This is a genomic window from Arthrobacter sp. B1805, assembly GCF_002929745.1.
Lineage (GTDB): Bacteria > Actinomycetota > Actinomycetes > Actinomycetales > Micrococcaceae > Arthrobacter_D.
The window spans coordinates 1-57671 of the sequence record NZ_PJIQ01000011.1 but is presented as its reverse complement, the minus strand read 5'-3'; the positions used below and the strand labels follow the sequence as shown (position 1 = coordinate 57671).

53 protein-coding genes and 1 pseudogene (1 of these 54 running past the window's edge) are annotated in these 57671 nt (G+C 63.1%); 31 read left to right on the top strand and 23 right to left on the bottom strand.

Features of this window, described 5'->3' with window-relative positions:
- The 11 genes from CXQ96_RS12825 to CXQ96_RS12780 all read right to left on the bottom strand — a co-directional run.
- Positions 1-2129: the 5' portion of an MMPL family transporter gene (locus tag CXQ96_RS12825; protein WP_104118414.1), read on the bottom strand. 406 nt of this gene lie to the left of the window's left edge; 2129 of the gene's 2535 nt are visible here — the first part of the coding sequence; its start codon is at positions 2127-2129; its stop codon lies beyond the left edge, outside the window.
- 54 nt (positions 2130-2183) lie between these two features.
- Entirely contained in the window at positions 2184-2813 is a 630-nt protein-coding gene (locus CXQ96_RS12820; RefSeq protein WP_104118470.1) for a TetR/AcrR family transcriptional regulator, read from the bottom strand.
- 77 nt (positions 2814-2890) lie between these two features.
- On the bottom strand, positions 2891-4537 hold the full coding sequence (locus CXQ96_RS12815; RefSeq protein WP_104118413.1) for an MDR family MFS transporter: 1647 nt from the start codon (positions 4535-4537) through the stop codon (positions 2891-2893).
- Positions 4534-5160, bottom strand: a complete 627-nt coding sequence (locus CXQ96_RS12810; RefSeq protein ID WP_104118412.1) for a TetR/AcrR family transcriptional regulator — start codon at positions 5158-5160, stop codon at positions 4534-4536. The genes CXQ96_RS12815 and CXQ96_RS12810 overlap by 4 nt, the downstream gene beginning before the upstream one ends.
- Before the next feature lie 14 nt (positions 5161-5174).
- Positions 5175-5612 (bottom strand): MarR family winged helix-turn-helix transcriptional regulator, encoded by a 438-nt coding sequence (locus CXQ96_RS12805; RefSeq protein WP_258059113.1) that lies wholly within the window; start codon positions 5610-5612, stop codon positions 5175-5177.
- Between the two features lie 166 nt (positions 5613-5778).
- Entirely contained in the window at positions 5779-6756 is a 978-nt protein-coding gene (locus CXQ96_RS12800; protein ID WP_104118410.1) for an aldo/keto reductase, read from the bottom strand.
- A 309-nt stretch (positions 6757-7065) separates the two neighbouring features.
- On the bottom strand, positions 7066-7677 hold the full coding sequence (locus CXQ96_RS19095) for a DUF6640 family protein (protein WP_368783646.1): 612 nt from the start codon (positions 7675-7677) through the stop codon (positions 7066-7068).
- Positions 7655-8224 carry an antitoxin gene (locus tag CXQ96_RS19090; RefSeq protein ID WP_368783645.1) on the bottom strand — a complete coding sequence of 190 codons (570 nt, stop codon included), beginning with the start codon at positions 8222-8224 and terminating at the stop codon, positions 7655-7657. Before CXQ96_RS19090 ends, CXQ96_RS19095 begins: the two co-directional genes overlap by 23 nt.
- A 95-nt stretch (positions 8225-8319) precedes the next feature.
- Complete coding sequence (locus tag CXQ96_RS12790; RefSeq protein ID WP_181036459.1) at positions 8320-8820, bottom strand: TVP38/TMEM64 family protein; 501 nt, start codon at positions 8818-8820, stop codon at positions 8320-8322.
- 507 nt (positions 8821-9327) lie between these two features.
- On the bottom strand, positions 9328-9786 hold the full coding sequence (locus tag CXQ96_RS12785; RefSeq protein WP_104118407.1) for an ester cyclase: 459 nt from the start codon (positions 9784-9786) through the stop codon (positions 9328-9330).
- Positions 9773-10321: a MarR family winged helix-turn-helix transcriptional regulator gene (locus CXQ96_RS12780; protein ID WP_104118406.1), complete on the bottom strand. Its 549-nt coding sequence runs from the start codon at positions 10319-10321 to the stop codon at positions 9773-9775. Before CXQ96_RS12780 ends, CXQ96_RS12785 begins: the two co-directional genes overlap by 14 nt.
- Before the next feature lie 101 nt (positions 10322-10422).
- On the opposite strand from CXQ96_RS12780, the gene CXQ96_RS19005 reads away from it, so the two are divergent.
- The 4 genes from CXQ96_RS19005 to CXQ96_RS12760 all read left to right on the top strand — a co-directional run bounded on the left by CXQ96_RS19005 (position 10423) and on the right by CXQ96_RS12760 (position 13891).
- Positions 10423-10968, top strand: a complete 546-nt coding sequence (locus CXQ96_RS19005; RefSeq protein ID WP_308662861.1) for a general stress protein — start codon at positions 10423-10425, stop codon at positions 10966-10968.
- A gap of 233 nt (positions 10969-11201) precedes the next feature.
- Positions 11202-12395 (top strand): TerC family protein, encoded by a 1194-nt coding sequence (locus tag CXQ96_RS12770; RefSeq protein WP_104118405.1) that lies wholly within the window; start codon positions 11202-11204, stop codon positions 12393-12395.
- A 150-nt stretch (positions 12396-12545) separates the two neighbouring features.
- Entirely contained in the window at positions 12546-12830 is a 285-nt protein-coding gene (locus CXQ96_RS18455) for a hypothetical protein (RefSeq protein ID WP_104118404.1), read from the top strand.
- 317 nt (positions 12831-13147) lie between these two features.
- Complete coding sequence (locus CXQ96_RS12760) at positions 13148-13891, top strand: GTP pyrophosphokinase family protein (RefSeq protein ID WP_104118403.1); 744 nt, start codon at positions 13148-13150, stop codon at positions 13889-13891.
- A gap of 281 nt (positions 13892-14172) precedes the next feature.
- Here the strand turns inward: CXQ96_RS12760 and CXQ96_RS12750 are convergent, their stop codons facing one another.
- The 4 genes from CXQ96_RS12750 to CXQ96_RS12735 form a co-directional block, all read right to left on the bottom strand.
- Positions 14173-15342: an ABC transporter ATP-binding protein gene (locus tag CXQ96_RS12750; protein ID WP_104118401.1), complete on the bottom strand. Its 1170-nt coding sequence runs from the start codon at positions 15340-15342 to the stop codon at positions 14173-14175.
- The gene (locus CXQ96_RS12745) at positions 15339-16148 is read right to left on the bottom strand and encodes an ABC transporter permease (protein WP_219816144.1); all 810 of its coding nucleotides are present in this window, start codon (positions 16146-16148) and stop codon (positions 15339-15341) included. Before CXQ96_RS12745 ends, CXQ96_RS12750 begins: the two co-directional genes overlap by 4 nt.
- A gap of 107 nt (positions 16149-16255) precedes the next feature.
- The gene (locus CXQ96_RS12740; RefSeq protein WP_219816143.1) at positions 16256-17095 is read right to left on the bottom strand and encodes an ABC transporter; all 840 of its coding nucleotides are present in this window, start codon (positions 17093-17095) and stop codon (positions 16256-16258) included.
- Between the two features lie 104 nt (positions 17096-17199).
- Entirely contained in the window at positions 17200-18501 is a 1302-nt protein-coding gene (locus CXQ96_RS12735) for an ABC transporter substrate-binding protein (protein WP_104118399.1), read from the bottom strand.
- Between the two features lie 156 nt (positions 18502-18657).
- Between CXQ96_RS12735 and CXQ96_RS12730 the strand changes: the two genes are divergently transcribed.
- A complete protein-coding gene (locus tag CXQ96_RS12730) occupies positions 18658-19380 on the top strand; it encodes a TVP38/TMEM64 family protein (RefSeq protein WP_181036458.1) in 723 nt (240 codons plus the stop codon).
- Positions 19373-20020, top strand: a complete 648-nt coding sequence (locus CXQ96_RS12725; protein WP_104118397.1) for a CDP-alcohol phosphatidyltransferase family protein — start codon at positions 19373-19375, stop codon at positions 20018-20020. Before CXQ96_RS12730 ends, CXQ96_RS12725 begins: the two co-directional genes overlap by 8 nt.
- 86 nt (positions 20021-20106) lie before the next feature.
- Here CXQ96_RS12725 and CXQ96_RS12720 read toward each other — a convergent pair whose 3' ends face one another.
- Entirely contained in the window at positions 20107-21537 is a 1431-nt protein-coding gene (locus CXQ96_RS12720; RefSeq protein WP_258059112.1) for an NAD(P)/FAD-dependent oxidoreductase, read from the bottom strand.
- A 142-nt stretch (positions 21538-21679) separates the two neighbouring features.
- Between CXQ96_RS12720 and CXQ96_RS12715 the strand changes: the two genes are divergently transcribed.
- Positions 21680-22336 (top strand): class I SAM-dependent methyltransferase, encoded by a 657-nt coding sequence (locus CXQ96_RS12715; protein ID WP_219816142.1) that lies wholly within the window; start codon positions 21680-21682, stop codon positions 22334-22336.
- A gap of 4 nt (positions 22337-22340) precedes the next feature.
- Here CXQ96_RS12715 and CXQ96_RS12710 read toward each other — a convergent pair whose 3' ends face one another.
- From CXQ96_RS12710 to CXQ96_RS12700, 3 genes are all read right to left on the bottom strand, one after another.
- Complete coding sequence (locus CXQ96_RS12710; RefSeq protein WP_104118394.1) at positions 22341-22631, bottom strand: antibiotic biosynthesis monooxygenase; 291 nt, start codon at positions 22629-22631, stop codon at positions 22341-22343.
- A gap of 501 nt (positions 22632-23132) precedes the next feature.
- Positions 23133-24299 carry an IS30 family transposase gene (locus CXQ96_RS12705; protein WP_104118393.1) on the bottom strand — a complete coding sequence of 389 codons (1167 nt, stop codon included), beginning with the start codon at positions 24297-24299 and terminating at the stop codon, positions 23133-23135.
- 85 nt (positions 24300-24384) lie between these two features.
- Positions 24385-24795, bottom strand: coding sequence for an STAS/SEC14 domain-containing protein (locus CXQ96_RS12700; protein WP_104118392.1), 411 nt, complete (start codon positions 24793-24795; stop codon positions 24385-24387).
- 318 nt (positions 24796-25113) lie between these two features.
- Between CXQ96_RS12700 and CXQ96_RS12695 the strand changes: the two genes are divergently transcribed.
- Complete coding sequence (locus CXQ96_RS12695; RefSeq protein WP_368783642.1) at positions 25114-25728, top strand: recombinase family protein; 615 nt, start codon at positions 25114-25116, stop codon at positions 25726-25728.
- A 120-nt stretch (positions 25729-25848) separates the two neighbouring features.
- On the opposite strand, the gene CXQ96_RS12690 is transcribed toward CXQ96_RS12695, so the two are convergent.
- Positions 25849-27113, bottom strand: a protein-coding gene (locus tag CXQ96_RS12690; RefSeq protein WP_258059111.1) for an IS3 family transposase whose coding sequence is annotated in 2 segments (ribosomal slippage) — positions 25849-26810 and positions 26810-27113 — 1266 coding nt in all. Because the reading frame shifts where the segments join, the coding sequence is not laid out codon by codon here.
- 454 nt (positions 27114-27567) lie between these two features.
- Positions 27568-29007, bottom strand: coding sequence for an IS1380 family transposase (locus CXQ96_RS12685; RefSeq protein ID WP_104118390.1), 1440 nt, complete (start codon positions 29005-29007; stop codon positions 27568-27570).
- Between the two features lie 279 nt (positions 29008-29286).
- Here CXQ96_RS12685 and CXQ96_RS12680 point away from each other — a divergent pair, with 279 nt between their 5' ends.
- The 20 genes and pseudogenes from CXQ96_RS12680 (at position 29287) to CXQ96_RS12580 (ending at position 52787) form a co-directional block, all read left to right on the top strand.
- On the top strand, positions 29287-29724 hold the full coding sequence (locus tag CXQ96_RS12680) for a hypothetical protein (RefSeq protein ID WP_219816141.1): 438 nt from the start codon (positions 29287-29289) through the stop codon (positions 29722-29724).
- A gap of 164 nt (positions 29725-29888) precedes the next feature.
- Positions 29889-30512 carry an SDR family oxidoreductase gene (locus CXQ96_RS12675; RefSeq protein ID WP_181036457.1) on the top strand — a complete coding sequence of 208 codons (624 nt, stop codon included), beginning with the start codon at positions 29889-29891 and terminating at the stop codon, positions 30510-30512.
- Positions 30503-30802, top strand: a pseudogene (locus CXQ96_RS12670) (IS30 family transposase); the annotation flags it as partial. The gene CXQ96_RS12675 and the pseudogene CXQ96_RS12670, both read left to right, overlap by 10 nt.
- A 277-nt stretch (positions 30803-31079) precedes the next feature.
- A complete protein-coding gene (locus tag CXQ96_RS12665) occupies positions 31080-31430 on the top strand; it encodes an NADH-quinone oxidoreductase subunit A (protein ID WP_258059110.1) in 351 nt (116 codons plus the stop codon).
- Complete coding sequence (locus tag CXQ96_RS12660) at positions 31421-32623, top strand: hypothetical protein (RefSeq protein ID WP_146070890.1); 1203 nt, start codon at positions 31421-31423, stop codon at positions 32621-32623. The genes CXQ96_RS12665 and CXQ96_RS12660 overlap by 10 nt, the downstream gene beginning before the upstream one ends.
- The gene (locus tag CXQ96_RS12655) at positions 32616-33551 is read left to right on the top strand and encodes a complex I subunit 1 family protein (RefSeq protein ID WP_104118386.1); all 936 of its coding nucleotides are present in this window, start codon (positions 32616-32618) and stop codon (positions 33549-33551) included. Before CXQ96_RS12660 ends, CXQ96_RS12655 begins: the two co-directional genes overlap by 8 nt.
- The gene (locus CXQ96_RS12650; protein ID WP_258059109.1) at positions 33548-34117 is read left to right on the top strand and encodes an NADH-quinone oxidoreductase subunit J; all 570 of its coding nucleotides are present in this window, start codon (positions 33548-33550) and stop codon (positions 34115-34117) included. Before CXQ96_RS12655 ends, CXQ96_RS12650 begins: the two co-directional genes overlap by 4 nt.
- Positions 34114-34416 (top strand): NADH-quinone oxidoreductase subunit NuoK, encoded by a 303-nt coding sequence (nuoK, locus tag CXQ96_RS12645; RefSeq protein WP_104118385.1) that lies wholly within the window; start codon positions 34114-34116, stop codon positions 34414-34416. Before CXQ96_RS12650 ends, nuoK begins: the two co-directional genes overlap by 4 nt.
- Positions 34413-36344: a proton-conducting transporter membrane subunit gene (locus tag CXQ96_RS12640; protein WP_104118384.1), complete on the top strand. Its 1932-nt coding sequence runs from the start codon at positions 34413-34415 to the stop codon at positions 36342-36344. Before nuoK ends, CXQ96_RS12640 begins: the two co-directional genes overlap by 4 nt.
- Complete coding sequence (locus CXQ96_RS12635) at positions 36341-37837, top strand: NuoM family protein (RefSeq protein ID WP_258059108.1); 1497 nt, start codon at positions 36341-36343, stop codon at positions 37835-37837. The genes CXQ96_RS12640 and CXQ96_RS12635 overlap by 4 nt, the downstream gene beginning before the upstream one ends.
- A gap of 25 nt (positions 37838-37862) precedes the next feature.
- Complete coding sequence (locus CXQ96_RS12630) at positions 37863-39281, top strand: NADH-quinone oxidoreductase subunit N (protein ID WP_104118382.1); 1419 nt, start codon at positions 37863-37865, stop codon at positions 39279-39281.
- Positions 39282-39497: 216 nt separating this feature from the next.
- Positions 39498-40475 carry an ABC transporter substrate-binding protein gene (locus tag CXQ96_RS12625; protein WP_104118381.1) on the top strand — a complete coding sequence of 326 codons (978 nt, stop codon included), beginning with the start codon at positions 39498-39500 and terminating at the stop codon, positions 40473-40475.
- Positions 40476-41098: 623 nt separating this feature from the next.
- Entirely contained in the window at positions 41099-41506 is a 408-nt protein-coding gene (locus CXQ96_RS12615; protein WP_104118380.1) for a four-helix bundle copper-binding protein, read from the top strand.
- 83 nt (positions 41507-41589) lie between these two features.
- A complete protein-coding gene (locus CXQ96_RS12610; RefSeq protein WP_104118379.1) occupies positions 41590-42195 on the top strand; it encodes a DUF305 domain-containing protein in 606 nt (201 codons plus the stop codon).
- Positions 42196-42778: 583 nt separating this feature from the next.
- On the top strand, positions 42779-43189 hold the full coding sequence (locus tag CXQ96_RS12605; RefSeq protein WP_104118378.1) for a four-helix bundle copper-binding protein: 411 nt from the start codon (positions 42779-42781) through the stop codon (positions 43187-43189).
- 162 nt (positions 43190-43351) lie between these two features.
- Entirely contained in the window at positions 43352-44677 is a 1326-nt protein-coding gene (locus tag CXQ96_RS12600) for an APC family permease (RefSeq protein ID WP_104118377.1), read from the top strand.
- Positions 44678-44734: 57 nt separating this feature from the next.
- On the top strand, positions 44735-45628 hold the full coding sequence (locus CXQ96_RS12595; RefSeq protein WP_104118376.1) for a potassium channel family protein: 894 nt from the start codon (positions 44735-44737) through the stop codon (positions 45626-45628).
- A gap of 816 nt (positions 45629-46444) precedes the next feature.
- The gene (locus tag CXQ96_RS12590; protein WP_219816140.1) at positions 46445-47092 is read left to right on the top strand and encodes a recombinase family protein; all 648 of its coding nucleotides are present in this window, start codon (positions 46445-46447) and stop codon (positions 47090-47092) included.
- Positions 47093-47277: 185 nt separating this feature from the next.
- Positions 47278-47682 (top strand): TnpV protein, encoded by a 405-nt coding sequence (locus CXQ96_RS18660; protein WP_219816139.1) that lies wholly within the window; start codon positions 47278-47280, stop codon positions 47680-47682.
- Positions 47683-47783: 101 nt separating this feature from the next.
- Positions 47784-52787 carry a helicase-related protein gene (locus tag CXQ96_RS12580; RefSeq protein WP_146070889.1) on the top strand — a complete coding sequence of 1668 codons (5004 nt, stop codon included), beginning with the start codon at positions 47784-47786 and terminating at the stop codon, positions 52785-52787.
- Between the two features lie 87 nt (positions 52788-52874).
- Here the strand turns inward: CXQ96_RS12580 and CXQ96_RS12575 are convergent, their stop codons facing one another.
- On the bottom strand, positions 52875-53177 hold the full coding sequence (locus CXQ96_RS12575) for a hypothetical protein (protein WP_104118375.1): 303 nt from the start codon (positions 53175-53177) through the stop codon (positions 52875-52877).
- A gap of 462 nt (positions 53178-53639) precedes the next feature.
- Between CXQ96_RS12575 and CXQ96_RS12570 the strand changes: the two genes are divergently transcribed.
- Genes CXQ96_RS12570 through CXQ96_RS12560 form a run of 3 tightly spaced genes read left to right on the top strand, consistent with a single transcriptional unit; the run spans position 53640 to position 56411 of the window.
- On the top strand, positions 53640-54074 hold the full coding sequence (locus CXQ96_RS12570; protein ID WP_258059107.1) for a MobC family plasmid mobilization relaxosome protein: 435 nt from the start codon (positions 53640-53642) through the stop codon (positions 54072-54074).
- On the top strand, positions 54071-55636 hold the full coding sequence (locus tag CXQ96_RS12565) for a relaxase/mobilization nuclease domain-containing protein (RefSeq protein WP_104118374.1): 1566 nt from the start codon (positions 54071-54073) through the stop codon (positions 55634-55636). The genes CXQ96_RS12570 and CXQ96_RS12565 overlap by 4 nt, the downstream gene beginning before the upstream one ends.
- A gap of 4 nt (positions 55637-55640) precedes the next feature.
- The gene (locus CXQ96_RS12560; protein WP_104118373.1) at positions 55641-56411 is read left to right on the top strand and encodes a hypothetical protein; all 771 of its coding nucleotides are present in this window, start codon (positions 55641-55643) and stop codon (positions 56409-56411) included.
- A 149-nt stretch (positions 56412-56560) separates the two neighbouring features.
- On the opposite strand, the gene CXQ96_RS12555 is transcribed toward CXQ96_RS12560, so the two are convergent.
- Positions 56561-57214: a DUF3105 domain-containing protein gene (locus tag CXQ96_RS12555; RefSeq protein WP_104118372.1), complete on the bottom strand. Its 654-nt coding sequence runs from the start codon at positions 57212-57214 to the stop codon at positions 56561-56563.
- Positions 57215-57671: the final 457 nt, after the last annotated feature.

The window sequence follows — 57671 nt, the reverse complement described above, 5'->3', positions numbered from 1 at the left end:
CCGAACAGTACGCCGATGAGGATGATCGGCAGGAAACTGAGGACTGCCGCGGGGTTGTGGACCCCGAAGATTTCCCCGAGCCAGCCCCACTGGTAGATGGCGACGATGGCGCCGAAGGTCGCCGCCATGGAGAGCAGGAACCCGCCGGTTGCCAGCAGCGGGACCAGGATGGAGCGGAAGACCAGCAGCAGCAGCACCAGTGAGAGCCCGATGACGACGCCCAGGTACAGGGGTAGGGCGTTGAACAGTTTCTCGGAGACGTCAATGTTGGCGGCTGTCTGACCGGTCAGGCCGATGCTCACCCCGGTGTCCGTTTCGATGTCCGTGGCGGCGCTGCGCAGGTCGGCGACTGCTTGTTCGGTGCTGGCGCTGGCTGGTCCTTCGGCCGGGATCACCTGGAAGATCGCGGTCCGACCGTCCTCGCTGACGAGGGCGGGCAGGGCTGCGGTCACGTTGTTGACCTCCCGGAGACGGTCAGCGACGTCGTACTGCAGTTCTTGTGACTCGGTGTCGCTGAGGCCTGCAGGAAGTTCACCGACGGCAATGATGGGACCGTTGACGCCTTCACCGAAGGACTCACCGAGGGCGGTGTAGGCCTTGTAGGCGTCGGAGTTCACCGGTTCGCTGCCTCCATCAGGCAGGGCTACCCGGAGCTGCGCGGCTGGAAGCGCGGTGATGGCCAGGGCCAGGACCGTCACGCTCAGGACAATGATGGGGTGGCGGGTCACGAACGCGCCCCAGCCGTGGCGGCTGTGTTCCTGATCGGCTGCTTCTTCCACGGCTGCAGCCGACATCCCGCCAAGGGCGGCCTTCTCGGCCGCGGCGGCGTTGACGGCGCGTGCCTTGCCCCAGGCGCGTTTGGACACGATCCGGGTTCCGATGAATCCCAGCATCGCAGGAGTCAGGGTGAGGGCGACGAGCACTGCCAGCGCCACGGTACCGGCACCTGCCAGACCCATGATGGTCAGGAAGGGAAGGCCGGGCACGGACAGGGCGGCCAGGGCGATGACGACGGTCAGCCCGGCGAACAGCACCGAATTCCCTGACGTTCCCGTGGCCCGGGCCACGGATTCCTCCATGCCCATGCCGCGCAGCAACTGGGTCCGGTGCCTGTTGACAATGAAGAGCGAATAATCGATGCCGACAGCAAGTCCGAGCATCAGAGCCAGAAATACCGACACGGACGCCATTTCGATCACGCCGGAGAGCGCGAAAGTCCCGCCGACCCCGACGGCCACACCGATGACGGCCATCAACAACGGCAGGCCGGCAGCGACCAGGGTTCCGAGCATGACGATCAGAACCAGGGCCGCGACGCCGATTCCGATGATCTCCGCGGCGCCGATGACTTCGGAGACATCCTGGGTGATGCTCTGGCTCAGATAAACCTCGACCCCCGAGGCGGAGGGCTCCGAGAGAATGTCCTTTACTTCTTCACGGACTTCGGGCGCGACTTCGTAAATCGATTCGGTGAACTGGACCTGTGTGACGGCCGTTGTTCCGTCCTCCGAGACGGTCCGGGTGCCGGCTGAGGCATCAAGGGCGCGCTGGCCCAGTGCCAGGGATTCCTCGTTGGCGGCGATTTCGCTCGCGCCGGCTTCCAGCTCTTCACGGGCTGCCCCCAACTGGGCGAGGGCCTGGTCTATGCCGGGGGCCCCGGCTGCCGCAGCGGCATCCAACTGTGCCTGCTGGGCATCCAGCTGCTGGCGGCCCTCAGTGATCTGTGCTTTGGCTGCCTCCAGCTGGGCTTTGCCCTCGGCCAGTTGGACTGCTCCGTCGTCGATCTGGTTCTGCAGCTCGAAGGGGTTGGCCGCTGACTGGATCTCGGGGACATCGCTCAGCCGGGCCAGCGCATCTGCGATGGCCTGTTCCTGGGCGGGCGTGAAACTACCGGAACCGGCATCGAAGACTACGGCGCCACTGCCGCCGGCTGCTTCGGGCAGTTCCTCTTCGAGCTGATCCAGGACACGCTGGCTTTCGGTACCCGGAATGCTGAAGTTGTTGCTCATCGTGCCGTGGAACGCCACCGCGGCGCCACCGGTGCCCAGCACCACCGCCGTCCACAGAGCCAGGACCAACCAGCGGCGCCGGTAGGCCAGCCGGCCCAGGTGATAAAGCAGAGATGCCATTGATTTCAGCCGTTCTGATAAAGGTTCTGGTGAAAATTCTGATGGAAAGGTGGATTATCGGGTGAAGCCGTGGCGCAGGTATCCGACCACGTCGACCAGGAGCTGACGCAAAAGCTGCAAAGACTCCTCGGTAACATCGCCGCCGGTACGGCTGTACCACTGGGCTAGCGCGGCCTTCCCGGATGAGAGCACAGAGCCGACCAAGGCACTGGCGTAGAGCGGATCGGAGCCGGCTCCGGGGCGCTGACTGATAGCGGCGATCAGCCGGTCAGCGCAGCTCTCCCACCCTTGGAGCTGGAACCGGTTCATCTGCGCATCGGTCCCAGCCAGGCCATATACCTCGGTCATCGCGGCCAGGTGAATCGGGTCCGCCAGGGCGATCAGCACCTCATACATCGATTCAAGCAGCGGCTCCTGTGCCGGGCGGGACAGGAATTGGTCCGCCGCATGGTCCAGGAAGTCTTCGATGCTGACCACCAGGGCAGCCTCACGACTGGGGAAGTAATTGAAGAACGTACGCCGTGATACTCCGGCGCCCGCGGCGATGTCATCCACGGTTAATCCGGCAGGTCCCTTCACACGCACGAGATCCATTGCCGTCTTTACAATCGTGGTCCGGGTTGCGGCTTTGTTCGTTTCCCATCCGGACTGGACGGAGCGGACCTCGCCTGAAGAACCACTCATGAAAACAGCGTACGGGAGGGTTTGCACTCAGTGCAAACCCTCCCGTACGGATAGTTACCAGCGAATGAAGGGGGAGGCTACCGCCCGGAGCGGACACGCTCGGCAGGGACATCGGTTTCGTCATTGGTATCGGTGCTGCTGTCGTCGTCGGTGGTGATCAGGATGTTGCCTTCGGAAACCGACTCGGGCAGGATGTCGTGTTCGATGCCGGTGGCCAGTGGTTTTTCCTGGACGAAGAACAGCAGCACGGTGGCGAGCAGTGCCAGGGGAACCATCCAGATGAAGATCGGTGTCAGGGCGTCGTTGTAGGAGGAGATGATCACATCCCTGACCGGGGCCGGCAGGGTGTTGACCAGTGCCGGTGTCAGCGAGTTGGATGCACCGGCGCTGGCCCCGTTCCCGGCGGCTGCGGGGAGTCGTTCCAGGAGCAGGTCCTGCAGGCGGCTGGCGAAAAGGCTGCCGACGACCGCTGATCCGAGGGTGGCGCCGATCTGGCGGAAGAAGTTGTTCGACGCGGTGGCCGTTCCGACCTGGCTGAGGGGGAAGGAGTTCTGCACGATCAGGACCAGGATCTGCATGTTCAGGCCCAACCCGAGGCCCATGACGGCCAGGTAGGCGCAGATCTCCCACAGGGGCTGTTCCGGTGTGAGGGTGGACAGCAGTGCCAGAGCTACGGCAACGATGATGCTCCCGGCGATCGGCATCCATTTGTACCGTCCGGTCTTGGATACCAGCTGGCCGGAGACGACCGAGGCGACCAGCAGGGCGCCCATCATCGGGATCATCAGCAGCCCGGATTCGGTGGCGCTGGCCCCGAAAGCCATCTGCAGGTAGGTCGGAAGGTAGCCGATGGCCCCGAACATCGCCACACCGATCAGCAGGCCCGCGATGGTAGTGAGGTTGAAGTTGCGGTCCCTGAACAGGTGCAGGGGAATGATCGGCTCGGCCGTGCGCCGCTCCACGAGGACAAAGGCCACCGCGGCCAGGATAGTGCCGGCGATCAGGGCCAGGATGATCGGGTCGGTCCATTCGTACTTACTTCCACCCCAGGTGGCGAACAGCACCAGGCAGGTCGTCGCGATGGCGATGAGCACCATGCCGCCCAGGTCCAGCCGCAGCTTCCCCCTGCGACGGGGGAGTTTCAGGAAGAAGACAGCCCCGGCCAGTGCCAGCAGGCCCAGCGGAATGTTGATCCAAAAGACCCATCTCCAGCCGGGGCCTTCCGTGAACCAACCGCCCAACAGTGGGCCGGCCACGGAGGAAATGGCGAAAACCCCACCCATGACGCCCATGTATTTGCCTCGTTCCCGGGCCGGAACAACGTCGGCGATGATCGCCTGGGACAGGATCATCAGGCCACCACCACCCAGGCCCTGAATGACACGGGCGGTGATGAGCACTTCCATGTTCCCGGCCAGGGCTCCCACGACGGATCCCGCCATGAACAGCACGATGGCAGCCATCAGCAGCTCTTTGCGGCCCATCAGGTCACCGAGCTTGCCGTACACCGGCATCATGATGGTCGAGGCGAGAATGAACGCGGTGATCACCCACAGCATCTGGTCAACACCATTGAGCTCGCCCACGATCGTGGGCAGGGCGGTGCTCAGGACCGTCTGGTTCAGCGCTGCCAGCAGCATTGAGAGCATCAGGCCGACGAAGAGCAGAACGATGTGCTGCTTCCCTTCGCCGGGGTTGGCTTTGTGGGCGGGGACGGTGGTCATGAAAGGTTCCTTTGCAGGTGATGAAGGAGTGTTATCGCGGGGGCAATGTCTTCCGCGGTGAGGCCCGTGCCGGGTTCATAACCCGGAGCTGTCAGGGTGAACCGGACCGGGACGCCACCAACCATGACGAGCATCCGGGAAATCTCTTCGGCGCTGAACTCCGTGCTGCTGCCTGGCCAGCCCGGGTTTTCCGTCAACCAATCGGCCAGTCCCCGGCGCACCATGTCCTCGGCCTTGATCATGTATTCCATCTGTCGCTGGCGCAGATGAGGCTGGTCTTTCATCAGACTCCGACGCCTGGCCGAGTCCGTGCTGCCAAGCGCCGTCTGGGCCACCGCGAGCAACAGGCGTGACACCTGGCCTAAAAGCTCCTGCTCAAGAGAGAGTTCCGACAGCAGATTTCGGTCAAGGGATGGCTCACGCAGTCCCAGCACCGCATCTTCCTTGCTGCGGAAGTAATTGAAGAATGTCCGTGGTGATACCCCCGCCTGATCTACTATCGCCTCGATCGTGGTGTGTTCGATACCGCGCTCCAGCGCCAGCAGCGCGGCTGCCTCATGAAGGGCTTCCCACGTCTCGGCCCGCCTACGCTCACGCAAAGATACGGGGAGGGAATCAGTCACACCTTATATTTGCACTAATGCAGGCGATGCACAAATGCAGTTTCAGGGAGGTTATAGTTGGCAAGCCTGTCCTTGGCCAGACTTATGGTGTTCAACTGCCCCACCAGGTCAGTCAGTGCGGTCAGATCGTTGATGTCCCAACCAGCTAGGAGCCTGTGGAAGGCGCGTGTTCGGGCATGCTGAACAGCCTCCAACCGGCTGATCCCGGCGTCCGTGAGGGTAATCATTTGGGCACGGGCATCAACGGGGTCCGTTTCGCGTCGGACCAGACCGAGGTGTTCCAGTACCGTGACCTGCCTGCTCAGCGAAGGCTTTCCGACTTCCAGGATCGCTGCGATAGCGGTAAGACGCAGAGGACCCTCCTGCTGAAGAACGCTCAGCAGCCCATACGCCGCCGGCTCCATGCCCACATGCGTCCCGCCAGATACCCGACCGGATACCTGGCGGGACATCGACCGCTCCCGCTGCCACAGCAGAGTCAACTCTCGTTCCAGCACCTCGACAGCAGCAGCGCCAGCATCAAGCTGCTGAGGGCTCGGCCCGGAACCGTGGGAGGCCCCCGAAGCCCTCTCCGGCGGGCTCCCTTCGGTTCGGTGTGCCATCGTTCCGCGACACAAGTCAGCGGTTGATCGTGGACATGTCCTCGTAACGATCCCCCGCAGGAGCAGCCACCTCGTCGAGTGCCGCCAGATGCGCGGCGGTGAGCTCGATCGCGTCCGCGGCGGTGTTCTCCTCCAGATACGCCACCCGCTTGGTGCCGGGGATCGGGGCAATGTCATCGCCCTGGGCCAGCAACCACGCCAGGGCCACCTGCCCGGGCTTGACGCCCAGTTCGGCGGCCACCGCGTCCACCTGCTCCACGATCCTGATGTTGTGCTGCAGGTTCTCCCCGGCGAAGCGGGGATTGTTGCGGCGGAAGTCGTCCTCGTCCAACTGATCCACCGAACGGATGGTGCCGGTGAGGAAGCCACGCCCCAGCGGGGAGTACGGCACGAAACCGATGCCCAGTTCCCGCACCGTCGGCAGGATCTGCTGTTCCGGATCCCGCGACCACAACGAGTACTCCGTCTGCAGTGCCGCCACCGGGTGGACTGCATGAGCGCGGCGGACCGTGTCCGGAGCGGCCTCGGAGAGCCCGATATGACGGATCTTGCCCTCCTGGACCAGTTCGGCCAGGGCCCCCATGGTTTCCTCCACGGGAGTGGCCGGGTCCATCCGGTGCTGGTAGTACAGATCGATGTAATCAGTGTTCAACCGCTTCAGCGAGCCCTCCACCGACAACCGCACGTTCTCGGCGCTTCCATCCAGTCCGAAGGCATCATCTGCACGGTGGGAGATCGTGCCGAACTTGGTTGCGACCACTACGTCCGAGCGCCTCGAGCCCAGCGCGCGGCCCAAAAGTTCCTCATTGACGTAAGGCCCGTACATCTCAGCCGTGTCGAAGAACGTGACGCCCAGGTCCAGGGCCCGGTGGATCGTGGCGATCGATTCGGACTCATTAGTGCCACTACCCGTATAAAAAGCCGACATGCCCATGCATCCCAAACCCAGACGGGAGACCTCAAGCCCTGCAGAACCCAACGTGACATGCTTCATAGCGACCGTCCTCCTGTTGAATGTACTGACTTAGGAACTAACCCCTCCAGACCGCAATATATTCGTCCAGCCCACTCAACCCCGACTTAACGCTTGTCGCGTGTGCAGTGAGGAACACGTACCGGCAAGCGCTGGCGGTCGCTGGTGCGCGGGGGCCACGTCATGCCCGACGGTTGAGGCGTCCGGGGCTCCTCTTTCACGAAGGTCAATATCACTGCCCGCGGTCAGCACCAACGGCATCACCCAGACGAACACCGGTGTAAGGGCGTCGTAGTAATACGTCCTCAAGGGCCTCTGAGTGCCGGTGGATTACCGGCGAGCTTGGTCGGCTTGCGACCGGCGGTCCAGCCCATAGCCCACAGCGATCAACCCCAGCATTACAGCACTGCCGAACCGCTCGTCGATCCACACCCCCCGGACACGGGGGACCAACTCAGGGAACTCGGACTGCAAGCCCTCAGCGCCAGGAAACCCGAACGCCGCACCCATCGACGCCCAAAAAAAAGTAGGCAACAACGCCCCCAGAGCGACGTCTCGCTGCGGCGCCGAACCCTTCCGGTTCAACGCCCACAAACCCCCCAGCCCTAACAGAGCCCCCGTGGCCACCGTCTGCGCGTCGTGGAACCTCGCATGCGGCGACCAGTTCGGATTGAACAAGTGGGTACGATTCCAATCGGCCGCAAACCCGCCTACAGCGGTGACACCGGCCACGATACTAAGAACCTTTCGACCTGCAGACACGCCTTGTCTCCTTCCGACTCCCACACTCCTCGACCAGCCGCGCAACCGACGTCCAGCGGGACGCTGACCGGTCGACAGTGTGAGGGACGCGCTTTCCTGCGGTCTGCTGTGGAACGTATGGAGTACTAAGCCTACTGATAAACGATTCCGTGGACCGTCACCAGATCGAGTGCATGGCATGACGCTGTCCTATCTGAGCGCAGGAGACCCTGAGATGGCTCCCCTGATGTTGATTCACGGACCTTCTGGCGGTCGGTCCACTGACGGGTTGCACAAACGCAACGAAACGGACCCATGGCGGTACCGTGAGCCGCGACTGGCTCCGGTGGGGTTTATGAGTGCTTCGGTGGATTACGACTCCTCCATCTCCTGGTTGAATCGTGCCGTACTTAGGCGCTTCAGGCCTCGCCGTCATGCACTGGTAATCTGCAAGCGGCACTCCTGCGTTCCGAGAACGATGGCCTCGGCGTTTCCTACCTGAGGCGGTAGATCCTATCGTTTCCACCGGTGCTGCAGGGGCCGTTCCTCCTGGCAACGTTTCGATGGCCTTCTCTGCTTTTGTCTGCACTCCGAGGATGTGGCGCCAGTATCTCCCGTGTGTCCTCTTGTTGGCGAAGGCGCCGGCCTTGGCGATGCCACTCTTGACCTTGCCCGGATTGTTACTGATCAGGCCGAGCTCCTTCGCCGCGAGCGATTCACCCCTGCTTCGTCCACTGAACAAACCCACGGTCGACTCCTATCGGTTGAAGAAGAGAATCATTCGATCGGAGACCGATTGGAGGCGGTGATCGCCGCAACCCTGCGGAGGATTGTCACGGGCGGTCACGCGAGTGTGGAGCTGATTGCACCGATCACGACGAAGACGACAGTTCCGGGCAGTATCCCTATGAGGGTACCGAGGGCGTAGTCGCGCACACTCACCTCGGTCAGGCCGGCCCCGTAGTTCACGACGGTGAAGGGCAGTATCGGGATGAGCCGGAGAACGATGACGGCTCGAAGCCCTTTCTCCGAAAGTGCGTCGTCGATGCGCCGGAGTCGATCGCCGATCACCCGTTCCACCAGATCTCGGCCGAGCGCACGGCCGATGAGGAACGCAAGTCCCGCACCGATGGCAGACGCGATGGTGACCAGTGCGACGCCGAGTCCGAATCCCCAGATGAACCCGGCTGCGACGCTGACCACGCTCTTCGGAATCGGCACCAGACTCAGGACCCCATACCCGGCGACGAACACGACGCTGCCCCACCAGCCGAAGGAACCAATCGTTTCGCGGATGTCCTTGACCGAGGGCGCCGGCAGGGCGAGCCAGACGACGACCAGCATTACGCAAAGCGCCACCAACACGGCTGCCCGGACGGCTCCCGAACGCACGGTCGAAGACGGGCTCAGCGACGCACCCTCAGACGACGTTGATGCGGCAATATCCGGGCACCGCTCTGCATCTGGGATGGCTACTCCTCTTGACGATGGACGCTGCTCCTCCGACGTCAACCTTGCGATCCCACACCCTTCGGCTGGTTCTCCCCCCGCCGGCTTGGTGTATCTACCTGCCCGTTTGAAATGTTCCATATGCCGCCATTCGCTCGGGGTTGTCTGGGACGATGTGTGAGAACTGATACTTCAGTGTTCGCGCTTTTTGAAGACGTGGTCCTCGACCAAAATCCACCGGGTGAAGATCGGGCGACTCCTCGCCGAGCTGTTGCCCTAGCGCCGCCCAGTAGACCGGGTTCAACGACGTGACCCGTCGAACAGATTGTTGTCCGACAGTTCTAGCGGGCCGCTATCGCCGTCGACGTTTTCCATCATGAGATGGAGAGTATCCTCCTGAATTCAGAAACCGGTCGAGGAGGAGTTCATGGTGTTTCTTGCTTCGAGTAGTCGCACTCTTCGATAGAGGTGGCGCATGGACTCTCGGGTGTCGGATCCGTCCCACCACTTGATTGCGCGTCCTTCGGTGAAGTGCAAGATGTAGAAGGATTCGAATTCGATGTAGGCGTGTGTAGCTGGAGCTCCGGGTAGCTCTCCAATGTGGTTACCGGCCCAACGGACTCGTGCTGCCATTTTGTCGGTCTCACTGACCGTGTCGCAGATGGTTGCGGTGATGTCCGGCATTGCAGTCCGTAGTGTTCGGGCCCAATATTTCAGCCCCGGCAACCCGTCGCCCTGTCCCGGGATGAGGTTGTGGTCGATGATGTCGTACCTAATGAGCGGGTCCAGCGCGTCAAGGTCACCGGAAGTGATCGCGCTGATGATCGACTCGAAAGTATGCGCGAGGTCAGGGGTGGGCATGGTCTTGCTCCTGGGTAGGTGTGGCGGGCGCTCCGGGCGTGGCGTCGTCCAGGGACCGGTGCCGGGCTAATTGATTTGCGAACCGAACCATGAGCGAACCGAGGGCCTCCCTGTCTTCCTTCGACCAGGAGGACAGGACATCGTCGAGTACTTCGGCTCCTGCTTGACCAATCCGTTGCTGGACTTCCACTCCCGTAGGGGAGGTCCTCACCAGCATCGCCCGACGGTCGGTGGGGTCTAGCTCGCGGATAACAAACCCCCGCTCCTCAAGGCGCCTGACCTGGGGGGTCATCGTGGACTTATCCACCCCCTGGACAGCGGCTAGGTCGGAGATCCGCATCGGACCACTGCTGGTCAGGAACTCCAACAGCCCAGCATCCGCGGGGGACAGCTTGTTGTCCGCCGAGCCATAAAGATACCGGCGAACATCGGGCCTACTCGCCCAATGGGCGAGCTGCGTGAACCCCTGCCGTACCTGCACTCCTGGTGTTTGTTCCTCCACATCGACTCCCCGTTCAACTTGGCTGCCTTCCATAGAACGAGAGTACCTCTAAATTTGGTGTTGCAAACCAAACCATCATGGTTTAGTATGGTTTGACCAACTAAATTTATCTCTTCGCTTAGGAAGGCATTCTCATGTCGCAACCTCCGCTCCAGATCTCGACGCCAGGCTCCACCCCTAGCTCCTCGTCATCCACCTCCCCAACATCTGGTGCTGGTGCTGCAGAACAGGATCAGCACGTCGATGGTGCATCAGTTGTTCTCCGGGAATTCGCGGACTACGAGCAGGCACAGCGGTTGGTCGATTCACTCTCAGACAGCAAGTTCCCCGTCGAGCACGTTCGGATCGTGGGACTGGACATTCGAACTGAGGAGCAGGTCATCGGACGGATGACCAAAGGCAAAGCGGCCTTGGCTGGCGCCGCAGGAGGTGCATGGTTCGGAGTGCTTTTCGGTCTGCTGATCGGCATCTTCGCGCCCGGTGCCATCTGGCTGACCGTCATCCTAGGTAGTCTCGTCTTCGCAGCATTCTGGGGTGCGATCTTCGGATTCGTTACTCATTGGGCCACCCGTGGCAGGCGCGATTTCGCCAGTGTTCAGAGCATCAAAGCTGGCCGGTATGCCGTCATGGTCGACACCCCGTACTTCGCCGAGGCCTTGAACCTCACGATCAAGATGTGACCAGCGCAGCGCTAGGACGAGTTCACAGGGCACTGTCGTAGGCGTCTCCGGGACCCCCTCAGAGCGCCAACTACCCCGAGACCCCACAACAGTTGTCCCGGGTTTGTGATTCCCGACTCCTGAACACCTGGTATTGAGTTGGACTCGTTCCGCAATCAACACAGCGCGCTACCCCCCCCTCTTCAACGCTTTGCCCTCCATACCTGGCCCCTTAGCCCGAAAGAACCCGCCCCATGGATGTTCCGGTTTATGTCTGGACCCTGACCATCGTTGCGATTGTCGGACTACTACTCTTCGATTTCTTCTTCCACGTTCGCAAAGCCCACACGCCATCACTCAAGGAATCGGCCATCTGGTCCTCCATCTATGTGGGCTTGGCCGTCCTGTTCGGAGTCGGGGTCCTGGTCTTCGGGGGCGGGACGATGGGCTCGGAGTACTTCGCGGGCTACATCACCGAAAAGGCGCTGTCCGTCGACAACCTCTTCGTGTTCCTCATAATCATGACCAGCTTCCGGGTGCCCCGCGCCGACCAACAGAAAGTGCTCCTGTTCGGTATCGTCTTTTCCCTCATCGCCCGTACTGGATTCATTTTCCTCGGAGCCACCCTGATCAACAGCTTCGCGTGGGTGTTCTACATCTTCGGGCTCATCCTGCTCCTCACTGCAGGTAACCTGCTCAAGCCGAAGTCGGCCGAGCATGAAGAGCCAGCAATGGTCCGCCTCGCCAAGCGCTTCCTGCCCGCCTCGGACCGTTACGACGGCGACAAGCTGTTCACCGTCGAGAACGGCAAACGCGTTCTGACTCCCATGCTCCTGGTCATGATCGCCATCGCCGGCACCGATATCCTCTTCGCCCTGGACTCGATCCCAGCGATCTTCGGCCTAACACAGAACACCTTCATCGTGTTCACCGCGACAGCCTTCTCGCTCATGGGTCTTCGTCAGCTGTTCTTCCTCATCGACGGCCTGCTCGATCGGCTTATATACCTCTCTTACGGCCTAGCGGCGATTCTCGGTTTCATCGGCGTGAAGCTCATCCTCCACGCCCTGCACGAGAACAACCTGCCCTTCATCAATGACGGGGCGCCTGTCCCGGTCTTCGAGATCACCACCGGCCTGTCTCTCAGTGTCATCCTCGGTGTCCTCGTCGTGACAGTCATTGCCTCCCTGGTCAGCCCCAAGGGCAAGGCCATCAACGCCATTTCCGGCGCCAAGAGGCACGCAACCGAGTACCTCGACCTCACCTACGAGACCGACATCACGGAACGTGAACGGATCTTCGCGAAGCTGTGTGCCGAGGAGCAGGACCTCAAAAAGTTGCCGGAGAAGTATAAGCGTTACATCCGCAACGAAACCGAGTTCATGAAGAACATCGCCAAGGCCCACACTGAGCACGACGACGCCCTCCAGCAACAGACCAACACCTAACCGGCCAACCAGGGCCTGTAGGGCCGGTTAGGCCAACACTGTGTCGCTGGCCGTGGAGCATCGCGCACCACGGTCAACAATCAACTATCACTCGGGCGCGAGAAGCGCAGCCGAAGACGCATCACCCAACCCAGCGGAGAGCCTTTCCTCATGGACGCTCACGATCTGAAGTGCATACGCCTCGCAGTTGCGGCCCAGGAATCGACTCAATGCCAACTAGACCAGGCATTCCTTGACCTGAAGCAAGCCGTAGCTATGGCTACCCCGCATGGTGCTTCCGCTGCGGACATCGCGGAGGGCGCGGATCTCAGCATCGACGAAGTGGTCGACTTCCTGGAAACGGTTAGCCGTCAGTTGCTTCTCGTGAAGCGACACAGCTACAGGAACGGCCGTAGCGGAGCGATGATGAGCTGGCTGGCACGGGCAACCTTGTGACGGCTGTCCCACTCCTCCTTCTCAGCGCCCGGTTGTTGGAGGAGTCCACCTTGAAGCAACTGCAGTGAGGAACCAAAGACCCAATCCTCAGCCCTTCGCAGTCGGCCCGGTGCGCGGACGGATGGCATGGCCGGGCACGGTCAAATGATCAGGGCGTGCGGCGCAAGGCGTCTGCGTTACCTCTTGGCTTGGAATTTGCGACTGATTTGCGAATCCACACACGGGGCCGGTCACCGAGCCTGGTCCCATGAATGGGAGCGGCGGCCTGGGACGTTGCCAGCGCAGGGTCTACCATCGGCGGACTCTAGAATGTTCAGATGAACTCCAACGAGTTGCCTGATTTCCGTGAGATGAGGGCACTGCGTGACGAGTTTGCCCGGTTCTTGTTGTCATACAAGTTCGGCTCCGATGAGATGTTGACGAAGATCAACATCCTTAAGGAAGCGTTTGAGCTGACTCATGACTACAGCCCGATCGAACATGTCTCCTTTCGGCTGAAGAGTGCAGACAGCATTTTCGAGAAGGCCCGGCGTCGCGGTATCGAACTCTCGCTGGTGTCCATTCGCAAGAACATCCTCGACATCGCGGGGATCCGTATCACTTGCAGCTTCATATCCGATGCGTACCGGCTCCGCGACATGCTCGTACGGCAGGAAGACGTTACCGTGCTGGAAACCAAGGACTACATCCGTAACCCGAAGTCCAACGGCTACAAGTCATTGCACATACTGCTTTCCGTTCCTGTCTTCACCCTGGACAGGGTGGATCAGGTACCGGTGGAACTGCAGATCCGAACTATTGCCATGGACTTCTGGGCGAGCCTGGAGCACAAGATTTACTACAAATACGAAGGCGCGGTTCCGGAGAGATTGATCGCCGAACTCAAGGATGCAGCTGATGTCGCAGATCGCCTCGACCGGAAGATGGAGCGGCTGCATGAAGAGGTGACCGATCTGCAGCGCACCGAGAAAGCTCACGAACGTCGTTCGAATCCTCAATTGTCGGAGGAGTTGCTGGAGGACTTTGCCCGAGCGATGAGAAACCCTGAACCCAGACCGTGATCGGCGCATCGGCGCATCGGCAGCATGCCCATCATCGCCTTGAGGACACCGAACACCATCCCGCCGCCGAGACCACCGATGACACCAGCGAAAACCGGCCTGGTCACGGGGATTGGCGGCATCCGAGCGGACCTGGAAGCCGACGTGCCTGCAGCATTCAGCGCCCTGTGTGAAGCGCTCATGATGCTGCCTCCTCGTCCTGACTGTCAGTGTCCTTCGACGGTAGGCCTACGGAGGAGATGAGTTCTGCAATCTGGAACACACTCACATCACATGGTGTGTCACTCTGCCGGAACGGCCCAGGCCTGCTGGTCCTGCAGGCCCACGGTGATGACCTGACCGGACAACAGTGCAGGGTGGCCGGGAACATCCACGGTGATCATGACCTCCGGCTCCTCAACCTCTCCGATGTTCTGCGAACCTCCTGTAACGAGCACACGCACCAGGGTCCTCGCGCCGAGGGACGTCAGAGAGGACACGCACCCCTTGATGGTCGCGTGCCCACTGGTGACGGTCCTGCTGTCTGGCCCATCAATACGTCCCTCGGCACGTCCCTCCGTGAGTTCCTCCCCAAGTCTCTCTGGGAGTGTCTCCATGAGTCTCTCGGTGGGTAAGAGGGTGAGGGCTTCCTGTCGGACCATGAGATCTGACGGCCCGTCCTCGGCGCCGGTTTGGACGGGCAGAGATCCCAGGACGGAATGATGGCGGCCGTCGAGGACGATGCCGGGAATGGTGTTGAGTCCTCCGAGGAGCTCGTTCACGGTGCGGGTCGCAGGCTGGTAGTGGACCTGATGCACAGAGCCGTGCTGCAGGATGCGCCCGTCATCGAGGACGGCGATCGTGTCCGCGAGGATCGAGGCTTCCTGCCGGTCGTGGGTTACGACGACGATCGTGGGGGCCAGCTGGGCGCGAATGTCACCGATCAGCTCATACATGGTGTGGCGCAGCTGCACATCCAAGGACGCGAGGGGCTCGTCCAGGAGCAGGATGCCGGGGTTGCGGGCCAGGGCGCGGGCGAGGGCGACGCGGTGCTCCTGCCCTCCGGAGAGCCTGCCGACCGGTCGGTGGGCATAATCTGCCAGGTGGACGAGCTCGAGGTACTCCATCGCCTCCGCGCGGGCTTGTTTCCGGCTGCTTCCGGCCATCCGCGCGGCGAAGGCGACGTTGTCGATGACATTCAGGTGCGGAAAAAGCAGGGCTTTCTGGAAGACCAGGGCCATGCCGCGTCGCTCCACGGGCACCAGGGCCAGGTCCTCACCATCGACGAGGACCTGCCCGCCGGACGGCGCGTCGAGTCCGGCGATGATGCGCAGCAACGTCGACTTGCCGCTGCCCGAAGCCCCCAGCAACGCGACGCATCCCGATGCCGGGACGGTCAGCGACACGGCATGCAGGACCTCCGTGGACCCGAAGGATCGGGAGATGTTCCGGGCTTCAAGCCTCGAGCTCATGGGTGTGCTTTCCGGGTCAGCGCCGCGGCTCGTGTCGTGATGACGGCCGGCAGGGTGACGGCGGCCAGGATGAACGCCGGCGGGACGATGACGGCCAGGGACAGGACGGCGACGAGCTGTTCGTTGCCCGTGGAGGATGCCGCAGATCCCAGCAGCATCGGCAGGGTCGTCAGCTGCCCGCCACCGACCAGCAGGGTCGTGATGTAGTCGCCCCAGCCGACAAGGAACGCGAGGAAGAACGCCCGAACGGTCGCCGCAGACAGTAACGGCATCCGCACATGTCGGAGGACCTGCCGCGGATCAGCGCCCAGGGTGAGGGCGACGTCCTCGAAACGCTGCTCATAGGTGGCCAGGGCGCTGCGGAACATGAACGCCGTGTAGGGCAGGGCGATCACCACCAGGAGGAGGACGACACCTGCGAAGGGCGGCACGTACAGGCGCAGCAGTGTGATGTTCGCGCCCATCACGAGGGCGAACGGTGGGACTGCCAGAGGAAGCAGCAGGATGAGATCGACGGCCCGCCCGTACCGTCCGGGAAGCGCGCGGGCGGCCAGAGCCCCCATCAGCCCCAGCGGGGTCGCGATGATCGCGACAGCACTACCGAGCAGCAATGACGACGCTGCGGCGCTCAGTGTCCCCGGGGCGCCCAGGACCGCAAAGGCGTCGAGGGAGTAAGCATTCGGCAGGACCGCTGGAGCCTGCCACCGGTCGGCCACGGACCACAGGGCCAGCGGCACCAGCGGGACCAGGATCCAGAGCACGAGCAGAACACCGAAGACAGCCCGCACCACCGGCCTGGCGCGCACGCTGAGACCAGCCGACCCGCTCCTCGCCGACCCGCCCCGCGCCTGCCCGGCCGGTGACGGGCGGGACGGGCGGGATGGCAAAAGCCGATCCGTGGCCGGGTGCGCGGTCATCGGAGCCCCCTGGATCCGCGGAGCACCACGAGGCCTGCAAGGATCGCCACGACGCCGGCCGCGAGGGAGACCAGGGCCGTGGCCATCGCCTCGGGCCTGGCAGCGAGGTCAACGGACCCGAACAGGCGCACGGCTCGCACCGACACCGGTTCCGGTGACGTCGGCCCGAGCAGCCAGGCGGCTTCGTAGGACCCGAAGGTGTAGACGACCACGATGAGAGCGGACACGGCCAGCGCGGGCCGGGACAGGGGCAGGACGATATGGACGATGCGTTGCCACGCTGTCGCCCCGAGTGTCGCCGCAGCATCACACATGCCCGTGACAGACCGGGCCATGCTCCCGATGAGCACGAGGGCGACGAACGCCGATTCCTTCCACGCGTACTCGACGATGACCGCGCCGAACCAGGGACCGCCGACGAGGGAAGGGAAACCTGGCGGCATGCCGAAGACACGGTCGAGGAATCCGCTGTCGGATAGCAGCAGGCCCATGGCGCCGGCCCCGATGAGGTGCGGTACGGGGATGGTCGCCGCACTGAGGGCCGCGACGACCCGCCCCATCCGGGGTGCGGCCAGCACGTACACGGCGATCAGGAACCCCACGATCAGAGACAGCACCGTAGACACCACCGCGATGTACACGGAGACCAGCACCGACCGGCCCAGGTCACCGGCGGACCCCGCCCACGCCTGTGTACTGAGAACGGGCGCACCGATGAACGGCATCAATCCCAGGCTCTGGGCTGCCGCTCCGGCGATAGACACGCCGATGACCAGCACGACAGGGACGACCGCCGGTATCGCCAGCAGGACGCTCCGCGCCCTCCCAGCGGACAAGGCAGCCCGAGGTGCCGCCCGGTGATGCACTGGTGTCCGCCGGCCGGTGGATGCACGGATGCGCGGTTCTGCCCGGCGAGGTCGCCCACTCGTCGTCGAGGTGTTCATCGTGTGGTTGCGACGTCCTGCCGCCATGCCTCGTCGAGGGCCGGCACCCACTCGGCGGACAGTTCCCCGTGCGCGTTGCGGGACAGTTCCTCGTAGGTGGGCACCACCGGGGAGTCAGGCAGCTGGTCGAAGAGGGCCTGATCCTCCGGGGTCAGGCGTCCGGGGTCCAGGACCGGGAACTGGCCCCACGTGCCGGGATCGGCCTTGGCCGCCTGCTGGTCCGGTGACAGGGCCAGGTTCGCGACGACCATCGCGCCGGCCGGGTCGGACGCGTTCGCGGGGATCGCCAGGAAACTCGCGTTCCCCACGGTCCCTTCCTCGAGGGTGAGGACCCTCGTGGTGTCCGGCAGGGCGCCGGAGGCGACGAGGTCGGTCAGGGTGGCAGGGCCGTAGGTCATGGCGATGTCGAGCTCACCGTCAGCGAACAGAGTGTTCAGTGCCTGCTCATCACGCGGGTAGGTGGCCCCTTCACGCCACAGGGACGGTGCCACGCCGGTCAGGGCGTCGAGGGCTGCGGGGGAGTGCTCGTCGAACGCTGCGTCGCTGAAGTCCAGGGGTACCTCGTCGGCTCCGCCGGCGGCGCTGAGCATCACTTCGCGCAGGAACACGCTGCCGGTGAAGTCCGGCGGGGCAGGGTAGGTGAAGCGCCCGGGATGGTCCTTCGCCCACTGCAGGATGCCCTCAAGGGTGGTCGGTGGATCGGTCACGGTCGCGGAGTTGTAGAAGAACGTGAACTGGGCTTTGTGCCAGGGCGCCTCGCACCCGTCCACTGGCGTCCCGAAGTCGTTCAGGAGCAACGGGTCCTCCGGGTCGGTGAGCTCCATGTTCGGCAGCAGGCCCGTCCAGTCGCACCGCCACGCCTCAGCCTGCTGGCCGGTACTGAAGTTCGCGCCGTTGACCCAGACCAGGTCCACCGACCCGTCCGTCCGCCCTGCCTGTCGTTCGGACAGTACCCGGTTCACGGCGTCGGCCGTGTCAGTGATCGGTACCCGTCGCAGCGTCACCCCCTCAGCTGCCGCGGCCGGCGCCAGGACGTCGTCGACGTACGCGTTGCCCTGCTCATCCCCGCCATACATCCACAGGTCGACCGTCTGCCCGTCAGCCTCGGCCTGGACGTTCTCGAACGATGTGAAGGCCGACGGGCTGTCCGGTGACGGTGCGGCGCAGGAACTCACCGCCAGCCCGGCCACAGCAGATACGGCGGCGAACACGAGCGCCGTAGGTCTCCGCGGACGAACACGAAACCGGACATGAGGCCGGACACCCGGCAGGGAAGGGAAGGTGCGTGTGTGATCCATGAGTCCTTCGCAAAAGTGAGTAAGAGCTGGTTCCAGTATTCTTCGAAGCGGCACCGATCCTCGACGGGCCATTCCCGGCTGCATTAGTCAGATCAGGCCAGATTCAGCTAGATCGCGTGACAGCAGGCAGACCAACGTGGATCAGACCACATGGGGATGATCAGACAGGATCGGGACATCAGGCGACTACGGTGGGAGACCATGCAGCACGACGCCGGGCGCCGTGCGCCGCTGATGACCCCGCTCGGCCGGGTCCTGCTGCTGGTCGCGATCATCATCATCGCGACCGTGGTCGTGCTGATGGTCCCTCTTCCCGACGTCGGCGAGCTGCGCGCCATGGTCGACCGGGCCGGTTGGTGGGGGCCCGCCGGGTTCGCCCTCGGCTATGCGGCCTTGACCCTCGCCCCCGTGCCCAAGAACGTCCTGTCCATCGCAGCAGGCGTCCTGTTCGGTTTCCTCCCGGGACTGCTGCTCGTCTACGTGGCGGCGCTGCTCGGTGCTACCGCCGCGTTCTGGCTCGGACGCCTGCTCGGACGCGACGCGGTCGAGAAGTTCACCGGTACCCGGGTGGAGAAAGTCGACGCCGTCCTCGGTGAGCGCGGATTCATCGCCGTCGTCGGGGTGCGCCTGGTCCCGGTCCTGCCCTTCACCGCCATCAACTACTCGGCCGGACTGACCGCGCTCGGCTGGTGGCCCTACCTGCTGGGCACCATGGTCGGGATCCTGCCCGGCACCGTGAGTTTCCTCGCCCTGGGCGCCTACGGCCTGGACTTCGGCTGGCCCGCCACTGTCGCCGCGGCTGTCCTCGGCGCTCTCACCCTCGCAGGCCTCATCTACACCCTGCGGGTCCGCCGCAGGAATCGAGCCACCGATGTTTGACAGCCGACTACGGCCACTCCTGGCACCAGCCCTGAACCGCACCGCCGCTATCCTCGACGTCCCCTGGATCAGCCCCAACCGGCTGACCGGCGCGAACCTCGTCCTCGGACTCGCCAGCGCAGGCATGGCTGCCGCACAGCTGTGGGTCCCGGCGCTCATCGCGTGGCTCCTGTGCCGGTTGGCCGACGGGATCGACGGACCCCTGGCCCGCCGCCGGGCAACACAAACAGCCCGGCCGGGACAAGCCCCAACAGCACCGGACGGCGGGCAAGGAGGCTTCTGGGACATTGCTGCTGACTTCGTCGTCTACGGGGCGACCGTCGTCGGAGTCGCCGTGGGAGCCACGACTGCCTTCGGTGCCCCATGGCTACCCTTCCTCCTCGTCCTCTTCGCGTACTACATCAACGGCAGCGTCTTCCTGGCCTTTTCCTCGATCGCCGAAAAAACAGGGCGCACCATCGACGACGGCCGGTCCCTGTCCTTCCTCGGCGGTCTCGCCGAAGGAACCGAAACGGTCATCGTGCACAGCCTCTGGCTGATCCTGCCTTTCCTGTCCTGGCAGATCGCCCTCATCTGGGCTCTCCTCGTCTCCGTCAGCGCCACCCAGCGGATCATCGCCGGCTACCGAATCCTCGGCTGACCGCCCAGGACCTACCCTCGACCAGCCGCCCGTGTGGCCGTACGGCCGTATGAGTAGTGTCAGGTGGTGCGGGAGCCGCGGCCCGGTCAGCTGGTCACGGGCCGACCTTCGGGGTTCTTACGCTCGGCCCGCCACCGCGTGACACAGATCAGCACTGACATGAGGGTTCGGACGAGAGGCTTCTTGAGCGACGAACTGGCGTCGGCGATGGCTGCGTTCCACAGGGCGTCGTTATAGGTCGGGTAGGGGTGGGTGACACCTGCCAAGTCCCGTGTGGTGAGCTTCTGGTGGACCGCCAGGGTCAACTCGCCCAGACTCTCTCCTGCCCTGGGGCCGACAATGGTGCCACCGAGGATACGGCCGCGCCGGTCAATGATCAGGCGGGCGAAACCTGTCTCCTGGTTCTCGGTGATCGCCCGGTCCGTGTGGGCGTACTCGATCGTGGACACACGGTGTCGCCGGTCGTCGGCTTCGGTCACCCCTACCGCCGCGACCTCGGGGGAAGTGTAGGTCACCCGGGGCACGACCGTGCTCACCGACCTGCGCACTCCCAGCACGGCGTTCGATGCCGCGGTGCTCGCATGGACCCCGGCGAGGTGGGTGAAGTCAGGGTTCTGCGTCACGTCTCCGGCTGCCCACACAAGCGGATTCGACGTCCGCATGCTCGGATCGACCACTACCTGGCCCTTGCTGTCGGTGTCGACGCCGATGAGCTCAAGACCGAGACCTTCGCTGCGGGGGTGCCGGCCCGCCGCAACCAAGATCGAATCGGCGAGAAAGGTCCGTCCGTCACCGAGTCGCACGCGACTGACCGGCTCCTGCCCGCCACCAGTGGAGGTGGTGACTTCCTTCACGTTACTGCCCTCGATGACGTGCACGCCGTCGTCGGTGAGGTTGGAACGGATGATCGTTGCCGCGTCCGGATCTTCCTTGGGCAGGATTCGGGACTGGGCAATTAACGTCACCTCCGAGCCGAGCCGGGCGAAAGCCTGACCCAGCTCACAGGCGATAGGTCCTCCACCGATGATCACCAGATGCCTGGGCAGCTCCGTAAGGTCCCACACCGTCTCCGATGTCACCACCGGCGCCGTGTCCAGTCCATCGATGGGTGGGAGCGCCGGCTCGCTGCCGGTCGCGATCAGGGCCTGACGGAAGTGCACCGTCTCCCCATCGATCTCCGCCCGGCCCTGTCCCGTGAAGCGGGCAACACCCTGCCGGACCGTCACACCGGTCTCCTCGAGGGACGCAGGAGAATCATCGGGCTCGATCGTCCTGATCGCGGCGGCAATCCGCTCTCTGACCTCAGCAAACACCACCGGCTCACCCGATCCACGACGGGCATCGACTGCGCCAGCAGCCGCGGACAGAAGCGTTTTCGACGGAACGCACCCCGTCCACAGGCAATCCCCGCCCGTGCGGGAACGCTCCACCAGCACAACGCGGGCGCCCAGACGTGCGGCCGTCTTCGCCCCCACGATCCCTGCCGTTCCCCCGCCAACGACCAGCAGGTCAATCACGTCCGTACTCGATCTCATCTACGCCTCATCTCTTCGCTCAATGCATCGTTGGTTGCCGGCGGTCTACCTGAAAGGGAACCGATCAGGGTGTGAGCCTAAGCTGGTCGTCCCAACGCCAGATCGTGGCGCCTACACCTGTGGAGTGATTCTGATCGCCGACAAGTACAGCAGCTTCGCGCCCCTCTACGACCTCATGTCGGCCGAGATCCCCGTCTACCGGGCCGGTCGGAAACTCGGCGTCCAAACCCTTGATCTTCACCCCGGCGCGCAAGTACTCGACGTCGGGTGCGGTACCGGACTGAACTTTCGGCACCTGAAAGAACGTATCGGACCGGCCGGCACCATCGTCGGAATCGACCGGAGCGCTGAAATGCTCGCCCAAGCCCGGCGAAAAGCAACCCGACAAGGATGGACCAACATCATCCTCGTCCAGGCCGATACCACCACGACTCCCACCGAGGCGATCATCGAATCCATCACCTCCCAAGGAGGCCTGCCTCTCTCCGACGCGGCCCTGGCAACCTACGCACTGTCCCTCATGAAGCCGTGGGAGGCCGGATGGACGATGATGCAGGACCTCACCGCACCGGGCGGACGCCTCTGTGTCGTCGATATGCAAGATCCCACCAGCCGTATCCCCGGAGCCCGCGCCTTGGCCCGCCTAGCCTGCCGCCTCGGCGGCGCGGACATCACCGCCCACCCCTTCGCGGCCGTCGAACGTGACTGCATCGACGTGACAGCCCGGTCCGCTCGCGCAGGACACCTGCAAATCCGCACCGGACATCACCCCGCAAGCTGACAAGTCAGACGGGGGACCCGCTGAAGTGAACCACGTCGACCGACTGCACATACTTCTGCAACCCAGCCAGCACAGCGCGACCGGGCTCACTCTCCGGGAAGACCTCGGTGTGGTCCTCAAGCCGATCCCACGCCACCCGCAACAAGTACACGTCCTCCCGATCAACGCTCGGGTACAGATCAACGGACCGGCACCCCTGTGCCGTCAGAAGATGCGCCTGGATGTCCGGGTACGCCTGCAGGAAACCCTCACGGTTCTCCTGCCCTACCGTCAAAGTCGCGTGTTCGAAAATCATCTTCAACCTCTTCCCTTCAAGCGGATGCTGACACTGAACGAAACCCAGATGGCCGCCATCAGATGACGCCAAAGCCCGTTGTATTCAGCTACCGAGGTTATGGGCCATGCGCCCGGCTCTCTGTAATCCAGGACACCAACAGCCATCTCTCCACAGCGCCGGCGACAAGCACAGCCAGAGCAAGAGAGTAAGGTCTGCCAGCGCTTTGCGAGGTACCCCTGCAGAATCACTCTCCCAGAACGCTTACACCTCCTCAGATAAGCGGGACAAGGTGATAGCTCACCCACAGGTGGACGGCTTTGAGCTCCACCCTTCGGGCTCCACCCGCCCACAGGTGGATGACCAGGACAAGAGGCGACTGCGCAGACAGAATTATCAGCGTTGCGACGCAACTCCTGGTCAGTACTACGCTGAGCTTCGCGAAGTCCGCAGCCGCCTAACTGGTCACGGCGTCCGCACGACGCGCTCCGGGCCGCGTCGAAGAATTCTTCGCACTACTCGTCACCTGGCCCCAGCTATACCGCTGTCGCCCTTGAACGTGGCAGCAGACGTCGACCAGTCAAGAACTCTTCGGGGTCTGGAGTTGATTCTCTCGGCAATCTCATCGAGCTCCTGCTGGCTGAACTGCTGTAGGTCACTGTTCTTCGGCAAGTACTGACGCAACAACCTGTTTGTGTTCTCGTTCGAACCCCGCTGCCACGGACTACGCCTATCGCAGAAGTAGACCGGCAAATCCAACTCTGCCGTCAACTCCTGATGCTCAGCCATCTCCCTGCCACGATCCCATGTCAGAGAGCGGCGCTGCCCAGCAGGCAAATCGCGAAAGCTCGTGGTCAGTGCTTGCCGCACAACGTCGGCTTTGATCCCGTCCGGTAAGTGCACCAACCGCACATAGCGGCTCTTTCTATCAACCAATGTCGCGATGGCCGAGGGGCGTGAACCCATCACCAGGTCACCTTCCCAATGACCAACTTCAGTCCGGTTCTCTATAGAAGCCGGACGGTGATGGATAGAGACCATGTTCCTCAAGCGCCCCCGCTTACTCACCCGTGGAGCCTGCGGTACGCGCATCGTGCGTCCTGACCGCAGATGATGTGACGGCCGCCCGAGGCACCGGGCGAGTGCTTTGCGCTCAGAGATGTAGATGGACCGATAGATCGCTTCATGGGACAGACGCATCGATCCGTCCTCGGGATACGTACGCCGCAGCCACTGAGATATCTGCTCGGGAGACCAGTCCTGCCCCAGTTTAAAGGCCACCACGATGAGGAGCATCAGGTTCGTGTCCAAGCGCTGTGGCTTCGGGCGCTTTGCCAGCATCACCGCCCGCTTATCGGCATTCACAGCACGGTATTGCTCACGGCCGCCGTTACGTTGAATTTCCCGCGACACCGTCGACGCAGCGCGCCCCAAGTCCGCAGCGATGGCCGCCGCCGATCGGCCCCCAGCAATTCCCCTGGAGATCTCCTCCCTATCAGCACTCGATAGATGCCTGTCGTTGCGCTTCGATGCCGGCAAGCGAATACCACCGGACTGCAGGAGAAAGCGCCGCACCGTGTTGCTTCCGCTGCCCAGATCCCGGGCGATCGCACGAAGAGAATCACCACGCCGCCACTGATCCCACAGCTGGTCCTGCTGCTCTGCAGTAAACCCAAAATCACGAACCATCTAGTCAACCTACCTATCCGATCAGGGGCGGTGCGTTGACCGGTTGAGACCACCACCGGTTATGCACCTACGTTCTGATCCACAACTAGTGCGACAGGGGAGATGGGTCGGCGTCGGCGTGTTCGGGTTTGGGTTCGGGGAGTGCGTCGAGTAACCAGCGGATGGCTTCGGTCTCGTCGCTGAAGAGCCGGGTGGGTCTTACCGCGGCGTAGGCAAACGCAGTGATGACTTTGGTGACCAGATCCGCGCTGAGGATCGCAACCCGCGTGGGATGGGTTCCCTCGAGCAACATCTGCCGAGCTTGGGCGGTAATCCCACCAAGAGCACCGACATGCACCAGCAAGGGACGCCTGTCAGGACCGAAGACTGTCTCGAACGCGTCGGCTGTTGCCTGCACGTCCTCACCGGAAATAGTCGTTACGTTGGGCGACCACCGCAAGCGGTTGAAGCCTTGCTCGACTGTCAGCTCGAACCGCGCACCGTCGCCCGTAATCATCCATCCAGCGTGGCATACAGCTGTCCGCCCGCTTCAAGTTCCGCTGTTGACTGTGATAGGTCGAAGTGGCCCCGGTGTGACAAGTCAGGGAGTTCCAGCTTCCGCGCAGATGAGCATCCGTGTCTCGTACTCGCCTGCACACCCGCAGTAGCTCGTGGATGCCCCAGTGGGCGCTCCTGCAGTGGGTCTCGTCAAAGGGATCCTTTGACCGGACGGACGCAGAGCTCGTTACCCAGGTTGGTGAACTCCAGGATCGGCGGGGGAGTGGGGAAGAGTGCCCCGTCCCAACAATGTGTCTCACTGGGAGTATTCTCAGGAATGGGAAAATCAGCCTTTGATGAGTGTGGGGGAGTCGGGGTGGGAAGTATCGGGTATGCCAGGGTCAGCACGTTGGAGCAGAACGCGGATCTGCAGCATGCAGCGCTCTCGGCGGCGGGCTGTGTTCGGATTTTCACCGATCACGGGGTGAGCGGCACGCGAGCGAGTCGACCCGAGCTGGATAAGCTCTTGGATCATCTTCGGGCGGGGGATGAGGTGGTGGTGTGGAAGCTGGATCGGTTGGGACGCAACACCCGGAATCTGCTGGCGCTGATCGATGACCTCGAACAGAGGGGTGTGCATTTCCGGAGTGTCACCGAGGGGATCAGTACGACCGGTTCGATGGGTAGGGCGATGCTGACCGTCATGTCGGCATTCGCGCAGCTCGAGCGGGACCAGCTGGCTGAGCGGACCAGAGCGGGTATGGCTGCGGCCGCCGAGCACGGGCGGAAGGCAGGTCGTCGGGAGGTCACCGCCGAGCATGCGAAGGTCAGGCGCGCTCACGAGTTGAAAGCGCAGGGGCTGGCGCCGGCGGATATCGGGAAGATCATCGGCCTGAGCCGGGCAACGGTGTACCGCTACCTGAGCATGCAGGTAGGGGCCGATGTCTTCTGATTCAGGAAGGAGCTGGCACGCTGCTGTTCACGATCGGTGCAACTGGGGTCCGAATACTTGAGCGAGGAGATCTCGGCATGAGGGTTGGGTGAATCGCCCTGGGTTTGATGGAGACTCGCGTTATGTGATTCCCACCAGCCGATTGTGGTCGGTTTGGTCAGCATAGAACGCCTGCTCGAACTCCACGGGCGGGACATCGCCGAGGTAGCCGTGCAGGCGTTGGGTGTTGTGCCAGTGGACCCATCCGAGGGTCGCTAGCTCGAGGTCCTCGACCGTCTTCCACGGGCCAGATCGAGCTGGACCGCGAACGAGTTCGGTCTTGTAGTAGCCGTTCACCGTTTCGGCAAGGGCGTTGTCGTAGCTGTCGCCGACGGTCCCGATCGATGGGGTAGCGCCGATTTCAGCGAGGCGTTCGCCGTAGCGGATTGATGTGAATTGGCTGCCCGCATCGCTGTGACAGCGCAGGTCTTCGTGGTGAGTGCCGCGGCTCCACCGGGCCATCTCGATTGCGTCGAGGACCATCTCGGTACGCATGTGCGACGCGCACCGCCAGCCGACGATCATCCGTGAGTACGCGTCGATGATGAAGCAGACATACGCGACGCTGGCCCACGTGGGCACGAACGTCAGGTCGGTCACCCACAGCCGGTTCGGCGCCGTCGCGGTGAACTCCCGCCGGACGAGATCCGGATGCCTGGTTGCAGTCGGATCGGGCCGCGTGGTCTTGATTCGCTTTGAACGGGTGGCGCCCTCGAGGCCGGCGGCGCGCATCAACCGGCCCGTCTGGTCCCGGCCGAGATCCAACCCGGCACGACGGGCGGCTTTCCAGAGTTTGCGGACACCGTAAACGCGGTAGTTCTCCTCCCACAAGGCCACCAGTTCTGGTGTGAGGGCGGCGTCGCTGACCGCTCGTGCGGACGGGGCGCGGTTCTTCGCCGCGTAGTACGTACTTGGGGCCACCTGCAGCAGGGTGCAGATGGGCTCGACTCCAAGCGGTCGGCCTTCAACGATGTCGTGTCTGTTCGCGTCGATGAACGCGACTATTTCCTGTGTTGGCGGTCGAGCTCCGCCCCGAAGAAACTCGCGGCCCGCTTCAGGATCTCGTTCGCCCGTCGCAGTTCCCGGACTTCTTGCTCGAGCTCCCGCAGTCGTTTGGCTTCGGAGGTACTTACGCCGGCAGTGTGACCGTCATCGACGTCGGCTTGCCGGACCCACGATCGGACCGATTCCGTCCCGTACCCCAGCTGCGAAGCGACCCGGTGAACTGTCCCGTGCTCGGTCCCGAGCTCTGCTCGTAGGGTCCGCACCATCCGGACTGCTGCAGCCTTCTCTTCTGGGGAGTACCGACGTGCCGTAGGCTTCCCAGCTCCCTGACTTGATGCCATAACTCTATTCTCGTTTCCAAGGTCAGGAGCCTCCATCAAACCCAGAGCGGTTCACCTAGAGAAACGAAGGATCACAGGGAAACCGATACACCACCTAAAAGGACTTGACCTAAGAAGACGAGTCTGAAGCTTGCTGAGGACTCCACACAGCAGACTCGCTAGACACCAATTTCGATCACTCAGCGAGCTGCAACCATGCCCAGACGGACTACGCGGCGGACCGCTGTTGCATGACATCTGGGCCCTTGCTCGTTCCTGTTGCGGAAGCCGCATAAGGACCTAGCCTCGATTTTTCATGGTGCTGGGGTTGGTTGTCGGATCCGGATTTGATTCCGGTCCGGGCTGATTTTGGGGTTTTGGGCGTGCTGGCGGGCCCTGTTGTCGCTGGTTGGGCGTCGGGTTCCACGTCTGCGATGGGTCGTTCTGGTCGTTGTTGGGGCTGGCCGGGCGGTCTTCAGGCCAGGATGGGGATCTGTTGTCGGAGGCTGTTCTTGAGCCCGGCAATGGCGGCCAGGAGTGTGGTGATCGTGGCGGTTTCCGGTGCTTTGTCGGGGATTAGCAGCCGGGTCCGTCGGGCCCTGGTGATGAGTTTCCCTGCGGTGGCGAAGAGCCGGTAGCGCCAGCGCTTGATGTCCCATCCGCGGGCTTTGTGTCCGGTGGGCAGGGCGGTGAGTTGCAGCCAGGAGATGAGGTTCATGGCCAGGGCGGCGATGTTGGCCCAGGCCTGGTTAGCGTGGAAGTCGAAGAACGGCAGCTTCCCGAGCCCGGTGTTCTTCAGGGTTTTGATCCGGTTCTCACACCGTCCCCGGGCCCGGTGTCGGGCATCCAGGGCGGGCCCGTGCCAGGAGGGCGAGTTCGTCAGGAAAGCCGTGATGCGGTGCCCGTCGGTATCGAGCAGGGTCGGCTGCGCCCCGGGGTGCAGGGGCTCGGCACGCAAGTACAGGTTCGTGCCCTCAGGGTAGCCGGTGAGCCCGAGGACGTCGGTGGCGTTGAGGACCCACGCATCGGTGCGTTCATTGCCGTCCTGGTCCAGGGCCGGCTGCCAGTACTTCTTGTCGTTGATCCACCCGACCATGTGGGCCTTGGGCACGGGTACCGGGTAGGAGACACTGAACTGCACTCCCAAGGATGAGAGGTGGTGCAGGAATTCCCGGGACGCTCCGGCGCTGTCGGTGCGCACCAGCACCTTCTCACCAATCAGCTGTCCCTGCTGGTCGTAGAAGTCATCGGGGAGCTGTTCGATGGCCTGGGTGAACACCTTGATGTGGTCCTTGGCGCTGTTGGCCCCGGCGTTGCCAGGACGCAGGAGCGCGGCCAGAATTTCCCCGGTCCCGTTGCCCGCGCCGCAGTCGACGCTGGCGACGAAAGGGGCGAAGCCGTACCCGCCCTTGTACGTGCCGACGGCCTGTTCCTTGTCACTGTGGGAGGTGACGAGGGTTGCATCGAGATCAATGATGAGCGGGTCAAGGGCGGTGGCCTTCAGCGCCGGGTTCCGGTCCCTGGCAGCTTCCCACGCCCTGGAGCGCAGTTCCCGCGTCAACGTGGCGAAGCCGTCGTTGAAGACGTCAGGGTCGGTCACGGTCCGCTCAAAGAACCGCGAGATTGTCGCGTTCGAGGCGACCTGTCCGAAGACGCCGGCACCGGTCCGCAGGATGTCCAGATCGGAGACGTGTTCTCCGCCGCCGGCGAGCATGACCGCCAAGGAGCCCACAATCGTGCCGGGCCGGTGCCAGGCCCCGAAGGGGACGAACTGGCCCAAACGGTCCTCGCACAAACCCCTGAACCCGAGCGCATCAACAAAGGACGTCATCACGTTCAGCCCGGCATGGGAGACCAGCGACTGGCCCGTCGTGGCGACAGGAAGGGACGGGAAAACTCCGGTAATCTTGGACATCAGAAAGGTGCTTCTTTCAGCCGGTGGAACAGTGCGTCAACAACACTATTTCCCCAGCTCAGAAGCACCTTTCGTCGCTTTAACACACCCGGCGGAGGGCAGCCTCATGAAAACCCCGGGCTAACGTGTTCCGGAACTGGAGTGGATTCTTACGGGAAGGTGCGGCGGATGACGGAGGTCAGCCCGGTCGAGTCAGATGGTGACGTGCCCTCGGTGCAGGACACAACGACCCCGCGAGGGACATCTCCTAGAACACGTCGTGGGCGCTCCTCTGGTGGGGTGGGTGCGAGCCTGCTGCTTGGAGCCGCCGCTGGTGCTGCCGGGGTGTGGGTGATGGACCGGGTCGGCTGGTTCATGTACGACAACGAAGAAGTTTCAGCACTGCAGCGTGAACACCGCGCCCGTCCGGGAAACCTCGACGTGGCACACGCCGCAGCCGATAAAGCAGCCGCGCTCATCGGGCGCCGACTGCCGGATCAGCCGAACATAACCGGGATGGTCGTGCACTACGCCTTGGGTGTCCTACCCGGTGCCGTCTACGCGGTGTTCTTCGCCAGCGTGTCCCAGCAGTACGGGCCGGCAGCGGAGCAGCCTACGGTCTGGCGCTGTTCGCCATCACGGACGAAACGGCCGCGCCCTTGCTCGGTATCGCCGCAGGGCCGACCCGGTATCCACGGCAGGCCCACGCACGCGGCGCCGTCGCTCACCTGGTCCTAGGGGTCACCACCGAAGCAGCGCTCCGGATAGCCACACGAGCCAGGCGGGCATCTCGCGCATGACCTTGTTCGGCCGGGCATCCCGAGTGGGTTCCGAGATCCGCGCATCGCGGACACGCGCCCTAGATTCCTGCGCAAGAACCATCATCGTTGGAGGGAGGACCCGTGGACATCGCTAACAGGACCGGGATCATTACTGGTGCCGGGAGCGGCATCGGCGGATCCCTCGCCATAGGATTCGGGCAGCGCGGCGGTAACTTGCTGTTGGTGGGCCGGCGCCACGTCCCACTGGAGGAAACGGCGCAGATGGTGCGTTCTGTTGGCGGGCAGGCAGAAGTGCTGGATGCTGATATCACCGAACCAGGGGCCGTCGAGCGGGTCGCCGAGGTCGCCCGGCAGCGGGGCCCGGTGGATCTTCTGGTAAACAACGCGGGGAACGTACGGGCAGGGCACCTGGAGGATCTGCCAGAAGAAGATGTGCTGGCTATGATCGCCCTGAACCTCACCGCCCCGATCTTGCTGACCCGGGCATTACTAGCGGCTCTCAAGGAGGCCGCGTCCCCGCAGGGTAGTGTCCTGCTTGCCGTCTCCAGCGGCATCGCCCTCACCGGTCTGCCCTTCTACACGGTGTACGCGGCAACGAAATCCGGGATCAGTACCCCGCAGACCCTTCCTCTTCGCCGGGGACGTGCTGATGACCAGCGACAGACTCTACGACCCCGCAGATCGTACGGCGCCCGGAGCCGGGGAGGGGACCTCATTATGGGGCTCAGAACCGCTCTGCCATAGCGATTCTGGTCGAGCGCAGTGCCCGCTGTGTGATGCTCGTCCATCTTCCTGGAAGCAACCGAACCCGTGAGCTCAGAGACGGCCTCATCCAGGCTTTCGCCGGGCTGCCGAGATCCCTGGGGACATCACTCACCTGGGATCAGGGAACCGAGATGAGCCAACGTGCCGAGTTCGCCGCCGCCAGTGGTATCCCGATTTACTTCTGCGAGCCTCGCTCGCCCTGGCAACGCGGTACTAATGAAAACACCAATGGGCTGCTTCGGCAGCACTTTCCCAAGCGGACCGATCTCGGCCTTCACTCACCCGAACAACCCTGACGCACTATACCCCGGTGGGGTACTGTCGTTCTCGCCCCACCTTTACAGGTGAACGGAGGAGCAAGGGGTGGCGTCCTGAGTTGTGTCGTTACTGCCGCTGAACATACGGCACTTTAGCGCTACCGGAATCGTACGAACGCCTTCCTCTCCGGGCTACGAGAGGTTGTCAATTGGCAGAAAACTTACCACCGTATGACTGTGAGAACGAGTGCAACGGTAGTCCTTAAAGGTTGCCTATTAGGAGGTCGATGTGTCTACCTATCTCAACGTAATCGTCATGCTTTTGCTTGCGTTAGCTGTTGTTGGTGGCCTATACGTCACATCTCGGTTCACTGCTGTTTCCGCTGATCCCATCGAAAGTGCACCTTTTCTGTCGGGCTGGACGCCCAGCGAACACGCACTGTCTCGGTATCACGCTCGGTACTACCCGCTGACCATGCTCTTCCTCGCCTTCGACGTCGAAATGCTTTTCATGTATCCGTGGGCTGTCATCGTCGTGGCCTCCGGGTTCGAAGCTGTGGCCGAGATGTTCGTTTTTCTGGGCGTCCTGATGGCAGGAGTCGTATGGGCCTGGCGGGAAGGAGCCCTCCGGTGGACGTGACAAAAGCTTTGTCCGAGATGGCTGCACGACAACCTCACGTACTCCTCGTCGAAGTCCCCGGATGGAGCAACACCCGAATTTTTACTGAGCGTGAGCTTTTTCGACGGAGCTGGATCGAATCAAACTCGCCAGCCGACTCGGACATCTTGTTGACGTGCGGGACTCCCTCTGACGATCTGAACGAAGTGCTGGACCGCGTGTGGGATCAACTCCCAGGGCCGAGAGTACGAGTGAAGGTCAATCACCCGACTGAGGTAGCTGACGTACTTGACCAAGCAAGGGAAGCACTCGTCGAATGTTCGGCCCAACAGAAGGACGCGTTGACCCGTACCGCGGTCAAAATTCCCCATGCGGCAGTCACACAATCACCCAGCAATGACCCGGCCAGCCCTGGTACCGGGCACGGCGGGATGGACCACGGCGGGATGGACCACGGCGGGATGGACCACGGCGGGATGGACCACGGCGGGATGGACCACGGTGGGATGGACCACGGTGGGATGGGCATGCCGATGCCCGGTGGTATCGGTTTAGCTGAGGGGGGACCGGACCGTGATGGTCTTGGTCTTGATGTTTTGCATGTTTCGTTGGGTCCTGTGTTGCGTTACTGGCCGGCTGGGCTTGTCGTTCGGTGTGCCTTGCAAGGCGATGTCATCACGGAGGCGTCGGTGGATCTGATGGCTGGTTCGCCGACGGAAAAGGCTCCGAGTGTGGGGGAGGTGTTGGGCAGCTCGTCGGGAGCAGGGGGAGATGGAGCTCGTTTGTTGTCTGTGCGTTACTGCGATCAGGTGGCAAGCCTGTTGGCATTGATGGGGTGGGAGCGGTTTGCCTGGAGGGCCTTTCGTGTCCGTGATGGTCTGCTGGGAGGGATGCCTTTAGAGGATGCTGTGTCGGAGCTGAGCGCTCTTGGGCGGGGGATCAGTCGTTCGAAGGTATTCCGGTGGTCCTTTAAGGACTTACCGGAGGTGCTGGAACGTTTAGACGCCCTGGTAGGCCGTGCTCGTTGGGTGCTGGAGGCTGATACGCATTCCGGGGAGCCTTGTCTGCGGTATACCGCGGATGAGGAGAGTGGGCGTCTGCAGCAGGTGCCGGGCCTGATTGTTGGTCTTGATCTGTTTGCTGCCCGCCTGGTCATCGCGTCTTTGGGTTTGGACACTGTTGCCGCTGCGAGGGTGGGAGGAGTCGATGCCTGATGGTGTTGTGCAGGTAGGCCTGCTGGGACCCGTTGTGGCAGCTGTGCTCCTTGGGTGTGTGGCTTTTTTTGCGGCGGCGCTTGATGGGGTGTTCGTTGCTCGGATGGGGCGTCGGTCTGTTCGTTCTGGCGTGGCTAGCCCTGTGTGGGAAGTGGCTCGGTTGTTGCGTCAGAGGCGTCGGTCTGTTGTGGCCGCGGATTCGTTGTTGTGGCGTGTTGGTGTGTCTGGCCTGCTCGTCGTGGCTTTGTTGAAGGCTGTGGTGGTTCCGCTTGGGTCATGGGTGGTAGCTGACCTTTCGGTGGGCGTTGTGTGGTTCAACGCCATGGACGTGATGGTGTGGGCACTGGTGTGGATGGCGGGTTGGGGAGCCAACAGTGCATTTTCCCTTGTGGGCGGGTACCGGTTCCTCGGGCAGGCCCTGTTGTATGAGTTGCCGTTGATGTTTGCCCTAACAGCGCCTGTGGTTGCTGCGGGTAGCTTGCGCGTAGGAGACGTAGTGACGGCCCAGGAGGGGCTGTGGTTTGTGGTGTGGATGCCGGTGGCGTTCCTGGTTTTCTGTGCGGGGGTGATTGCCTTTTCGGTGTGGGGCCCCTTCAGTCCGGCGTTGGGTCGGGACATCGGCGGAGGAGTGCTGGTGGAGCTGTCCGGGGTTGACCGGTTGCTGTTGTTAGCGGGGCGGTATGCGCTGCTAAGTGCCGGCGCCGGGTTTGCTGTGGCGTTGTTCCTGGGTGGTGGGTCTGGGCCATTTGCTCCGCCGTGGGTTTGGACGTTGGTGAAGACGTTGGCGGTGCTGTTTGTGTTCGTCGGGGTACGACGGATGTTTGCTGTCCTACGGCCTGACCGGTTGGTGGAAGCGGCTTGGGTGGTCGTCCTGCCCGCGGTGCTCCTTCAGGTTCTTTTCGTCAGTCTGGTGGTGGTGGGGCGGTGAGTGTCGTTCTCGGAGGGTTCTTCTGGTTCCTTGCGGTTGTCGCGGTCGCTGCGGGTATTGCAGTGTTCCGGGTGGATTCCATGGCGCGGGCTACGTACGCCTTGGCCCTGTCGTTCGTCTCGGTCGGGGTGATGCTGCTGTTGTTCAACCTCGAGTACATCGGCGTGATCACGATTTTGATGATGGTGATGGAGATGGCCATCATGGCAGTTTTCATGATCATGTTCATGGGGATGAACCCGGCCTTGATGCCGATGAGCATGGTTCATAGCAAGCGCAGCTCGATGATTCTGGCGGGTGGGGGGTTCGTTGTCCTGGCTGGTGGTGCCTTGTTGGTGCCGTGGCCAGCACGGCGGGGGGGACCGGCCGCGGATCTGACCCAGTCCTTAGGGGAGGCCATCATGGGTTCGAAGATGCTGGTGATGCTTACGGTGAGCCCGGTGCTGTTCGCCACGCTCGTCGCCGCATTGGTGCTGGCCAGTCCGAGGGGGCGTTACGACCGTTTTGGTGATGACCTGCGCATCTCGCCACCGCGCGGGCCTGAGCAGAAGGATGGCCGGTCATGACGTTGGATGCGGTGTTGGTGGCGTCCGCGGCCCTGTTCTGTGTGGGGTTGTACGGTGCGCTATCCCAACAAGTCGTTGTCATGGTGATGATGGGCCTGGAACTGATGCTCAACGGGGTGATCCTCGCGGTCGCGGGTTTGTGGTGGTTCCTCGCTCCTGCCCCAGATGGGCAGGTGCTGTTACTGGTGGTTATTGCCGCGATGACCGTGGAGATGGCGATGGGTTTCGCTGTTGCTACCTTGCTTCACCGTTCACGGGAATCGGATATGACCGACACGGCAACGGACCTGTCCGGATGAATGTGCTGCTCTGGGTCGTGATCGGCCTGCCTGCGGTGGCCGGAACAGTGCTGTGCCTGGGCGGGAACCACCTGTCCAGGGCTGCGGTTCCCGTGTCGCTGGGTGTCTCTGTGGTTGTCACCGTGCTGGCTGCTGTCGTTGCTGTGGTTCGCCCCTCGGTGGCAGTGCCCTTTATCCAGAGTGCGGGTTTTGGGCTGGCCGTGGATTCCCTTTCGGCGGTCATTCTTCCCTCGGTGGCCGTGGTTGCCTTGCTGGTGTTGGTTTTCGCGTCAGCTAAGGACATCGCACCCGAGGTGGCGCCGCCGGCGAGGTTCCACGGTTTGATGCTCATCTTCGTTGCGTCCGTGATCGTGACCGTCACGGCGACGACACTGCCGGCCCTGTTGTTCTCCTGGGAACTGATGGGTGCTATGTCCTACGCGTTGATCGGGTTTCGGTGGCAGGACCGTGACCGGGTTTCGGCCGGCCTGACTGCTTTCCTGACGACTCGTGGCGCTGACCTGGGTTTGTATGCCGCTGCCGGTGCGGCCCTGGCCGCAGGCGGTGGCCTGGCATTGACGGACCTGGCCGGCGCCCCGGAGGGGTGGCGGCACATCATCGCAGCCGGGATTCTTGTGGCGGCATTGGGTAAGGCCGCGCAATTGCCGTTCAGCTTTTGGCTTTCCCGCGCCATGGAAGGGCCGAGTCCGGTCAGTGCGCTACTGCACTCGGCGGCGATGGTGGCGATGGGTGGGTACTTGCTGCTGCGCTTGGCACCACTGTTGGAAGTCACCGGATGGGCCGCGAGTGCGGCCGCCTGGGTCGGGGTCCTGACGGCCCTGGCATTGGGTGCGGTCGCTGTGGCGCAGAAGGATCTCAAGCAGTTGTTGGCCGCGTCGACGGCTGCGCAGCTCGGCTTTGTGGTGCTCGGCGCCGGGCTCGGCGCGACAGCGGGGGGGACCGCCCACCTGGTGTCGCACGCGGCGACGAAAGCCCTGCTGTTCCTTGTCGCCGGAGCTTGGCTGTCCGCGTTGGGGACTAAGAAACTCGCGGCCCTGCGGGGGGCGGGACGACAGTGGCCGCTGGTCGGGGTGGGTTTCACTGTCGGGGCGCTAAGCCTTGCCGGGATCGCTCCGCTCTCGCTGTGGGGGACCAAGGACGAAGTTCTTGCAGCAGCCCTGGAGGAATCCCCTGCCCTCTACATAGTAGGTCTGGCCGCATCCTTGCTGTCGGCAGCCTATGCAGGTAAGGCCCTGATCATCGTGTGGCGCCGACCTGTTACTGACACCGCTTCCGGTTATGACACCGAGGAACACGGCACCCGGCACATCGGGGTGTGGGAACGGGTTCCGCTGGTCATCCTCGCCGCGGGCGCCGCGACGCTCGGCGTGCTCGCTCTACCCCCGGTCGGCGAGGTCCTGCGCGTAGCACTCGGCGACCAGGACTCGCCTACCGCCAGGTGGTGGGAACTGGCGCTTTCGGCGGTCCTGGCCCTTGTTGTTCTCGTCCTGGTGGCCCGTTTCGGTGTGAAGGAGCCCTCGTGGGCGGCAGGGTGGCTGGGCCTCGAGCGGGCAACACACGCGCTCACCGTTCGTCCTGTGCTGGCCCTCGCCCGTGCCCTGGCTCGTTTCGATGACCACGTGGTGGATCGTGGTGTGTGGTCCGGCGTGGCCTATGTCGCCGGTGCCGCCGGTAGTGCTGCCCGTTTCGATGACGAACACATTGATGGCACCATCGGCGCCGTATCCGGTGGTGGACTGTCCCTGGCCGCTGCGGCAGCACGGGCGGATGCCAGGGGCGTTGATGCGGCGGTGGAGGCCACCGGTCGGGGCGCGCGCAGATTCGGTACGCTGGCCCGTCGCCCGCAAACAGGCCAGGTTCACCACTACTATGCCCAGGCCGCTGTAGTTCTCGCAGCGGCACTCGTCGTCCTACTTCTTGTGAGGTGACCGTGCTCAGTCTCGTCATTTTCCTACCCCTAGCCGCCGCCCTCGTGCTGGCGGTGTTTCCGGGGATCCCGGACAGGGCAGCCCGGTGGGCCTGGGTGGTGGTCGCCGCCGCTGATACCGCTTCTGTAGCTGGGATGTGGGCGGCATACGAGCAGCCTCCGAATGGGGGGCTGGCGTTCGAGGAGCAGGTCACATGGATTCCGTCGGTGGGTAGCAGCTATCACATCGGCGTCGATGGTTTGTCCTTGCCGTTGCTGGCATTGACGGTGGTTGTGTTCCTAGCCTGTTCTATTTACGCGCTGAGGGAACAGAACCGTCCCCGCGCGCAGGCGGCCCTGTTCCTGTTCCTGCAGACCTCATGCCTGGGTGTATTCGCGGCACAGGACCTTATTCTGTTCTTCCTGTTTTTCGACCTGTCGATTGTGGGAATGTACTTCGTCATCGCCGGGTGGGGTCACGGCAACGCGGCCCGGTCCGCGTTGAAATTCTTCCTGTACACGTTCCTGGGATCATTGGCCCTGCTGCTGGGTTTCATCGGGCTGTACCTCTACTCCGAGCCGCGGACCTTCGACATGGTCGAACTCGCCCGGTTGGCTCCATTGAATGGCAACCCCGTAGCAGGCGGAGTGGTCCTCGGCGCAGTCCTTCTGGGGCTGGCCATCAAGACCCCCACCTTTCCCTTTCACACGTGGCTGCCTCCTGCACATACGGACGCACCGGCGATCGGGTCGGCGGTCCTTGCCGGGATCCTCCTGAAAATGGGCACCTATGGGTTCGTACGCATCGCGATGCCCATGCTTCCGACCGCGTGGCGAGACTGGGCGTGGGTAATCATCATCATCGGCATCATCTCGGTGCTGTACGGGGCGCTGGTGGCGCTGGCGCAGAGCGACCTGAAAAGGATGATCGCCTACACCTCGGTCAACCATATGGGCTACGTCGTGCTTGCTGTCGGTGCAGCAGGGGCGGCAGGAGGTAATGACGCGGCAGCGCGGGAAATCGCCGTGACCGGGGCACTGACGCAAATGGTCAGTCACGGCCTGATCACCGCGGCACTGTTCCTTCTCGCGGGTGTGCTCAAGGACCGGGCCGGAACCTACGACATGGACTCCTACGGGGGGCTGGCCCGTCCGGCACCGAAGTTCGCGCTCCTGTTTGCCGTTGGCGCCTTCGCGTCGCTCGGGCTGCCCGGTTTCAGCGGTTTCATCGCCGAGTTCCAGATCTTCGCGGGATCAATCGGCACTGTTCCGTGGGTAGCCGTGGCCCTCCCCGGGATCCTGATCACCGCTGCGTTGTTCCTTCTGGCTGTTCAACGCCTCCTTACCGGAGCAGTGCAGGGACGATCCGCTCAGGTCTCCGACCTGCGCACAACCGAGTTGCTGCCCATCGGTACGCTGTTGTGCTTGTCGCTACTGATCGGCGTCGTTCCACGGGTACTCCTTGACCTGATCGAACCTGCCTCCGCTGCCGTCGTCGTCCTGGTTGGACGATAACCCCGTGGACGGCATGAGTATGGGCATGGACTTTTCCGTCCTCGCGCCGGAAATCGTCGTCCTCACCGGTGCTGTCACTGCCCTGTTGGCTGGCTCCTTCTCACCCCGGAACAAGCAGTGGATCAGCAGGCTGATTGCAGCCCTGGCGGTGGCCGTGGGGGCAGGGTTCGCCGTAGCGGGAACACTGGGTGAACCCGAAACGGTGTTCACCGGGACGTTCGCAGTGGATACGGCAACCGGTGTTGCCCGGGCGATCATCTGTGTAGCGACACTTCTGGTGATCTCCTTGGGCGGTAGGGAACTTACGGGGACATCGCGGGAGAGCGAAACCTACTCCCTGATGCTGCTCTCAGCGCTGGGGGCGATGGTCATGTCCGGAACGAGTGACGTGCTGGTCCTCGCCGTGGGGTACCTGCTGGCCAGCATTCCGCTCTACGCCCTGATTGGAATGGGGCGCTCACCGCACGCGGCGGAAGCAGCCCTGAAAACCTACCTGCTCGGCGCTTTCTTCGGTATCGCCCTGATGCTGGGAGTCGCTGTCCTCTACGCGTTGGCGGGCGGGAGCACCTACGAGGAGTTGAGCACCGAACTCACCGGGGCGCCTGCTGCGGCTATCGCCGTCGGCCTGGTCGGAGTCCTGGCCGGATTGGCCTTCAAAGCCGGAGCTGTGCCGGGTCACTTCTGGATACCGGACGCCGCCCAGGGAGCAGGAATCACTGCCGCTACGTTCCTCACCACGGTCCCCAAGGTAGGAGCATTCATCGCAGCATACCGGCTTCTGAGTTCCATGCCGGACACCGTGAACTGGCCGTTGTTGATCGGACTGCTGTCTGCGGCGAGCATGACTATCGGGAACTTCGCGGCCTACTTCCAGACGGACGTACGCCGGCTCCTTGGCTGGTCGACCGTCAGTCAGGCCGGCTACCTTCTGATACCGGTTGCCGTCGCCGGCCAGAGCGCCCTGGCACTACCCTCGTTGTTGTTTTACCTGGCCGCCTACGCGGCATCAAATGTGGGAGCTTTCGCCGTTGTCGCAGCCACCGGGCGACACGAGGTGGAAGACTACCGGGGCCTGATCCGCACAGCGCCCTGGCTTGCCGGCGCGCTACTGATCAGTCTCCTGAGCCTGGTCGGAACCCCTCCTACAGCCGTATTCGTGGGGAAACTAACCACATTCACAGCAGGATGGGACGGAGGGCTGACCTGGCTTGTCGTCCTGGCCGCCCTGAACACCGTGGCCAGCCTCTTCTACTATCTCCGCTGGATTGCCCCGGCCTTTGCGCGCGATCCCGCCGCCCCCAGACCCCGCGTAGCTTCCGATGAGGCCTCTTCCACCCGAGGGTGGGCAGCTTCCACAGCCGTGGTTGCCGGCGCAGTTGCCCTTACCCTCGGGCTGTTCGCCGGTCTTTTCTGGCCATGGCTGGAGGGTTCCCTCGCCCACTGATACCCCGCTGATCTCCCCGGTGCGCCGACGGGAACGGACGCCAAGAGAGAGTCCTTTGGCTGCATTCCGAGCAAGCTCCCAACCGCCACATACCAAGGCCTACGAAATCCGCCCCCCTCACCGGGTGACTGTGACAGGTTTGGGTAGCCCCGGTCCGGGAAAGACCCAAGGATCTGGCCGGCAGAAGGCCGTCGCCAGTACACAAGGAGGAACACCATGAAGAACCTGTCAGCACAACACGCCGGACGGCGCGCTTTGATGGGACTGGCCGGCGGCCTCACGGCCACGCTGGCGCTGGCCGCCTGCGGGGCCAACAGCGACCCCCAGGGCGGACCGGAGGACACCGCGTCCGCGTCCTCGACCACCGGCGGCTCCGTCGTCGTCGGGTCAGCTGATTTCCCCGAAAGCCAGATCATCGCCGAGATCTACGCCGGGGCCCTCACCGCGGCCGGCGTCGAGGCCACGACCAAACCCAACATCGGCTCGCGCGAGATCTACTACACCGCCCTCGAGGACGGCTCGATCGACATCATCCCGGACTACAGCGGCAACCTGCTGCTCTTCGCTGATCCCGACGCCACCGCCGAATCCGCCGAGGACATCGTGGCGGCGCTGCCCGATGCCCTCGCCGCGAAGTCACCCGACGTGGAACTCGGCGTCCTCGAGCCCGCGGACGCGGAGAACAAGGACGCACTCGTCGTCACGGCCGCGACCGCGGAGAAGTACAGCCTGGAGTCCATCGCGGACCTCACGGAGGTCTGCGGAGAGATCACCATCGGCGCCCCGAGCACGTTCCAGGAGCGTGCCTACGGCCTGCCCGGCCTCAAGGAGAAGTACAACTGCGAGCCCGGCGGCTTCGAGGCCATCAACGACGGCGGTGGGCAGGTCACCCTGCAGGCACTGCTGAACGACGACGTGCAGGCCGCCGACATCTACACGACGACGCCATCGATCCAGGACAACGACCTCGTTGTCCTGGAGGACCCGGAAAACAACTTCATCGCCCAGCAGGTCCTGCCGCTCATCAACACGGAGACCGTCAGCGAGGAAGCGCAGAACGTCCTCAACGAGGTGTCCGCCCAGCTGACCACCGAGGACCTCCTGTCGCTGAACCGCGAGGTCAGCGGAGACGAGAAGCGGAACCCGGCGGACGCGGCAGCCGACTGGCTCACCGAGAAGGGACTCGCGGGCTGAGTCCTGCGATACCTGATCCACCACACAGGGGACCGGTGTCCGGCATTGCTATGCCACGCACCGGGCCCCCGCTACGGCATCCTGATCCAACGGCCACCTACAAGCAGTCGGAGGTGCGCCGACTACCGGGGTTAGCCACCACTTACGGGGCCGTAACTAGGAACGGACCCGGTAGCCGGCCTGCTCCACGGCGGCCTCGACATCGGTTTCCCTCAAGGGCGTGCTGCTGTTGATGCTCAGAGTGGAGGTTCCGCCAGCGACGAGACCAACCTGAACTCCCTCGACGCCCTCCAGGGCACCAACAGCGGCAGAAGGGCACCAACAGCGGCAGAGACACGGGACGCGCAGGACCCGCACGTCAAGCCCGTCACGGCGAAGTCATCCTTAAAACCTGCTTCACCGCTCGCTGCCTCAGCGCTTCGGTTCTCCTGAGGGGAGCGTGCGGAAATTTATACCCTAGAGGGGTATAAATTCAAGGCTTCTGTGAACCTGACCCGGGTGCTTCCGCAGGGTTGGACTCATCGGATACCAGAAGTTAGCGTGAAGGAGGAGGGCCGCGCGGGTTCCGCCGGCCAGCTTCCGTTCTGAACGGCAGGATCAACCATCGGAGAAGGAGCAAGAAAATGACTCACATCACTTCAATGCTTGAGACGTACCCGAAGGACCTGGGCGGTGTCGACCGCGAGAAGCTCGCGGAGTGCATCGCCGCGTGTTTTGAATGCGCGCAGACCTGTACCGCCTGTGCAGACGCTTGCCTGAGTGAGGACATGGTCGCCGAGCTCACCAAGTGCATCCGCACCAACCTGGACTGCGCCGACATCTGCGCCACCACAGGTAGCATCCTTTCCCGCCACACCGGTTACGACGCCAACGTCACCAAAGCGGTACTGGAAGCCTGTGCAGCCGCCTGCAAGGCATGCGCCGACGAGTGCGAGCAGCACGCTGGCATGCACGAGCACTGCCGGATCTGCGCCGAAGCGTGCCGCCGTTGCGAAAAGGCGTGCCAGGAGCTCATCTCTTCCCTGAACTGAACGTTCCGGGATCTTCATACATCAGCGAACAGATAAGTCCGGGATCTTCACACGTCAGCGAACAGATAAGGAAGTAGATTCGCATGTTCAACACCACACCAAAGAAAACCGTCCCCGCGGCAGTAGCCTCGGTCGTCCTGGCCTTGTCGGCAGTCACCGGGGTTGGCGTAGCGACGGCCACTCCGGCTTTGGCAGACGCTCCTGCCCAAAGCGAACAGGCCGCCAGTTACGAAGTTGACTTCCTCAAGAACATGATTGACCACCACACGATGGCCGTGATGATGGCGCAGACCTGCCTTGATAAGGCTGTCCACCCTGAGCTGGCTGCCTTGTGCCAATCCATTATCGAGTCTCAGTCCGCCCAGATCAACGACATGCAGTCCTGGCTCCAACAGTGGTACGGCATCTCCTACGAACCGCAACTGAGTACGGGCCAGATGCAGTCCATGCAGCGCATGGAGAACTTCACCGGGGCTCAGTACGAGATTCGATTCATGCAGTCGATGATCCGTCACCACTGGGCGGCGGTCCGCGAGAGCGGAACCTGCCTGGAGAACGCGGAACACAGTGAGCTTCTCGGCCTCTGCCAGACCATTCGCCAAACACAGTTGGACGAAATCGGCCAGATGCAAGCCTGGCTCGAGCAGTGGTATGACCGCCAGGGCGGCCGGTCTACCGAAACCTTCTGAGCCGGGTTGCTCCTGCCGCTACGCACTTTTTGGACGACAAGCATCAGGGGCAGCACCGTTGTCAAAGGCTATGCAGCAGGGCAGTCCGTGCTTCCGCAGGCGGAGCCGCGGATTGCCCTGCTTTCAGGCCGGAACCCATCACCGCTTTCATCACGGCTCGTAGTCGTACCCGTGGTCCAGGGCATAGGACCGGAACTTACCTTCAACCGATGAGCCTGGGAGCCCGAAAGCTTCGCAGGGCGTTATGTCTCCGCAAGGGGCGGTGCTGAGTGAGCAGGGAGTCGGCTCCGCTCTGGCGGTCGCATCGTTTTCGTCGCATACCGGTTCATTGCCTCCTTGGGTATCTCATGCCTGGCAGGAGAGACGCGACCACCTCGCCCCGTCGCTGACTGCCCTATCGATCAGTCGGACATAAGCCCGCCCGACCGGCACCTCACGACAGGAACACAGACCCTACCGCGGCTTCACGCCGCCCATGTGCGGTTATTGGCGAGCCCGGACAAGAGAACGAAGCGCACCCCCTGTGGCCGACTCTTGTGCCCCGAACACTCTTGTTGCCACACCCTGAACAAGGAGAAGACCTATGACACACCACGTGACGTCCATGCTCGACACCTACCCCAAGGATTTGGGGGGAGTGGACCGGGCCAAACTCGCAGAGTGCATCCAAGCCTGCTTCGAGTGTGCCCAGACCTGCACCGCCTGTGCCGATGCCTGCCTCAGTGAGGACATGGTCGCCGAACTCACCAAGTGCATTCGAACCAATCTGGACTGCGCTGATATCTGCTCGACCACGGGCAACGTTCTGTCTCGCCACACCGGGTATGACGCGAACATCACCCGCAGCATCGTGGAGGCCTGCCGTACCGCGTGCAAGGCCTGCGCGGATGAATGTGAACAGCACGCCGAGATGCACGAGCACTGCCGTATCTGCGCCGAAGCGTGCCGCCGATGCGAAAAAGCCTGCGAGGAACTGTTGTCCGTCCTCGGCTAGCACCCACGTTCTGGCACTCCCACCTGCCAGAACGCAGTGAAGAGCAGCTACCAGCCATTCGGTTAATCCTCGATTGACCGAATGGCGCCTGATGCAGTCCCGGGCCTCACATCGTGTGGGGTCCGGGACTGCCACGGGGACGGACCCACGAGGGAGACTGGCATGAAAAAAGAAGATACGTCGAAAGAAGATCAGAAGCTGTCATTGGTCGGATCGGTGGCCCTCGGCACGGGAGTCATGATCGGAGCCGGGATCTTCGCCTTGGTCGGACAGGTCGCCGAGCTCGCCGGCGGCTGGGTTCCCTGGGCATTCCTGGCTGGTGCCGTCGTCGTCGGTTTCAGTTCGTATTCCTATGTGCGCTATTCCGCGACGAACCCGTCGTCCGGTGGTATCGCGATGCTCCTTAAAGCCGCATACGGTCCCGGCGTCGCCGCCGGCTCGCTTTCCCTGTTCATGTATGTGTCGATGATCATGGCCGAAAGCCTGCTCGGGCGAACCTTCGGCACATACCTTCTCAGAGCTTTCGGGATGCAGTCCTCGGCGCTCTGGGTACCCATTCTGGCCGTGCTTGCCATAGCCGCCGCAGCGCTGGTGAATCTGGTCGGTAACCAGTGGGTGGAACGTTCAGCGACCATCACCGCTGCCCTGAAAATCATCGGCATAGCCGTTCTTGCTGTTGGTGGGATCCTTGCCGCTGGTGTTTCCTCGTTGGGTCGGTTGTTCTCGACGGCGCAGCGAACTCCACCCGAGTCTGGTCTTCTCGGATTCCTGGCCGGGGTAACCCTCTGCATCCTCGCCTACAAGGGCTTCACCACCATCACGAACCAGGGTGGTGACCTCCGCCGTCCTGAGCGCAACATCGGCCGCTCCATCATGATCTCCATCGGCCTATGCACGGTGCTCTATCTCCTGATCACGGTAGCCGTCACCGGAAGTCTCACCGTCCCCCAGATCGTGGAGGCCAGGGACTACGCTCTCGCCGAAGCAGCTGAACCTGCCTTCGGCTCATTCGGTGTGATGCTCACCGTCATCATCGCCGTCATCGCAACACTCTCCGGACTTGTTGCCAGCCTGTTCTCTGTTTCCAAGCTCTACGACATGCTCCGCGAGATGGGCCAGGCGCCAGGACTGCCAGGACACGTGACACACCAGTCACTGTTCATCACAGCCGGGCTCGCGATCATCATGGCCGCCTTCTTCGACCTCTCGCAGATCGCTTCCCTCGGCGCGATTCTTTACCTCACCATGGACATCGCCATCCACTGGGGCATCATCCGTCACCTCCGGAACGAGACTGGCGCCAACGCCTGGGTCCCAGGTGCCGCGATCGTACTCGACGGTGCAGTCCTGGTTCCCTTCCTGCTCCTCAAAGCACAATCGGACCCGACCACCCTGGTCATCACCGCCGTGGTCGCCATCGTCATCATCGTCACCCAATGGGCGATAGTGCGCCATCACGACCGGGCTTCAACGGACACCACCACGTGAGGTCAGGAAACAAGCCCGTTGTGAGGCGGTCATCAGTTCCAATGGAAGGATTTTGATATGACATGGATATTCACCGTGCTGGGATTCATCATTATCGGAGTCGGGCTCAGGGATGTCTTCCACACCCTGCTCCATCCCAGCGGCCAGGGAGGGCTAACCAAAGCCGCCATGAACAGCACCTGGAGAATCTCCAAGCCGCTAGGACTGAAAGCAGTATCCCTGGCCGGGCCCTTCGGTATCGTGGCAGTGATTCTGCTGTGGGCGGCTCTGCAGGTCCTCGGGTGGGCACTGGTGTATTACCCCCACGTTCCGCAGGGTTTCACGTACGCCGACGGCATCAACCCTTCCCGATACCCCGACTTCATCGAAGCGCTCTATATCTCCACTGTCACACTGTCGACCCTCGGCTTCGGAGACGTCATCGCCACCGACCCCTGGATCAGGGCGCTATCCCCTGCCGAAGCACTGATCGGTTTTGCCCTGCTCACGGCCGCGGTGTCATGGTTTTTGCAGCTCTACCCGGCCCTCGCCCGTCGTCGGGCCCTCGCGCTTCGCCTCACCGTCCTCCGGGATGGGCTGTACCTGCAACACCTGTCTGAGTTCACACCCGAGACGACCAGCCGCGTCCTCGACAGCATCACCGACGGCATCATCCAAACCAGGGTAGACCTCACACAAACCAGCGAGTCGTATTACTTCCGTGAATCAACGGCCGCAGCGTCGCTGGCCACGTCCCTCTCCTACGCGGTAGCACTCAGCGAACTCGCCAAGGACCTGGCTGATCCGGAGGTGCGGGCATCAGGTCTGGCACTGCACCACTCCCTTCAGGACCTCAGCACCCTCATGAGCAATTCCCTGGGAATCAAAGGATCAACAACCGACGACACGTTCCAGTCGTACGCGTCAGACCACAAGTACGACTACCAGCCGCAAGACCCCTCCAACAGGTAAGGGGAAGATCCGCTCGAAGAAACCCCTCAATTGGGTGTTGCTTCGACCAACAGAATCCAAGTACATCAAGAGGCACTGGCCAAAAACTATCGTTTTCGGCCAACATGCCGCTGTCGCTTCCCGCGGTCGCCTGCACGGGAGTCCGCGTCCTTCCGGTGTCTCGGGCTCGCCTGCACAAACCTGCAGGTACCGGGGCAGAGTGCGGCCGTACCAGTGTCAGCTTCCTTGTCAGCGAGGTAGGAGCGAGAGTGCCCATTGGTGTCTAGGGTGCACCGATGTGAATCGTAGGCTCAAACGAACCCGTAGCTCACCCACAGGTGGACGGCCTTGAGCTCCACCCTTCGGGCTCCACCCGCCCACAAGTGGATGACCAACACCACGGACCTCGGTGCGTTATCCCTATTGCCACTATTAGTCCTATTAGCCCTAAGTCGAACCAGCTCATGCTGTTCGCGACCACGCCGGTAGGAGGCTGTGCACGGCCACCGCTCGATCGAGGTAAGTGACCGGTGTCGGTGACGCAGGTGGGTGTGTGCAGGCGGGCCTTGGTTCCTGCTGTCCAGGTGTGTGTGGGACAAGCAGCGGAGTGTAGGGAGCTTGTGCCGTGCACATGTGGGCAAGAGGCGCACCAACCTTTCAACGCCTACCCGGTTAGCCTCGACCGTTTAAGAGCCAGAAAGTTTTGATCCGCCTGAGGATGCCGGAAGGTGCCCGATTTTTATATCTCAAACCAAGTGCGAAACGTGTATGGTCGTATCGCGGGGGTGAGGCGGACGCTGACGGTTTCTGCCACCTTCGGAACTGGGGGAGGACTGTATGGAGCGACCGGAACGCCTCAAGGGCGTCGATGAACCTCGACTGGTGCCTGATGGGGTGATGTTGGGATACGCCCGCGTGTCCACGATCGACCAGAACCTCGAGGCGCAGCGTCGGCAGCTGGTCGACGCCGGTTGCTATGACGTTTACGCCGATCACGGGAAGTCCGGGGCGACGATGTCCCGGCCGGAGCTGGATGCATGCCTGAGGGCTCTGCAGCCGGGGAACACACTCGTCGTGACCAAATTGGACCGATTGGGTCGGACGGTGCGAGGGCTCGTCGAACTTCTCGATTCGCTTCACGAGCGGGGCGTCATGTTCCGGTCCCTGACCGAGGGGATCGACACCACGACCGCTTCAGGTCGGCTGATGTTCAACATCATCGCCAGTGTTGCCGAGATGGAGCGCGAGCTGATCCGGGAACGGACGAAGGCCGGCCTCGCGGTCGCAACGGGGAAAGGTGGCCGGCCACCGCGGCTGCAGCCGCACGACGTCGTCGAAGCACGGAGGCTGAGAAACGAGGAGAAGCTGACGGTCGAAGCGATCGCAAAGCAGTTCAAGGTCCACCGCTCCACGATTATTCGAGCCCTACGCACCGATGGTCTCGCGGGCGCGGCCTACAGAGAGAGTCGGAGTGGCCTCAAATGAGTCATAGCGCACCAGAGTGACGTTTCCGTCGAGCCGCGTCGGGCGCTAGATACGGTTGGGAGCAGTATTCCCACCGGCACCAGGGGGCCCGAAGATGGCACGATCGCGCAAGCGCAACCAGATTGATGGACAAGAAGCATTCGACCTAGACGCATTTCTTTTCGCACCACCAGAGGAGGTTCTCGATGAACAAGTACGGCAAATTCGCGCAGGAGACCTGGAAGATGACAGCCCCGTCGCAGTACGCCCTGATCCCGGACCCGGACGAGTGGTTCCGGAAGCTGGGCGAGGAAGCGATGAATCAGGTGGGGGAGCTGCAGTACCAGATCGCGGGACCGGACCCGGAGGGCGAGACGTACCTGCAGAAGGTGGGACGGCTGAACGCCTCGAGGATGCAGGCCGAGGAAATCGTGAGGGCGGAGATGTTGACGCCGGAAACGATGGAGATGGAGGGCGACGACTCGGACGAGGACCTGCCGGAGTCGACCAGGCTGATGCACGAGATACTGCAGTCGTTCAACCACGGGTATCAGGAGGACTTGGAGACGCTGAGGGCCGAGGAGATGGACCGGAACAGCCAGCGCCCCTAGTACCAGCCACACCGGAGGGTCGCTTCATTCCTGCGCGGCAGGATGACCTAGCCCCATCCGGAGCCCGTGCACGCTTCCAGGCCAATGTCGCTGCACTGCGTATGCTGCGCGAGCTGCAGGACCAGGACCGGGCAGCCACCGCGCAGGAGCGCACTGTGCTGGCCCGGTGGGGGAGCTGGGGCGCCGCAGGTGTGGCCGAGGTGTTCGATGAAACCCGGAGCGAGTACGAGGCTGACCGCGCCGAGCTGCGCGAGCTGCTGAGCGAGGACGAGTACCGGGCCGCGAACCGGACCGTCATCAACGCCCACTACACCGACCCCGCCCTCGCCACGGAACTCTGGCAAACCCTCAACAAGCTGGGCTTCGACGGTGGTCGCGTCCTGGAACCGGGATCAGGCGCCGGAACCTTCATCGGACTCGCACCCGAGACCGTGACCATGACCGGTGTGGAGCTGGACCCGATCACCGCAGGCATCTCCCAGGCCCTCTACCCGGACGCCGACATCCGCGCCGAGTCCTTCGCTGACACCCGCCTGCCGACTGGCTACTTCGACGCTGCTGTCGGTAACGTCCCGTTCGCCAAGACCAGGCTGCACGACCCGCGACACAACGCGGGCAACCACTCGATGCACAACCACTTCATCATCAAGTCCCTGGACCTCACCCGACCCGGTGGAGTCGTCGGCGTCATCTCGTCCGCGTTCACCATGGACGCCCAGAACCCGGCAGCTCGCCGTGAAATCTACGAGACAGCCGACCTGCTCGGCGCAGTCCGCCTGCCGACCGGCGCACACCGTCGCGCCGCCGGAACCGACGCCCTCACCGACGTCCTGATCTTTCGCAAACGACTCCCAGGCGAGGAACCGCTCAGCCCGCAGTGGCTGGAGTCGCGCGTCCTTTCCGTAGGTGACAGCCAGGATGCTGCGCAGGATGTGGTGCTCGATGCGAGCCAGGACGTGGCCCGGATGAATGCCTACTTCATTGAGAACCCGCAGCGGGTGCTGGGTGAGCCCGTGGTGGGTAACGGCATGTACGGGGCAGCGACGCTCACCGTGCGCAACGAGGACCTGCGCTCCGTACCGGAGCTGCTGCACAACCAGTTGCAGGACCTCGCCCTCACCGCCGTCGGTGCCGGCAGGGGAGTGGCAGAGCGTCAGGCCGGGCAGGTCATCGAATCCGTAGCCATCGTCCCTGCAGGCAAGCAGCTCCAGGCCGGACACATCATGTCCGAACCGGACGGGACCTTCCGACAGGTCGACATCGACGGATCAATCGCCCCGTTGAAGGTCCCCGCGACCCAGGCACGGGAACTGCGGTCCCTGCTCCAACTCCGCGACCTCGCCCGCTCCGTGCTCACGCTCGAGGCGAGCAACGTGGAGGACACCCCGGAGCTCGCCACCGAACGCGCCAACCTGCGCGATTCCTACCGCACCTACGTGGATTCCTTCGGCCCGATCAACCGCTTCACCGAACGTCGTACCGGCAAGGTCAATGACGCCGGCGAGGACATCATGGCTAGGGTGACGCCGAAGGCAGTGGCGCTGCTGCGCAGCGACCCCTTCGGGCCGATTGTCCCTGCTCTGGAGCGGTTCAATGAGGCCAGCCAGAAGGCGACTCCGGCAGCGTTGCAGAGCGAACGCCAGGTCCAGCCGCGCCAACCCATCCGAGGCGTCGACACCCCGGCTGAAGCCCTTGCGGTCACTCTGGACGCCCGAGGCGACGTCGACCTCACCGAGATAGCCAACCTGCTCGGCGTCGACCCAGCAGCGGCCAGGGACGCACTGGGGGAGCTGGTCTATGACATCCCCGGTGAACCCGGCGTCATGGAAACCCGTGCCGAGTATCTCAGCGGCAACATCCGGGAGAAGCTCGACGTCGCTACCGTCGCTGCGGCCGAGGACGAGCGGTTCCAGCGCAACGTCGAGGACCTGAAAGCGGCCATGCCGCTGCCGCTGGGTGCGGATGAAATCGAAGCCCGCATCGGCTCCATCTGGATCTCGGCCGACGTCCATCAGGAGTTCCTGCAGCACATTACCCGCGACCCGCGGGCACGCGTGGACAGGGTGACCGGCGCGAACTGGGATGTCCAGGCGAACAGGCACAGCTTCCTGGCCCGCAACGACTGGGGGACCGAGCGGATGCCGGCGGGCGAGATATTCAAGTGCCTGCTCGAGCAGAAGCGTGTGCAGGTCACTGACCCGGACCCTGATCCCGAGAGCCAGCGGCGCATTCTCAACCCTGTCGAGACGGCATCGGCCCAGGAGAAGGCCCAGCTGATGCAGGACCGTTTCGGGGAGTGGGTGTGGGAGGACGCAGACCGCGCCATCGCCCTCACCGACGAATACAACCGTAGGTTCAACTCGCTTGTGCTGCGCGACTACACCGTCGAAGGTGAACGTCTCACCCTGCCCGGGCTCAAGAAGGACTGGGCGCCCAAACCCCACCAGCGTGCCGCTGTGGCGCGCATGATTTCCGAGCCGTCGGTGGGACTCTTCCACGAGGTCGGGGCGGGTAAGACCGCTGAGATGGTCATGGGTTCGATGGAGCTGCGGCGACTGGGTATGGCGCGCAAACCCGCGATTGTCGTACCGAATCACATGCTCGACCAGTTCGCCCGCGAATGGCTGCAGATCTACCCCCAGGCGCAGATCCTCGCTGCGTCGTCCGCCGACCTCGCCGGCGACAAGCGCCGACAGTTCGTCGCGCGCGCGGCCGCGAACGACTGGGACGCCGTCATCATGACCCGCACCGCGTTCGAGCGCATCCCGCTCTCCGCCGAGTCCGAGTCCGAATACCTCACCCGTGAGGTGGACCGGAAGCGCCAGGAAATCCTGGCCGCGAAGGAGCGGGCCCTCGCAAGCGGTAACAAGGCGATGAGCGTGAAGAAGCTGGAGTCGCGCCTGCAGGCTGATGAGGAGAAGATCAAACGGCTCCGCGAGACCCCCGCCGACCCGGGCATCACCTTCGAGCAGACAGGCATCGACTATCTGGTCGTGGACGAGCTGCACGACTTCAAGAACCTCTCGACCGCCTCGAACATTCAAGACGCGGCAATCGATGGGTCCAAGCGTGCATCAGACCTCCATGCGAAGGTCGAGTACCTGCGCAGCGTGCACGGTGACCGGGTGATCACCGGCGCTACAGCGACGCCGATCGCCAACAGTGTCACCGAGATGTACGTGATGCAGCGATACCTGCGCCCTGATCTGTTGGAGAAGGCCGGCATCAACGACTTCGACACTTGGGCTGCGACCTTCGGCCAGGTCGTGACCGAGATGGAGATGACCGTCGCCGGCGGTGACAGCTTCAAGATGAAGGAACGGTTCTCGAAGTTCCAGAACGTGCCCGAGCTGCTGAAGATGTTCCACACCTTCGCGGATGTGAAGACCGCCGAGGACCTGCAGCTACCCGTGCCCGACATCGAGGAACGCGAGGACGGCAGGCGCTCACCGCGCATGGTCACGGTCGAGCCGTCCATCGAGCTCGAGGCGTACATCGCGGACATCGCAGACCGCGCCGAGAAGATCCAGGCACGTCTGGTCGATCCGACCGAGGACAACATGCTGAAGATTTCCAGCGACGGACGCAAAGCCGCTCTCGACATGCGCCTGGTCGACCCGGAGCTGGACGCCCTCGTCGGAGCCACGAAGATCAGTGCGACAGCGGACCTCGTAGCCAAGGTGTACGAGGAGACCAAGGACCGCGTCTACATCGACCCGGAGACGAAAGATACACATCCGACGCCGGGCGCCCTGCAGATCGTGTTCTGCGACCTCGGCACTCCCTCGGACAAGTGGAACGTGTACGGGCAGCTGCGCGAGGACCTCGTACAGCGAGGCGTACCCGAGCACAAGGTGCGCTTCGCGCACGAGGCGAAGAACGACGCCGAGAAAGGCCGGCTCTTCGAGGCATGCCGGACCGGTGACGTCGCCGTGCTCATCGGATCAACACAGAAGATGGGTACGGGTACGAACATGCAGGCCCGCGCCGTGCACCTGGTTGACCTCGACGCACCATGGCGGCCGGCCGACGTCTCCCAACGCCACGGCCGCATCATCCGGCAAGGCAATCAGAACCCCGAGGTTGCCATCTCGCAGGTGGTGACCAAGGGATCGTTCGATACTTTCATGTGGCAGACGCTGGAGCGCAAGAGCAAGTTCATCGACCAGATCATGCGCGGCCGCCTTGACGTGCGGGAGATTGAGGACGTCGGTGATAACACCCTGTCCTTTGCGGAGGTCAAAGCCATTTCCAGCGGCAATCCGTTGATCCTGGAGAAGTCCAAAGCCGATCAGGAACTGTCGCGGCTGACCCGTCTCGAAACAGGGTGGAACCGTAACCGGGCAGCACTTACTCACCGTAAGAGCAGTGCCCAAACGAGGGGGGAGGCGATGGTTGCGATGCTCCCGGCACTACGCGCGGCGGCTGATCGTACAACCCTGGACACGACAGGGGATGCGTTCCGTATGACCATCAACGGGAAGACCGTTGACAAGCGCCCGGACGCCGTGGAAGCGCTGCGGCAATGGACAAGCGCCAACGCCGCAGGGCGTCCGCCGATCCAAGGTTCCAGAGACCTTGGCATCATCGCGAATATCGCCGGCCATGACATCCGGTATGTGCAGAAGCATGCGAACATGCTCGACATCGGAGCGTCCAAGGTGGAACTGCAGGTCGAGGGCGCGCCCGGCGTGGCAGTGGAACTCAAACGCACCGATGCATTGTTCCCTACCGTGGGAGTGATTCAGCGCTTGGAGAACCAGGTGCGCAGACTGCCCGAGGAGGTAACGGCCCTGCAGAACAAGATCGAGGAAGCGCGCCAGGAGTACCGTGATGCTGCCACTGCGCTGCGGGAACCGTTCAAACACAGTAAGGCGCTGGAAGCAGCCAAGTGGGACGTTGAAAGGATCGGCCGGGAGATGCGCGGAGAAGATCCGGCACAGACGACGTTGGCCCCTGACTTGGAAGCCTTGAAACGAGCTACACGCTCGAGCTTCCCAACTCCGCCGACGCCCGGCGGAACTGCTGGCGGAGCGGCGAAAGCATCACCATCTAATCACCGCCCAGGCGTTGAGAAGGATCGGAAGAACGGTATCGGTAACTGACCTTCCACATCAACTCTCCACACAAGGTGAAGGGGGTGGCTCACCGGCGCGGTGAGCCACCCCCTTGTCCGTTAACGACAGGGTGTTCTAGTTACTGAGGGAATCTGCCGGCGCTGGGGAGCTGCCTGCTGGTTCGGGTGTAGTAGTCCGCCGTGCGCGCCGCTTGGCGGCTGCACCGTTGTCGAGGCCAAGCTTCTTCAGTTCGTCCTCGCTCCATCCGTCTTTGGTCGCACGCACGTACGCCTTCTTGTCCTCACGTTCGGCTTCAGCGAGCTGGGTTTGCAACTCGGTCACACGCTGCCGTGCTTTCACGAGTTCACGCACAGCAGCAACGCGAGAATTGAGAAGCTGACGTGCCTGGTTCTCGATGTCTTCCACATTGATCGTCATGTGCTGAACTTTAACGGCTCTGCCTGACAGTCAGTAGTCCAGCTCTTGCCTCATCACCGTTCCTTTCGGCACGCCCTTGACCACTTGGACGCGAAGTGAATTGGCAAGGTGGAGAGGTCGGACCGTGGAATACCGCAGCGAAGCGAGGATATGCCGCGAAAGCCGTCCTCGGAGCCTTGCCAAGAGAAGGGTGGACAGTATGATGACCAGCCGAAACGGAACGGCGCAGCCGTTCAAAAAGGTGACAGGCGCGGAGCGCCCTCAGCAACGTCAACACCCCGAGCCCTCCGAAACCGCTCGAAGGAGCAGGCGGAGCCCCTGACGGAGCAAGCTATGGGGTTATGTGCCATAACCACTGATTCCGCTGGCGCCTGCGGCTGAGCGGTGACACACTTGGGTGTGGGGCCTCCGTTAGAGGGGCGCTGCGCTGGGCCGAAGATCAAGAGCGGGGGAGTGCTGGCAGTGTCTGAACAGGGGAGCGAGAGCCAGGAGCAGGAGCCCGCTGCGCGTCCTCCTAGTGCCGGCAAGCGGCACGTGTGGTCTTCCCGGCGCAAGCGCATCGAGGGTAAGACCGTGTACGTGCGGGTGTCGATGTCAGAGATGGAGCGGGCTCAGCTGCTGCAGCTGGAGGCTCAGACAGGTCTGTCGCCGTCCGCGATCCTTATCGATGCTGCGCTCGGTTCTGGTGACCCGGCTGTCTTGACGCTGAAGAAGCAGGAAGTCGTGACGCTGCTGGAGATTCGCCGTTTGGTGGGAACGGCGGCGAACAATGTGAACCAGCTGGCACGCCACGCGAATGCCACTGGCGAGGTCAAAGACAACGCCCTGGCAGCCGTGCAGGAAGCACGCCGACTCATGCGCCAGATCGAAGCGAAGATGTACGAGTTGAAGCCATGATCCCGAACATCACCAAAGGCTCTCGCACTGTCGGCCTGATGAAGTACCTGGTCGGCCCGGGTAAGAGTAACGAGCACACTGATCCGCACCTCGTGACGGGTAGTCCGGTCATCATGTCGTGGTTCGATGACGCCCAGCTCAACGACCAATCCGCGGTCCTGGTCGCGGATGAAATCGACTTGAACAAGCGCATCAACGACGTCGAGATGGACAGCCACGTCTGGCACTGCTCTCTGTCGCTGCGCGCCGACGAGCGTCCCGTCAGTGACCGCGAGTGGGCGGACATGGCGGAGAAGTTCATGGACGACATGGGCTTCACCGGTAATGACGGCAAGGCACCCTGCCAGTGGGTCGCCGTGCACCACGGCACGAGCACCGCAGGTAACGACCACATCCACATCGTCGCTTCCCGCGTCCGTGAGGACGGCACGAAGTGGAGCGACTGGTCGGACTTCCCGAAGGCACAAACCGCCGCCCGGAACCTCGAGAAGCAGTTCGGACTCATCGAGCTGGGACAGCACTCCGAGCGCGGTCTGAAGCCCGCCGAACAGCTGACCGACCGCCGTATCGGGAACACCATCGAACCGGCCCGTCACCGCATGGAGCGCGTCGTCAGGGCAAGTGCTGTCGCCTCCGAATCCGAGGCAGAGTTCGTGCGCCGGCTACGACGCCAGGAACTGCTCGTCAGCGCCCGCTTCGCTGACGGTGGCCGCTCTGTCGTCACCGGGTACTCCGTCGCGGAACGACCACCCAAGGGTATGGACCCGGTGTGGTTCGGTGGCGGGAAGCTGGCAAAGGATCTCACCCTTCCAGCGTTGCGCACGGAGTGGTCCGATACTCCGGAAGCGTCCCAGGAAGCAGCAGAGGAATGGTGGGCTGCCAAGCGCCACCAGCGCATCGTTCACGGGCGGGCCCCGGACATGCTTCGCGGTCCTCGTGCGACGACCGTGTTCGGTCGTGCCATCGACGAGGAAGCCGCTCGGAAGCTCTCGCTCGACATGGCCAAGGCTCGCAGGGTCATGTCCTCAGTCGCCCCTGATGATCACCAGACGTGGGCACACGTGGCCCGGGAAACATCCGGCGTCCTCGGCGCCTGGTCGAAGGCCACGGAAGCCGAACCCGGACCCCTTGCACAGGCGTCGCGGGCCCTCGCTCGTTCCGCTCACCATTCCGGTGTCACGATCAGCACACCCGTACAGGCGCCTCTGAGAATGGCGGGTACAGCTGCGTTCCTCATGGCCGCAGCGACCGCACCGTCGCCGGTCGCGCAGGCCCTCATCATGCAGCAGGTCGTGCGTACCATTCGCCTCCTGCGGGACATGCAGCGCAGCAACAACGACCTCCGTGAAGCCCGGGTGCTGACCGACAGCGTGCGCCAACAGCTCGCCATCGTCGCAGCACCCCTGCCCGAGGTACCAGAGCCCCAGCTGCCGGCACCTGAAGGAATGACGCCGAAGGCCGTCCGTCCACTGACCGAAGCGCAGCCGACGATCATGGTGCCGCCTCGAGCGAAGCAGCACCAAGGGCATGACAGGGGTAATGACCAAGAGATGGGGAGATAGAAGAATGAATCACGACGCACCCGATGGAGCCGAAGGACTGTTCCGGCCTCAGCTGCAGTCCGCACTGGCTGTAGCCGGCCGACTTGGAGAGATGCTGGCACGCCAGCGCGCCGAACGGAACGAGCAAATGCAGCGCGCCGAGGACGCGCAGCGCCGACAACTCGAGGAACGATTCGAAGCTGAGAGAGCAGTCATGCGCACCCAGCTGGCGGCTGTTCACCAGCCGCAATTCTGGGAATCAGCACGCCCCGAGGACATCGCCTCGCACTACGCCATGGCGCAGCAGTGGGAGAAGCTCGACACCATGGCTCTGGCCTCCCTCGAGCACATGCACGACGAGATCCAGACCAGGTACAAACTGACCCCCGAGGAGTACCTCGAGGTGCAGAAGGCCGGCCAGGAAAACGACGTCGAGCTGGAGCAGGCATCGGAGAAAGAGGACGCTCAACGCGACTACGTGGTCGCCGAGCAGCAATCAGGCGAGGTCGCCCGCGGGGACCTCCGGAACGATGTTGATACCCAGAACGCGGCCGCGAACGCGGAGGAGCTGTGGGACTCCGGTGACCGCCGCGCAGCCCTGGCCGACACACTGATGACCCAGTTCGGGAACGACCCCGCCGCACGCGAAGGAGTCGAAGCATTCCTCGCCACAGACCTCAGCAACGGCACCCCACCGTCCGCATCGGTCACTACCACCAAGCGACCCTTTCAAGGACGACCAAAGACGCTCCACAAGCCAGCCCGAGAGAAAGGCTTCGGCAAGGGATCCGGATAGGGCGTCCCTGGACAAAGGCTGTCCAACCGCGTCTCATGTGGAGAATGTCGTCGCTTGTCTGAGCCGGTGTGCCAGTGAGGCTAAGGGCTAGGGCTCGTCAGCGGTCGGTAGGTGGTAGTGCGAAGGTCTCCAAACGCAACAGATGAGCTTTAGGAAGCCTGCCCCGCTGGCGTGATGCCGCCGGAGCAGGTTGCACCGGGCTCGCGGGTCTGCTCGCCCTGGATGTATTTGTCGAGGAAGGTGCCGAGCCGCGCGTCGTCTGCGGAGTCGACCTTCAATTGCAGGCCCCATGCGCTGGCGGCGATTGGGGTGTCGAGGTCGGGGTCGGGGCTGAGCAGCACGTGGGACCGCGTTCCTACGAGGCTGGTCAGTTGATCGATTTCTTCCTGTCCAATGTCCGGGTTGTACATGAGCCACACGGCGCCGTGCTCCATGGAGTGGACTGAGTTCTCGTCGGGGACAGGCTCGGTGTAGACGCCGCAGTTGGTCCAGACCGGAGCATGGTCCCCACCCACGGGGGGCGACTGCTCGTACTGGACCGCGCCCTCGACGTGGTCGAACGTGACGTCGGGGTATTCTTCGATGCCTTCGATGGGCTGTGAGGCCGCTGCCTCCCGGTCACGGTTCACCTGGACCTGGTTCACGATCACGAGGGTCACCGCGATGATGATCGCCAAGATGACCGCGCCGATGCCGCCGAAGATCAGAGCGTTACGCTTGCGTTGACTGGCACGCTGCTGGGCTTGGATAGCGGCCAGCCGCGCCTGGCGGTCCTGATTCTCCTGAGACCGTTTCTTGTTCAACAAAATGCCCTTCGGTATGTCAATCGTTGCGGGCGCTGGCCGCAGCTTGAACCGTATGCCTTGAACCAATGTACCGGTGGGCTTATCCAACCCGTGAAACGGCGGTCAAAATCGCAGGGGATGTATCACTCGACTACCCCCGTGCGGCCCTTTCACACCCGCCATACATCCATCACGGAAGATGAGTTTCGCCGCTCACTTCTATGCCGAGACTTGATTGCCGAGACGCAGCGGAGGATTGCGTCTCGGCAACCACAGGCTTCCCCCATGGAGGGCTGCCAGCCGCCATATACTCCGTATATGCCGATCACCCGCCTCATGTATGGCATCTACTCCCAGCAGTGCGCCCTCGGGCAGTGCGGGGACGCACTGTGAGCGGCGGTCTCGTCGCGCTTTTGGACGACGTCGCCGCCCTGGCCCGCATTGCAGCTGCCTCGATGGACGACGTCGCTGCCGG

Excerpts from the sequence above, each read along its gene's own strand:
- CXQ96_RS12785 (WP_104118407.1), bottom strand. The coding sequence starts at position 9,786 with ATGCCCACCCCTGACCTCGCGCATACTTTCGAGTCGATCATCAGCGCG.
- CXQ96_RS12625 (WP_104118381.1), top strand. The coding sequence starts at position 39,498 with ATGAAGAACCTGTCAGCACAACACGCCGGACGGCGCGCTTTGATGGGA.
- nuoK (WP_104118385.1), top strand. The coding sequence starts at position 34,114 with ATGACGTTGGATGCGGTGTTGGTGGCGTCCGCGGCCCTGTTCTGTGTG.
- CXQ96_RS12595 (WP_104118376.1), top strand. The coding sequence starts at position 44,735 with ATGACATGGATATTCACCGTGCTGGGATTCATCATTATCGGAGTCGGG.
- CXQ96_RS12815 (WP_104118413.1), bottom strand. The coding sequence starts at position 4,537 with ATGACCACCGTCCCCGCCCACAAAGCCAACCCCGGCGAAGGGAAGCAG.
- CXQ96_RS12770 (WP_104118405.1), top strand. The coding sequence starts at position 11,202 with ATGGATGTTCCGGTTTATGTCTGGACCCTGACCATCGTTGCGATTGTC.
- CXQ96_RS12730 (WP_181036458.1), top strand. The coding sequence starts at position 18,658 with ATGATCAGACAGGATCGGGACATCAGGCGACTACGGTGGGAGACCATG.
- CXQ96_RS12805 (WP_258059113.1), bottom strand. The coding sequence starts at position 5,612 with ATGTCCCGCCAGGTATCCGGTCGGGTATCTGGCGGGACGCATGTGGGC.
- CXQ96_RS12685 (WP_104118390.1), bottom strand. The coding sequence starts at position 29,007 with ATGTCCAAGATTACCGGAGTTTTCCCGTCCCTTCCTGTCGCCACGACG.
- CXQ96_RS12565 (WP_104118374.1), top strand. The coding sequence starts at position 54,071 with ATGATCCCGAACATCACCAAAGGCTCTCGCACTGTCGGCCTGATGAAG.
- CXQ96_RS12760 (WP_104118403.1), top strand. The coding sequence starts at position 13,148 with ATGAACTCCAACGAGTTGCCTGATTTCCGTGAGATGAGGGCACTGCGT.
- CXQ96_RS12700 (WP_104118392.1), bottom strand. The coding sequence starts at position 24,795 with ATGATTACGGGCGACGGTGCGCGGTTCGAGCTGACAGTCGAGCAAGGC.
- CXQ96_RS12750 (WP_104118401.1), bottom strand. The coding sequence starts at position 15,342 with ATGAGCTCGAGGCTTGAAGCCCGGAACATCTCCCGATCCTTCGGGTCC.
- CXQ96_RS12725 (WP_104118397.1), top strand. The coding sequence starts at position 19,373 with ATGTTTGACAGCCGACTACGGCCACTCCTGGCACCAGCCCTGAACCGC.
- CXQ96_RS12580 (WP_146070889.1), top strand. The coding sequence starts at position 47,784 with ATGCTGCGCGAGCTGCAGGACCAGGACCGGGCAGCCACCGCGCAGGAG.
- CXQ96_RS12630 (WP_104118382.1), top strand. The coding sequence starts at position 37,863 with ATGGACTTTTCCGTCCTCGCGCCGGAAATCGTCGTCCTCACCGGTGCT.
- CXQ96_RS12800 (WP_104118410.1), bottom strand. The coding sequence starts at position 6,756 with ATGAAGCATGTCACGTTGGGTTCTGCAGGGCTTGAGGTCTCCCGTCTG.
- CXQ96_RS12640 (WP_104118384.1), top strand. The coding sequence starts at position 34,413 with ATGAATGTGCTGCTCTGGGTCGTGATCGGCCTGCCTGCGGTGGCCGGA.
- CXQ96_RS12820 (WP_104118470.1), bottom strand. The coding sequence starts at position 2,813 with ATGAGTGGTTCTTCAGGCGAGGTCCGCTCCGTCCAGTCCGGATGGGAA.
- CXQ96_RS12710 (WP_104118394.1), bottom strand. The coding sequence starts at position 22,631 with ATGATTTTCGAACACGCGACTTTGACGGTAGGGCAGGAGAACCGTGAG.
- CXQ96_RS12600 (WP_104118377.1), top strand. The coding sequence starts at position 43,352 with ATGAAAAAAGAAGATACGTCGAAAGAAGATCAGAAGCTGTCATTGGTC.
- CXQ96_RS12790 (WP_181036459.1), bottom strand. The coding sequence starts at position 8,820 with ATGCTGGTCGTCGTCTGGCTCGCCCTGCCGGCGCCCTCGGTCAAGGAC.
- CXQ96_RS12605 (WP_104118378.1), top strand. The coding sequence starts at position 42,779 with ATGACACACCACGTGACGTCCATGCTCGACACCTACCCCAAGGATTTG.
- CXQ96_RS18660 (WP_219816139.1), top strand. The coding sequence starts at position 47,278 with ATGAACAAGTACGGCAAATTCGCGCAGGAGACCTGGAAGATGACAGCC.
- CXQ96_RS12560 (WP_104118373.1), top strand. The coding sequence starts at position 55,641 with ATGAATCACGACGCACCCGATGGAGCCGAAGGACTGTTCCGGCCTCAG.
- CXQ96_RS12610 (WP_104118379.1), top strand. The coding sequence starts at position 41,590 with ATGTTCAACACCACACCAAAGAAAACCGTCCCCGCGGCAGTAGCCTCG.
- CXQ96_RS19005 (WP_308662861.1), top strand. The coding sequence starts at position 10,423 with ATGTCGCAACCTCCGCTCCAGATCTCGACGCCAGGCTCCACCCCTAGC.
- CXQ96_RS12695 (WP_368783642.1), top strand. The coding sequence starts at position 25,114 with ATGGGAAAATCAGCCTTTGATGAGTGTGGGGGAGTCGGGGTGGGAAGT.
- CXQ96_RS12615 (WP_104118380.1), top strand. The coding sequence starts at position 41,099 with ATGACTCACATCACTTCAATGCTTGAGACGTACCCGAAGGACCTGGGC.
- CXQ96_RS19095 (WP_368783646.1), bottom strand. The coding sequence starts at position 7,677 with ATGCCATGCACTCGATCTGGTGACGGTCCACGGAATCGTTTATCAGTA.
- CXQ96_RS12655 (WP_104118386.1), top strand. The coding sequence starts at position 32,616 with ATGCCTGATGGTGTTGTGCAGGTAGGCCTGCTGGGACCCGTTGTGGCA.
- CXQ96_RS12705 (WP_104118393.1), bottom strand. The coding sequence starts at position 24,299 with ATGGTTCGTGATTTTGGGTTTACTGCAGAGCAGCAGGACCAGCTGTGG.
- CXQ96_RS12780 (WP_104118406.1), bottom strand. The coding sequence starts at position 10,321 with ATGGAAGGCAGCCAAGTTGAACGGGGAGTCGATGTGGAGGAACAAACA.
- CXQ96_RS12575 (WP_104118375.1), bottom strand. The coding sequence starts at position 53,177 with ATGACGATCAATGTGGAAGACATCGAGAACCAGGCACGTCAGCTTCTC.
- CXQ96_RS12735 (WP_104118399.1), bottom strand. The coding sequence starts at position 18,501 with ATGGATCACACACGCACCTTCCCTTCCCTGCCGGGTGTCCGGCCTCAT.
- CXQ96_RS18455 (WP_104118404.1), top strand. The coding sequence starts at position 12,546 with ATGGACGCTCACGATCTGAAGTGCATACGCCTCGCAGTTGCGGCCCAG.
- CXQ96_RS12590 (WP_219816140.1), top strand. The coding sequence starts at position 46,445 with ATGGAGCGACCGGAACGCCTCAAGGGCGTCGATGAACCTCGACTGGTG.